This is a genomic window from Pseudomonas sp. 2FE (genome assembly GCF_005503735.1).
GTDB lineage: Bacteria > Pseudomonadota > Gammaproteobacteria > Pseudomonadales > Pseudomonadaceae > Aquipseudomonas.
On sequence record NZ_SCMO01000004.1, the window covers coordinates 228,299 to 284,127 of the forward strand.

51 protein-coding genes and 3 pseudogenes (2 of these 54 running past the window's edge) are annotated in these 55,829 nt (G+C 62.5%); 33 read left to right on the plus strand and 21 right to left on the minus strand.

Annotation, left to right across the window (positions count from 1 at the left end; genetic code table 11):
* Both FFS12_RS10210 and FFS12_RS20175 read right to left on the minus strand, forming a co-directional pair.
* Window positions 1-537 carry the 5' portion of an OmpA family protein gene (locus tag FFS12_RS10210; protein WP_137886724.1) on the minus strand. 195 nt of this gene lie to the left of the window's left edge, so only the first 537 of its 732 coding nucleotides appear in the window; it begins with the start codon at window positions 535-537; its stop codon lies beyond the left edge, outside the window.
* Between the two features lie 101 nt (window positions 538-638).
* A pseudogene (locus FFS12_RS20175) lies at window positions 639-1,001 on the minus strand (OmpA family protein); the annotation flags it as partial.
* A gap of 392 nt (window positions 1,002-1,393) precedes the next feature.
* Here FFS12_RS20175 and FFS12_RS10220 point away from each other — a divergent pair.
* Entirely contained in the window at window positions 1,394-1,891 is a 498-nt protein-coding gene (locus tag FFS12_RS10220; RefSeq protein WP_137886726.1) for a DUF6231 family protein, read from the plus strand.
* 4 nt (window positions 1,892-1,895) lie between these two features.
* Window positions 1,896-2,363, plus strand: coding sequence for a YchJ family protein (locus tag FFS12_RS10225; protein WP_137886727.1), 468 nt, complete (start codon window positions 1,896-1,898; stop codon window positions 2,361-2,363).
* A 76-nt stretch (window positions 2,364-2,439) separates the two neighbouring features.
* Here the strand turns inward: FFS12_RS10225 and FFS12_RS10230 are convergent, their stop codons facing one another.
* A complete protein-coding gene (locus tag FFS12_RS10230) occupies window positions 2,440-2,997 on the minus strand; it encodes a hypothetical protein (protein ID WP_137886728.1) in 558 nt (185 codons plus the stop codon).
* A 115-nt stretch (window positions 2,998-3,112) separates the two neighbouring features.
* Between FFS12_RS10230 and FFS12_RS10235 the strand changes: the two genes are divergently transcribed.
* The 3 genes from FFS12_RS10235 to FFS12_RS10245 all read left to right on the plus strand — a co-directional run bounded on the left by FFS12_RS10235 (window position 3,113) and on the right by FFS12_RS10245 (window position 6,579).
* Window positions 3,113-3,610, plus strand: coding sequence for an LEA type 2 family protein (locus FFS12_RS10235; protein WP_137886729.1), 498 nt, complete (start codon window positions 3,113-3,115; stop codon window positions 3,608-3,610).
* Window positions 3,611-3,616: 6 nt separating this feature from the next.
* Window positions 3,617-3,814, plus strand: coding sequence for an SEC-C metal-binding domain-containing protein (locus FFS12_RS10240; protein ID WP_137886730.1), 198 nt, complete (start codon window positions 3,617-3,619; stop codon window positions 3,812-3,814).
* 227 nt (window positions 3,815-4,041) lie between these two features.
* Complete coding sequence (locus FFS12_RS10245) at window positions 4,042-6,579, plus strand: penicillin acylase family protein (RefSeq protein ID WP_137886731.1); 2,538 nt, start codon at window positions 4,042-4,044, stop codon at window positions 6,577-6,579.
* Window positions 6,580-6,981: 402 nt separating this feature from the next.
* Here FFS12_RS10245 and dcd read toward each other — a convergent pair whose 3' ends face one another.
* Together dcd and apbC are read right to left on the minus strand one after the other, a co-directional pair.
* Complete coding sequence (dcd, locus tag FFS12_RS10250) at window positions 6,982-7,548, minus strand: dCTP deaminase (protein ID WP_137886732.1); 567 nt, start codon at window positions 7,546-7,548, stop codon at window positions 6,982-6,984.
* Window positions 7,549-7,739: 191 nt separating this feature from the next.
* Window positions 7,740-8,834: an iron-sulfur cluster carrier protein ApbC gene (gene apbC, locus FFS12_RS10255; RefSeq protein ID WP_137818813.1), complete on the minus strand. Its 1,095-nt coding sequence runs from the start codon at window positions 8,832-8,834 to the stop codon at window positions 7,740-7,742.
* Between the two features lie 229 nt (window positions 8,835-9,063).
* Between apbC and metG the strand changes: the two genes are divergently transcribed.
* The 8 genes from metG (at window position 9,064) to FFS12_RS10295 (ending at window position 16,220) form a co-directional block, all read left to right on the plus strand.
* Window positions 9,064-11,109: a methionine--tRNA ligase gene (gene metG / locus FFS12_RS10260; protein WP_137886733.1), complete on the plus strand. Its 2,046-nt coding sequence runs from the start codon at window positions 9,064-9,066 to the stop codon at window positions 11,107-11,109.
* 148 nt (window positions 11,110-11,257) lie between these two features.
* Window positions 11,258-11,848, plus strand: a complete 591-nt coding sequence (locus FFS12_RS10265) for an Rnf-Nqr domain containing protein (RefSeq protein ID WP_137886734.1) — start codon at window positions 11,258-11,260, stop codon at window positions 11,846-11,848.
* Entirely contained in the window at window positions 11,845-13,017 is a 1,173-nt protein-coding gene (gene rsxB, locus FFS12_RS10270) for an electron transport complex subunit RsxB (protein ID WP_372239458.1), read from the plus strand. Before FFS12_RS10265 ends, rsxB begins: the two co-directional genes overlap by 4 nt.
* 111 nt (window positions 13,018-13,128) lie before the next feature.
* Window positions 13,129-14,100 (plus strand): RnfABCDGE type electron transport complex subunit D, encoded by a 972-nt coding sequence (locus FFS12_RS10275; RefSeq protein ID WP_137886787.1) that lies wholly within the window; start codon window positions 13,129-13,131, stop codon window positions 14,098-14,100.
* Complete coding sequence (locus FFS12_RS10280) at window positions 14,097-14,714, plus strand: RnfABCDGE type electron transport complex subunit G (protein ID WP_137886735.1); 618 nt, start codon at window positions 14,097-14,099, stop codon at window positions 14,712-14,714. The genes FFS12_RS10275 and FFS12_RS10280 overlap by 4 nt, the downstream gene beginning before the upstream one ends.
* Window positions 14,711-15,292: an Rnf-Nqr domain containing protein gene (locus FFS12_RS10285; protein WP_137886736.1), complete on the plus strand. Its 582-nt coding sequence runs from the start codon at window positions 14,711-14,713 to the stop codon at window positions 15,290-15,292. Before FFS12_RS10280 ends, FFS12_RS10285 begins: the two co-directional genes overlap by 4 nt.
* Entirely contained in the window at window positions 15,292-15,930 is a 639-nt protein-coding gene (gene nth / locus FFS12_RS10290) for an endonuclease III (RefSeq protein WP_137886737.1), read from the plus strand. The genes FFS12_RS10285 and nth overlap by 1 nt, the downstream gene beginning before the upstream one ends.
* A 107-nt stretch (window positions 15,931-16,037) precedes the next feature.
* Complete coding sequence (locus FFS12_RS10295; protein WP_119954672.1) at window positions 16,038-16,220, plus strand: PA3496 family putative envelope integrity protein; 183 nt, start codon at window positions 16,038-16,040, stop codon at window positions 16,218-16,220.
* 89 nt (window positions 16,221-16,309) lie between these two features.
* Here FFS12_RS10295 and gloA read toward each other — a convergent pair whose 3' ends face one another.
* The 3 genes and pseudogenes from gloA to FFS12_RS10310 all read right to left on the minus strand — a co-directional run.
* Window positions 16,310-16,702, minus strand: coding sequence for a lactoylglutathione lyase (gene gloA, locus FFS12_RS10300; RefSeq protein WP_137886738.1), 393 nt, complete (start codon window positions 16,700-16,702; stop codon window positions 16,310-16,312).
* A 100-nt stretch (window positions 16,703-16,802) separates the two neighbouring features.
* Window positions 16,803-18,020 carry an argininosuccinate synthase gene (locus tag FFS12_RS10305; protein WP_137886739.1) on the minus strand — a complete coding sequence of 406 codons (1,218 nt, stop codon included), beginning with the start codon at window positions 18,018-18,020 and terminating at the stop codon, window positions 16,803-16,805.
* Window positions 18,021-18,159: 139 nt separating this feature from the next.
* A pseudogene (locus tag FFS12_RS10310) lies at window positions 18,160-18,384 on the minus strand (OmpA family protein); the annotation flags it as partial.
* A gap of 104 nt (window positions 18,385-18,488) precedes the next feature.
* Between FFS12_RS10310 and pyrC the strand changes: the two are divergent.
* Window positions 18,489-19,535, plus strand: a complete 1,047-nt coding sequence (gene pyrC, locus FFS12_RS10315) for a dihydroorotase (RefSeq protein WP_137886740.1) — start codon at window positions 18,489-18,491, stop codon at window positions 19,533-19,535.
* Entirely contained in the window at window positions 19,532-20,209 is a 678-nt protein-coding gene (gene rnt / locus FFS12_RS10320; RefSeq protein ID WP_137886741.1) for a ribonuclease T, read from the plus strand. The genes pyrC and rnt overlap by 4 nt, the downstream gene beginning before the upstream one ends.
* A gap of 52 nt (window positions 20,210-20,261) precedes the next feature.
* Here rnt and FFS12_RS10325 read toward each other — a convergent pair whose 3' ends face one another.
* Window positions 20,262-20,864: a peroxiredoxin gene (locus FFS12_RS10325; RefSeq protein WP_137886742.1), complete on the minus strand. Its 603-nt coding sequence runs from the start codon at window positions 20,862-20,864 to the stop codon at window positions 20,262-20,264.
* 288 nt (window positions 20,865-21,152) lie between these two features.
* Here FFS12_RS10325 and FFS12_RS10330 point away from each other — a divergent pair, with 288 nt between their 5' ends.
* Both FFS12_RS10330 and bfr read left to right on the plus strand, forming a co-directional pair.
* A complete protein-coding gene (locus FFS12_RS10330) occupies window positions 21,153-21,371 on the plus strand; it encodes a bacterioferritin-associated ferredoxin (RefSeq protein ID WP_119954679.1) in 219 nt (72 codons plus the stop codon).
* Window positions 21,372-21,568: 197 nt separating this feature from the next.
* Window positions 21,569-22,039, plus strand: a complete 471-nt coding sequence (gene bfr, locus FFS12_RS10335; RefSeq protein ID WP_137886743.1) for a bacterioferritin — start codon at window positions 21,569-21,571, stop codon at window positions 22,037-22,039.
* A 102-nt stretch (window positions 22,040-22,141) separates the two neighbouring features.
* Here the strand turns inward: bfr and grxD are convergent, their stop codons facing one another.
* Both grxD and FFS12_RS10345 read right to left on the minus strand, forming a co-directional pair.
* Complete coding sequence (gene grxD, locus FFS12_RS10340; protein WP_137886744.1) at window positions 22,142-22,468, minus strand: Grx4 family monothiol glutaredoxin; 327 nt, start codon at window positions 22,466-22,468, stop codon at window positions 22,142-22,144.
* Window positions 22,469-22,567: 99 nt separating this feature from the next.
* Complete coding sequence (locus FFS12_RS10345; RefSeq protein WP_137886745.1) at window positions 22,568-24,676, minus strand: molybdopterin oxidoreductase family protein; 2,109 nt, start codon at window positions 24,674-24,676, stop codon at window positions 22,568-22,570.
* Window positions 24,677-25,105: 429 nt separating this feature from the next.
* On the opposite strand from FFS12_RS10345, the gene FFS12_RS10350 reads away from it, so the two are divergent.
* Entirely contained in the window at window positions 25,106-25,318 is a 213-nt protein-coding gene (locus tag FFS12_RS10350; protein ID WP_108097521.1) for a cold-shock protein, read from the plus strand.
* A 73-nt stretch (window positions 25,319-25,391) separates the two neighbouring features.
* Here FFS12_RS10350 and FFS12_RS10355 read toward each other — a convergent pair whose 3' ends face one another.
* On the minus strand, window positions 25,392-25,622 hold the full coding sequence (locus tag FFS12_RS10355; RefSeq protein ID WP_137886746.1) for a hypothetical protein: 231 nt from the start codon (window positions 25,620-25,622) through the stop codon (window positions 25,392-25,394).
* A gap of 502 nt (window positions 25,623-26,124) precedes the next feature.
* Between FFS12_RS10355 and argF the strand changes: the two genes are divergently transcribed.
* Window positions 26,125-27,045, plus strand: a complete 921-nt coding sequence (gene argF, locus FFS12_RS10360) for an ornithine carbamoyltransferase (RefSeq protein WP_137886747.1) — start codon at window positions 26,125-26,127, stop codon at window positions 27,043-27,045.
* Window positions 27,042-28,151 carry an ABC transporter ATP-binding protein gene (locus tag FFS12_RS10365; RefSeq protein ID WP_137886748.1) on the plus strand — a complete coding sequence of 370 codons (1,110 nt, stop codon included), beginning with the start codon at window positions 27,042-27,044 and terminating at the stop codon, window positions 28,149-28,151. The genes argF and FFS12_RS10365 overlap by 4 nt, the downstream gene beginning before the upstream one ends.
* On the opposite strand, the gene FFS12_RS10370 is transcribed toward FFS12_RS10365, so the two are convergent.
* Both FFS12_RS10370 and FFS12_RS10375 read right to left on the minus strand, forming a co-directional pair.
* A complete protein-coding gene (locus tag FFS12_RS10370) occupies window positions 28,133-28,240 on the minus strand; it encodes a hypothetical protein (RefSeq protein ID WP_171011856.1) in 108 nt (35 codons plus the stop codon). The genes FFS12_RS10365 and FFS12_RS10370 overlap by 19 nt on opposite strands.
* Before the next feature lie 91 nt (window positions 28,241-28,331).
* Window positions 28,332-29,114, minus strand: a complete 783-nt coding sequence (locus FFS12_RS10375) for a PhzF family phenazine biosynthesis protein (RefSeq protein WP_137886750.1) — start codon at window positions 29,112-29,114, stop codon at window positions 28,332-28,334.
* Between the two features lie 442 nt (window positions 29,115-29,556).
* Here FFS12_RS10375 and FFS12_RS10380 point away from each other — a divergent pair, with 442 nt between their 5' ends.
* Window positions 29,557-30,834 (plus strand): hypothetical protein, encoded by a 1,278-nt coding sequence (locus FFS12_RS10380; protein WP_137886751.1) that lies wholly within the window; start codon window positions 29,557-29,559, stop codon window positions 30,832-30,834.
* Between the two features lie 84 nt (window positions 30,835-30,918).
* Complete coding sequence (locus tag FFS12_RS10385; RefSeq protein ID WP_137886752.1) at window positions 30,919-31,695, plus strand: type IV pili methyl-accepting chemotaxis transducer N-terminal domain-containing protein; 777 nt, start codon at window positions 30,919-30,921, stop codon at window positions 31,693-31,695.
* Between the two features lie 139 nt (window positions 31,696-31,834).
* Here FFS12_RS10385 and glpK read toward each other — a convergent pair whose 3' ends face one another.
* Window positions 31,835-33,322: a glycerol kinase GlpK gene (gene glpK / locus FFS12_RS10390; protein ID WP_137886753.1), complete on the minus strand. Its 1,488-nt coding sequence runs from the start codon at window positions 33,320-33,322 to the stop codon at window positions 31,835-31,837.
* A 63-nt stretch (window positions 33,323-33,385) separates the two neighbouring features.
* The gene (ybaK, locus tag FFS12_RS10395; protein ID WP_137886754.1) at window positions 33,386-33,856 is read right to left on the minus strand and encodes a Cys-tRNA(Pro) deacylase; all 471 of its coding nucleotides are present in this window, start codon (window positions 33,854-33,856) and stop codon (window positions 33,386-33,388) included.
* A 96-nt stretch (window positions 33,857-33,952) separates the two neighbouring features.
* Between ybaK and FFS12_RS10400 the strand changes: the two genes are divergently transcribed.
* The 4 genes from FFS12_RS10400 (at window position 33,953) to FFS12_RS10415 (ending at window position 40,198) form a co-directional block, all read left to right on the plus strand.
* Entirely contained in the window at window positions 33,953-34,711 is a 759-nt protein-coding gene (locus FFS12_RS10400) for a DeoR/GlpR family transcriptional regulator (protein ID WP_137818838.1), read from the plus strand.
* Window positions 34,712-34,848: 137 nt separating this feature from the next.
* Window positions 34,849-36,387 carry a glycerol-3-phosphate dehydrogenase gene (gene glpD, locus FFS12_RS10405; RefSeq protein WP_137886755.1) on the plus strand — a complete coding sequence of 513 codons (1,539 nt, stop codon included), beginning with the start codon at window positions 34,849-34,851 and terminating at the stop codon, window positions 36,385-36,387.
* Window positions 36,388-36,549: 162 nt separating this feature from the next.
* The gene (locus FFS12_RS10410; protein ID WP_137886756.1) at window positions 36,550-39,300 is read left to right on the plus strand and encodes an autotransporter outer membrane beta-barrel domain-containing protein; all 2,751 of its coding nucleotides are present in this window, start codon (window positions 36,550-36,552) and stop codon (window positions 39,298-39,300) included.
* A gap of 28 nt (window positions 39,301-39,328) precedes the next feature.
* Window positions 39,329-40,198, plus strand: a complete 870-nt coding sequence (locus tag FFS12_RS10415) for an alpha/beta hydrolase (RefSeq protein ID WP_137886757.1) — start codon at window positions 39,329-39,331, stop codon at window positions 40,196-40,198.
* On the opposite strand, the gene FFS12_RS10420 is transcribed toward FFS12_RS10415, so the two are convergent.
* A complete protein-coding gene (locus tag FFS12_RS10420) occupies window positions 40,128-41,147 on the minus strand; it encodes an alpha/beta fold hydrolase (RefSeq protein WP_137886758.1) in 1,020 nt (339 codons plus the stop codon). The genes FFS12_RS10415 and FFS12_RS10420 overlap by 71 nt on opposite strands.
* A gap of 297 nt (window positions 41,148-41,444) precedes the next feature.
* Entirely contained in the window at window positions 41,445-43,772 is a 2,328-nt protein-coding gene (metE, locus tag FFS12_RS10425; RefSeq protein ID WP_137886759.1) for a 5-methyltetrahydropteroyltriglutamate--homocysteine S-methyltransferase, read from the minus strand.
* 191 nt (window positions 43,773-43,963) lie between these two features.
* Here metE and metR point away from each other — a divergent pair, with 191 nt between their 5' ends.
* From metR to FFS12_RS10445, 3 genes and pseudogenes are all read left to right on the plus strand, one after another.
* A complete protein-coding gene (gene metR / locus FFS12_RS10430; RefSeq protein WP_137886760.1) occupies window positions 43,964-44,884 on the plus strand; it encodes a transcriptional regulator MetR in 921 nt (306 codons plus the stop codon).
* Window positions 44,885-45,267: 383 nt separating this feature from the next.
* Window positions 45,268-47,277: a calcium-binding protein gene (locus FFS12_RS10440; protein ID WP_137886762.1), complete on the plus strand. Its 2,010-nt coding sequence runs from the start codon at window positions 45,268-45,270 to the stop codon at window positions 47,275-47,277.
* A gap of 161 nt (window positions 47,278-47,438) precedes the next feature.
* Window positions 47,439-47,594, plus strand: a pseudogene (locus FFS12_RS10445) (LysR family transcriptional regulator); the annotation flags it as partial.
* Window positions 47,595-47,619: 25 nt separating this feature from the next.
* Here the strand turns inward: FFS12_RS10445 and FFS12_RS10450 are convergent.
* The gene (locus FFS12_RS10450; protein ID WP_137886763.1) at window positions 47,620-48,096 is read right to left on the minus strand and encodes a YbhB/YbcL family Raf kinase inhibitor-like protein; all 477 of its coding nucleotides are present in this window, start codon (window positions 48,094-48,096) and stop codon (window positions 47,620-47,622) included.
* Window positions 48,097-48,398: 302 nt separating this feature from the next.
* Here FFS12_RS10450 and FFS12_RS10455 point away from each other — a divergent pair, with 302 nt between their 5' ends.
* Genes FFS12_RS10455 through FFS12_RS10465 form a run of 3 tightly spaced genes read left to right on the plus strand, consistent with a single transcriptional unit; the run spans window position 48,399 to window position 52,615 of the window.
* On the plus strand, window positions 48,399-49,067 hold the full coding sequence (locus tag FFS12_RS10455) for an ABC transporter ATP-binding protein (RefSeq protein ID WP_137886764.1): 669 nt from the start codon (window positions 48,399-48,401) through the stop codon (window positions 49,065-49,067).
* A gap of 1 nt (window position 49,068) precedes the next feature.
* Window positions 49,069-51,546 (plus strand): FtsX-like permease family protein, encoded by a 2,478-nt coding sequence (locus FFS12_RS10460; RefSeq protein WP_137886765.1) that lies wholly within the window; start codon window positions 49,069-49,071, stop codon window positions 51,544-51,546.
* Window positions 51,536-52,615, plus strand: a complete 1,080-nt coding sequence (locus FFS12_RS10465; protein WP_137886766.1) for a lipocalin-like domain-containing protein — start codon at window positions 51,536-51,538, stop codon at window positions 52,613-52,615. Before FFS12_RS10460 ends, FFS12_RS10465 begins: the two co-directional genes overlap by 11 nt.
* A gap of 479 nt (window positions 52,616-53,094) precedes the next feature.
* Here FFS12_RS10465 and FFS12_RS10470 read toward each other — a convergent pair whose 3' ends face one another.
* Together FFS12_RS10470 and FFS12_RS10475 are read right to left on the minus strand one after the other, a co-directional pair.
* Window positions 53,095-53,607: a DUF934 domain-containing protein gene (locus tag FFS12_RS10470; protein WP_137886767.1), complete on the minus strand. Its 513-nt coding sequence runs from the start codon at window positions 53,605-53,607 to the stop codon at window positions 53,095-53,097.
* On the minus strand, window positions 53,604-55,277 hold the full coding sequence (locus FFS12_RS10475) for a nitrite/sulfite reductase (RefSeq protein ID WP_137886768.1): 1,674 nt from the start codon (window positions 55,275-55,277) through the stop codon (window positions 53,604-53,606). Before FFS12_RS10475 ends, FFS12_RS10470 begins: the two co-directional genes overlap by 4 nt.
* A 322-nt stretch (window positions 55,278-55,599) precedes the next feature.
* On the opposite strand from FFS12_RS10475, the gene ccoG reads away from it, so the two are divergent.
* Window positions 55,600-55,829 carry the 5' portion of a cytochrome c oxidase accessory protein CcoG gene (gene ccoG, locus FFS12_RS10480; RefSeq protein WP_137886769.1) on the plus strand. 1,186 nt of this gene lie beyond the right edge of the window, so only the first 230 of its 1,416 coding nucleotides appear in the window; its start codon is at window positions 55,600-55,602; the stop codon falls past the right edge of the window.

Consider the following 55,829-nt stretch of genomic DNA (forward strand, 5'->3'; position numbering starts at 1 on the left):
ACTATCGGTATGCCCAGCAACCTTGACACCAATCAGGTTGGCACTGGTCAAACGATTACTGACATCCGCCAGCAAGTCCTTAGCTTGCGCGGTCAACTCAGCTGAATCGAAGGCAAACAGCACATTGCCCAGATCACTCAGGACTATCACCTCGTCCTGCGCAACGGGAATCGGCTCTTGCGCTGCTGCAACCGGATACTGCGGGAGGGGGCAACCATTGGGATTTACCGGAGTGTTGGGCGGGGTATCCGGACAGGTATCACGGCGGTCAAAGACGCCATCGGCGTCGGCGTCACCGTCTTGTGCGTAACAGACCAAGCCGCCAGTCAGCGCACCGATCGCAGCACCACCGGCTGCCCACGCTGAACTTTCAATTGCGCCCAGGCCGCCACCGGTCAAGCCGCCAATCACACTACAAATGGGCCAGTTCCCTTGGTTAAGCACCGCATCTCCCGTACTGGAAGTCGAGGCGCAACCAGAAAGAACACTGCTGACCAGAAGAAGGGGTACCGCAGCCCGTGAGAGTAGCGTCCTCATGGTGGGAATCTCCTGAGTCACCGGCGAATACCGGTAACTCAGGAGTAAAGACCCGCCGCCCAGGTTGCACAAGCCATACCCCAAGCGGCGCGGACCTCTGGTTACGGCTGGGCTTCGACCTCCGCTTCTACGCGACGGTTAATGGCCCGACCTTCAGAGGTAGCGTTATCCGCAACCGGTCTGGATTCGCCGTAACCGACCGCGTTAACACGCTCGCCGCCTACACCGTACTGATTAACCAGTACTTCACGCACGGCATTGGCACGACGCTCCGACAGCTTCTGGTTGTAAGCGTCAGTACCGACGGAGTCGGTGTGACCTTCAACAGTGGTGGAAGTGGCTGGGTACTGGCTCATGAAGTCAGCCAGGCTCTTGATGTCGCCATAGCTTTCTTCTTTGACTTTCGACTTGTCGAAGTCGAACTTCACGTCCAACTCGACGCGCACCGGTACGGCAGGCTCAGGCTCAGGGGCTGGGGGAACTTCCTCCATGACGACAGCCACTTCCTCGCCCTCACCATGTACCCAGCAATAGGCCGCAGCCGTGCCTGCACCAACCACTGCGCCCCAACCTGCCCAGGTACTGCTCTCGATGGCGCCCAATGCGGCGCCGCCCACGCCCCCGACCGCCGCACAGGTCGGCCAGTCGGTCTTTTGCACGCCGGCACAACCGGTCAAAGCGCCGGTCAACAAAATCAGGGGTAATGCAGTCCTTGTGATGCTCATATGCAAAGTCTCCTCATAGGATCGGCCCAAACCGACACTCTGGAAGTAAAGACGGTACCTTTAAAATCCGCCAGCACTAGGCCGTATCGCCACACCGCGCTAGTCTCCTCAGACTTGATCGAGGATTTTCGATGACTGACAGTTTTTCTTCTCGCACCCCGCAACAAGCGCTGGCCGCCCTGCTTGATCGCTATGCACCCAATCGCTTGTTGCTAGTCGGTGCCAGCGGCCTGCCCGCACTGGAGGCCTTTCAAGACGCGCACCCGGAGAGCCAACTTGCCCACGCGGCTGCCGGCCCGCTCCCTGCAGACCTGGCCGCCCAGCGCTTCGACCTGGCACTGATCGCCGACTGCCTGGAGCACCTACCCAAACGCACCGGCCTGGAATTGCTCGGTGGCATTCGCAACCTCAATGCTAGCCGCCTGGCCGTACTGGTCGATCTCAACGCCTGTGGCTGGCAAGACACCGATTTCTTCGCCCTCGCCCTGCAAGCCAGTGAACGTTTCCAACGTGAAGAACAGACCTTGACCTTGTTCACCTACGATCTGCGCGAATACAAACAGGTACCCGACTGGCTGAACGCCAAGTTCTGGGCTAACCCGCAAAACTTCGGCAAGTACTGGTGGTAAGCCCATGACTCCGGCCTGCCCCTGCGGCAGTGGCAACCACTTGGACGAATGCTGCGGGCGTTACCACACCGGCATACCTGCGCCAAGCGCCGAGACCCTTATGCGCTCGCGCTACAGCGCCTACGTGCTGGGCCTGATCGACTACCTGGTGGCGACCACCCTACCCGCACAGCAGGCCGAGCTGGATACGGCCGCCATGCGGGCCTGGAGCGCGCAAAGCACCTGGCTCGGCCTCGAGGTGGAAAGCGCCGAAGTGCACGGCGGCAAGCCCGAACATGCCTTCGTCACCTTCACCGCCCGCTGGCACGACAGCAGCGGCGAACACACTCACCGGGAACATTCGGGCTTCGTGCAGAACAGCGACCGCTGGTACTTCATCGACTCCACCGTAGCATTCAAGGCCGGGCGCAATGATCCCTGCCCCTGCGCAAGCGGGTTGAAGTTCAAGAAGTGTTGTGCCGGGTTCGTGTAAGCGGCTGACGCCCGCACTGCGCGCGGGCTTTGACTGAGCAGAATCAGCGAGGCCCGCAGATCCGGGCCTCGCTGTTTTATTCCTGCAGTTTCAGATGCGAGGTGTCCGGCGGTGGGCTCGCGGGGCCAGCTTTGGCCTGGCCCATGTCACTCCCCGCCGGAGCCAGACTGAACTGCGACAAATCGACCCTCGGCGCCACCGGCTCAGGCTTGTCATCCTGCAGATCGACACCCAGCGGGGCGATGCCAAAATCCGGCGCCTCGACATCGACGAAAGCCGCCATGTATTCATCGCGCGGCGCCACAACCAGTCGACGAGGCTCGCCGGCGCTGGGCGTCGCGGCGGCGACAGCTGGCGCAGCCTGGTAAGACGGCGGCGCGGCCAACTCGATTTCTTCGATCTCGACGTCCATGGATTGCACATCCACCAACGCACCGGCACGTTCCAGAGTCGCCCGATATTTCTCGGCAGCGGCGGCATCCAGGTTGTTCTTGATCACCAGTCGGCGCCCGGAAAACAGCAAGGCGATGCGCTGGGCATCCGCCTGGAACAGCTTGGCCAGATTGGCTTTGACCAGTTCCAACTGGGCACCTGGCAGCAACTGCCCGGAAAAAGCGATCTCGTAGCGACTCATGGTCACACTCCTGTCCGAGTTAGCCTTCAGTATGGCGTAGGTTTTTTCCCATAAACAACAAGTTGCAGCCAAGCAGTGGCTTATTACACACTGGGTCGTCGAACGGAGCATTGGAATGCTGTACCAGGCGAAAATGATAAAAATTATCAGCCTATTGATGTTTTTTGGCCTGTTTTCAGGCCTCGCAGGATGTTCCACCTGGCTGACAGGTGACTTTAAGGACCCGGATGTCCGCCTCATCAAAGTTGATGTCATCAAAGCTAAGCTGCTGGAGCAACAGTTTGTCCTGCGCTTTCGCATCGACAACCCTAACTCCGTGAGCCTGCCTGTCCGCGGTCTGGACTACAGCCTGTACTTGAACGAACTGAAGCTGGCCGAAGGCGAGTCCGACGTCTGGTTCACCGTACCCGCCAATGGCCACCAGGTCTTCGAGGTACCGGTGCGTACCAACCTCTGGCGCCACCTGAAAACCATCGTCAAGCTACTGGAGCAACCCGACCAGCCGATCCGCTATCGCTTACAAGGCGAAGTGAAAACCGGCCTGCTGTTCGGGCGCAGCGTGCACCTGAAGCGAAATGGCGAGATAATTCCCGGCGATCTTATTCCGGAGTAACGCCTCATGAGCCAAGAACCCCACACCCACGGTCCCGATTGCCAGCACGAACATGACCACGATCATCATCACGGCCACGTGCATGGCCCCGACTGCAACCACGGCCACCAAGAGCCGGTACGCAATGCGCTGAAAGACGTGGGCCGGAATGATCCCTGCCCCTGCGGCAGTGCGAAAAAATTCAAGAAGTGTCACGGCGCCTGATCCGCCGCCAGTTCTTCCACCAGGCCCGCCGAATGCGGGCCTGGTGGTTTATACGCCGCAGAGAAGACTCCCTACGCGAGTAAACGCGGTTTCGCGCCGATCCAGCCGCGGCCAAGCAGTAAACCGGCAATAAAGCCGCACCGCACGCTCGTCGCCGCTTGCGCGGCGGCAGACGCCTCACTAACGTAGCGCCTGCCCAATGCCATCCCCCGCAGGAGCTTCACGCCATGGCCTCGCCAGCCTTTCAGCGCTTCCTTCCCCGTTTCGCTGCCACCGCGCTCACCGCCATGCTCAGCCTGAGCGGCTGCCAGAGTTGGCTGGACAGCCACTATGCCGACAGCCTGCCGTCCACCTCCGGCATCCAGCCGGTGAAAGGCCTGGCGCAGAGCGTATCGATCCGCCGCAACGCCCTCGGCATGCCGCTGATCGAAACCACCACCTTCCATGACGCGCTGTTCGCCCTCGGCTATGTGCATGCCGGCGACCGCCTGAGCCAGATGGTCGGCATGCGCCTGATGGCCGAAGGACGCCTGGCCGAGATGGTCGGCCCCGGCGCTCTGGAGATCGACCGCTTTATGCGTACGGTGAACCTCAAGCAAAGCGCCGAGGTGCTCTACAAGAATGCCTCGCCGCGGATGAAGAAGTTCTTCGAGGTCTATGCCCGCGGGATCAACGCCTACCTGTTCCGCTACCAGGACAAGCTGCCGATGGATCTGGCCGAGTCTGGCTACAAGCCGGCCTATTGGAAGCCGGAAGACTCGGTGCTGGTGTTCTGCCTGATGAACTTCGGCTTGGCGGTGAACCTGCAGGAAGAAATCGCCTCCCTGGTGCTGGCGCAGAAAGTCGGCACCGACCAACTGGCCTGGCTGACGCCGAGTTACCCGGACGAACCGCTGCCGTTCGAGGAAGCGGAAAAACTCAAGGGGCTGGCCCTCAGCGGGCAGATCCAGGGCCTGAGTGCGGTCAACGCCGCCGCCAGCCAGATCGCCAAACTCGACATGCTCGGTGTCGCGGCGTCGAATAACTGGGCCATCGCCCCGCAACGTAGCCGCAGCGGCAAAAGCCTGCTGGCCAACGACACGCATCTGCCGATTGCCATGCCCTCGGCCTGGAACTTCGTACAGATCCGCGCACCGAAATTCCAGGCCGCCGGCGTCTCCATCGCCGGCGTCCCTGCCGTGGTCGCCGGCTTCAACGGCAAGCTGGCCTGGGGCATGACCATGGTCATGGGCGACAACCAGGACCTGTTCCTGGAGAAGATCAAACGCCAGGGCAGCCGGCTCTATTACCAGGCCGACGGCAACTGGCAGCCGGCGCGCGAACGTCAGGAAACCTTCTTTATCAAAGGCCAGCGCCCAATCCGCGAAACCATCTTCGAAACCCGCCATGGCCCTCTGTTGAACAGTGTGCTCGGTGAACGCAAGCACCTGCTGCAACCCCTGCAGCTGGCCAGCGGCTACGGCCTGGCGCTGCAAAGCGCGCAATTGGAGGGCGATCGAACCCTCGATGCCTTCTTCAATCTGTCCCGCGCGCAGTCGGTCGAGCAGGCCTTCGAGGCCACTCGGGAAATCCGTGCCATCCCCTTGAACCTGGTGTTCGCCGATGCCCAGCACATCGGCTGGCAAGTCACCGGGCGCTATCCCAATCGCCGCGCCGGAGTCGGCTTGCTGCCCTCGCCCGGCTGGGATGGCCAATATGACTGGGATGGCTACGCCGACCCGATGCTCCACCCCTACGACCAGGACCCGCCGCAAGGCTGGCTCGGCACCGCCAACCACCGCACAGTGCCGCGCGGCTATGGCATACAGCTATCCAACTCCTGGTATTACCCGGAACGTGCCGAGCGGATTGCGCAACTGGCCGGCGGCGGCAAACACGACAGCCAAAGCATGATCGCCATGCAGTACGACCAAAAATCGCTATTCGTCGGCAAGCTGCAAAGCCTATTCGAAGCGCCCGGCATGGCCCAGCCGCTGCAAGAAGCCATAGACGCCCTGCCCGCTGCCGAGCGCGCGAAAGCCCGCGAAGCCTACAGCCGGCTGATGGCCTTCGACGGCACGCTGACCGCCAACTCTGCGGATGCGGCGCTGTATGAGGCCTTCCTGCAGGAAAGCGCGCGGCAGACCTTCCTCGACGAACTGGGCCCGGAAACCAGCCCAGCTTGGCAAGCGCTAGTCGAGACCGCCGACCTCTCCTACTCGGCACAGTCCGACCATCTGCTCGGCCGCGAGGACAGCCCATTCTGGGATGACCTGAAAACCGCGCAAAAGGAAGACAAACCGGCCATCCTCGCCCGCAGCCTGGTCGCCGCCGTGAGCTTCTGCGAAGCCAAACTCGGGGCGGACCGCAACGCCTGGCAGTGGGGCAAACTGCACAGCTACACCTGGGTCACAGAAACCACCCAGATGGCGAAATACCTGAGCAGTAGCGACAGGGCCGGCATCAATGCGATCAAGGGCTACCTCGACCGCGGCCCCTACCCGGCCGGCGGCGATCACAGCACCTTGAACGTCGCGGCCTACCACTGGGGTGAAGACTTCGACACCTGGCTGATCCCGGCCATGCGCATCGTCGTCGACTTCGGCCGCGCCGAGCCGATGATCGGGCTGAACAGCAGCGGCCAGTCCGGCAACCCGGCCAGCCCGCACTACGCCGATGGCATCGACGCCTGGTTGAAGGGTCACTACATGAGCTTCCCGTTCCAATCAGAGAACCTGGACAAGACCTACGGCAGCAAGCGCCTGCTGCTGACGCCGGGCAAATGATGACCGTTCGTCGACCAGTGCTGAACTAATCTCTCAGCGGTTCGCTCTGAGTAAGTGGACTTACTCCATAGATCTTTTTAAGGGCACCTTCGGGCGCCCTTTCTTTTGCCCGCGCCAAAGCCGCTTGAGCATGCCCCGAGGCCACGCACTGCGCCCGGAACGCTCGATACTGGCTAAATTGCATCAACCTTGAACTTTCCCGGCATAGGCCACTCAGAACCTATGCATCGTTTGCTTCTCCGGGCGCCAAGTTAGGCGCCTATTTTTTTGCCTGGCGTTTGCTGCCTGGAACGGCTCCAACACCGCCGGCCTCTCACGGCCAACGGCAAACAAGGCCCCTGGCCTTTGCAACAGCCATGAAAAAGCCGGGCAAATGCCCGGCTTTTTTATGCGCTTCGAACCTCAGGCCTTCGGCAGGGTAACGCCCAGTTGGCCCTGGTACTTGCCGCCGCGATCCTTATAGGACACCTCACAGACTTCATCGGATTCGAAGAACAACATCTGCGCCACACCTTCGTTAGCGTAGATCTTCGCCGGCAGCGTGGTGGTGTTGGAGAACTCCAGGGTGACGTGGCCTTCCCACTCCGGTTCCAGCGGCGTCACGTTAACGATGATGCCGCAACGGGCGTAGGTGCTTTTGCCCAGGCAGATGGTCAGCACGTCGCGCGGAATCCGGAAAAACTCCACGGTGCGCGCCAGCGCGAAGGAGTTTGGCGGGATGATGCAGACGTCGCTCTTGACGTCGACGAAGCTCTTCTCATCGAAGTTCTTCGGGTCGACTGTGGCCGAGTTGATGTTGGTGAACACCTTGAATTCGTCGGCGCAACGTACGTCGTAACCGTAGCTGGACACCCCATAGGAGATCAGCCGCTCGGCGCCTTCACCGCGCACCTGGCGCTCGACGAAGGGTTCGATCATCCCGTGCTCTTGGGCCATGCGGCGAATCCATTTATCCGATTTGATGCTCATGGCGGGGTGTCCTGAATAGCAATTGGTGAAAAAGTGAGCGCATCTTACCGGGAGGCAAGGCAGCGGGCAAAGGTCTGGGCTCTTGCTCCCTCGGGGAGAGAGCAAGAGGTGAGGAAAAAGCGCGGTAGCTCCGCTTGCAATCCACCGCGCCCCTCACCCGCCCTGGCGTGCACCTTTCCCCGGTGGGCGTCTCAATCGTCGCTGATGCTGATAGTCGGCATCACCGTTGCACTCTGCTCGCTCTGGGCAATGCGCGCGCCGACGCAGCGCGCGGCTTCCTGATACAGCATGGCGATCTGGCTCTCCGGATCGGCGATGGTGGTCGGCTTGCCACCATCGGACTGCATACGGATGGCCATCGACAGCGGCAAGGAGGCCAGCAAATCCACGCCGTACTGCGCCGCCAGCTTCTCGCCACCGCCCTCACCGAACAGGTGCTCGGCATGCCCGCAGTTGGAGCAGATGTGCACGGCCATGTTCTCGACCACCCCGAGCACCGGGATGTTGACCTTGCGGAACATTTCCACACCCTTGCGTGCATCCAGCAGGGCCAGGTCCTGCGGGGTGGTGACTATCACCGCGCCGGCCACCGGCACTTTTTGCGCCAGGGTCAGCTGGATATCACCGGTGCCAGGCGGCATGTCGACGACGAGATAGTCCAGATCGCCCCAGGCGGTCTGGGTCACCAGTTGGATCAAGGCACCGGACACCATCGGCCCGCGCCAGACCATGGGCGTGTTGTCATCGGTGAGGAAGGCCATCGACATGACTTCGACGCCATGGGCCTTGATCGGCACGAACCACTTCTGATCCTTGACCTGCGGGCGGGTGCCTTCCGGGATGCCGAACATGATGCCCTGACTCGGGCCGTAGATATCCGCATCGAGGATGCCGACCTTGGCGCCTTCGCGAGCCAGCGCCAGCGCCAGATTGGCCGCGGTGGTGGACTTGCCCACCCCGCCTTTGCCGGAAGCCACGGCTATCACGTTTTTCACGTTGGCCAAGGCCGGCACTTGGGCCTGGGCCTTGTGCGCGGCGATGACAGAGTCGATTTGCACCGTGGCCTTGGCTACCCCATCGAGGTTTTCCAGGGCCATGGAAAGCATCTGCGCCCAACCGCTTTTAAACAGACCGGCGGCATAACCCAACTCCAACCGCACGCTGACCTGCTCGCCGTTAATGGCGATATCGCGCACACAGCCGGCGCTGACCGGGTCCTGGTTCAAATGCGGGTCGGTGTACTGGCGCAGCGCGGCTTCCACTGCTTGACGGGTAATCGTGGACATAAGGAAATCCTGACGGGCATAAAACAGATGGGCGCTATCCTACTCCAGGCACCCCGTTCGCGCATAAGCCCCCACCGGCTGTGAAGCGCAAAACGAAAAGCAGCTGCACCGCCGCTATCGCCCATAAGCTGAATAGGCGCAAGGTCAGCGAACCTCTACGGATGAAAAAAACCCGCCGGGCCTTTATAGTGGCCGACCTCCGTTTCACTCAGATCAGTAGCCGAGCCCCATGTCCGAGCCCCGCAAGATTCTCGTCACCAGCGCCCTGCCCTACGCCAACGGTTCCATTCACCTTGGCCATATGCTCGAGTACATCCAGACCGATATCTGGGTGCGCTTCCAGAAGCACCGCGGCAACCAATGCGTGTACGTCTGCGCGGACGACGCCCACGGTTCGGCGATCATGCTCCGCGCCGAGAAGGAAGGGATCAGCCCGGAACAGCTGATCGATAACGTCAAGGCCGAGCACAGCGCCGACTTTGCCAGCTTCCTGGTGAACTTCGACAACTTCCACTCGACCCACTCGGACGAAAACCGCGAGCTGTCGAGCCTGATCTACACCCGCTTGCGCGATGCCGGGCATATCGCCACCCGGGCGATCACCCAGTATTTCGACCCGGAAAAGCAGATGTTCCTGGCCGACCGCTTCATCAAGGGCACCTGCCCGAAATGCGCGGCAGAGGACCAGTACGGCGACAACTGCGAGAAATGCGGCGCCACTTACGCCCCGACCGACCTGAAAGACCCGAAATCGGCGATCTCCGGCGCCACCCCGGTGCTCAAGGAGTCGCAGCACTTCTTCTTCAAGCTGCCCGACTTCGACGCCATGCTGAAAAGCTGGACCCGCAGCGGCACCCTGCAGGACGCCGTGGCGAACAAGATCGCCGAATGGCTGGATTCCGGCCTGCAGGAGTGGGACATCTCCCGCGATGCGCCCTACTTCGGCTTCGAGATCCCCGGCGAGCCGGGCAAGTACTTCTACGTCTGGCTGGACGCGCCGATCGGCTATATGGCCAGCTTCAAGAACCTCTGCGCACGGCGCCCGGAACTGGATTTCGACGCGTACTGGAGCAAGGATTCGACCGCCGAGCTGTACCACTTCATCGGCAAGGACATCGTCAACTTCCACGCCCTGTTCTGGCCGGCGATGCTCGAAGGCGCGGGCTACCGCAAGCCGACCGGGATCAACGTGCACGGTTACCTGACCGTGAACGGGCAGAAAATGTCCAAGTCCCGCGGCACCTTTATCAAGGCCCGTACCTACCTGGACCACCTGTCGCCGGAATACCTGCGCTACTACTACGCGGCCAAGCTCAGCCGCGGCGTCGACGACCTGGACCTGAACCTCGAAGACTTCGTGCAGAAGGTCAACTCCGACCTGGTCGGCAAGGTCGTCAACATTGCCAGCCGTTGCGCCGGTTTTATCCATAAGGGCAACGCCGGAGTGCTGGTCGATGTCAACGCGGAGCCTGCGCTGACCGAGGCCTTCCTCGCCGCCGCCCCGAGCATCGGCGAGGCCTATGAGGCCCGCGACTTTGCCCGCGCCATGCGCGAGATCATGGGCCTGGCCGACCGCGCCAACGCCTGGATCGCCGACAAGGCGCCGTGGTCCCTGGCCAAACAGGAAGGCCAGCAGGACGAAGTGCAGGCCGTCTGCGCCTTGGGCATCAACCTGTTCCGTCAGTTGGTGATCTTCCTCAAGCCGGTGCTGCCGAACCTGGCCAGCAATGCCGAGGCGTTCCTCAATGTCGCGCCGCTGACCTGGGCCGACCACAAGACCCTGCTGGCCAACCACCAGTTGAACGCCTTCCAGCCGCTGATGACCCGCATCGACGCCGCGGCCGTCGCCGCCATGACCGACGCCTCGAAAGAAGACCTGGCCGCAACCGAAGCCGACGCCTCACAACAGCAGGGCAACGGCGAACTGGCGAAAGACCCGCTGGCAGCGGAAATCGAGTTCGACACCTTCGCCGCCGTCGACCTGCGCGTGGCGCTGATCGTCAAGGCCGAACACGTGGACGGTGCCGACAAGCTGCTGCGCCTGACCCTGGATATCGGCGACGAACAACGCAACGTGTTCGCCGGCATCAAGAGCGCCTACAAGGACCCGGCCCAACTGGAAGGCCGCCTGACCGTGATGGTCGCCAACCTCAAGCCGCGTAAGATGCGTTTCGGCATGAGCGAAGGCATGGTCATGGCCGCCGGCCCTGGTGGCGAGGAAATCTACCTGCTCAGCCCGGACAACGGCGCCAAGCCGGGACAGCGGGTCAAGTAAGTTGGCTTTTCGTAGGAGCGAGCTTGTGACCCACATGGATGTGGGAAATGCGGCAAGCCGTTCCTACAGCCAGCATCGGCCGATTACCACTTTCTCGACCCTTCGCCGATAATTCACCCATCTCACTCAACGGGCTCTGCGTACGGTCATGACCGAACTCTTCCTCGCCCTGATCGGCGCAGTACTGGTCAACAACCTCCTCCTCATCCTGCCCGCCGGTGCCGATGCGTTGCGTACCCGGCGCGTGCGGCTGCTGGGCCCGGCCAGCGCCCTGCTGATCCTGCTCGCTACGCCGCTGGCGTGGTTGCTGCAAAGCCTGCTGCTGGAGCCACTCGAGCTCAGCTATCTGCGACTCTTCGTACTCATGCCACTGCTGGCGCCGCTCGCCTGGCTGAGCCTAAGGGTCTTGGCGCGCCTGCGCCCGCAACTGCCCCAGGACGGGCTCTGGCCACTGCTGCTCGGTAACGGCGCAGCCCTGGCCGCGATGCTGCTGGCCAGCCAGCCGGCAGCAAGCTTTGCCCTGGCGCTGGCCCTTGGTCTCGGCGGCGGCCTGGGCTTCTGGCTGGCACTGGCGCTGTTCACCGACCTGCTGGAGCGCATCGAACAAGCCGATATACCCGAGCCATTCAAGGGGGCGCCCATCGCCTTGATCGCCGCCGGTCTGATGGGCCTGGCCTTTCTTGGCTTCAACGGGCTCGGTTTCAATGGGTTCGGTCTCAATGGACTAGGTGCGCCATGAGCAGCCTGATCCGCATCGAAGCCATAGACGCGCTGCTGCCGCAGACCCAGTGCGGCAAGTGCGGCCACCCCGGCTGCAAACCCTACGCCCGGGCGATTGCCGAGGGTGAGGCGATCAACAAGTGCCCGCCCGGCGGCGTCGCGACCATCCAGGCGCTGGCCGAACTGCTGGATGTGCCAGTGCTGCCGCCAGAGATTGCGCCGATTGCGCCGCAGATTGCCTTTATCCGCGAGGCCGAATGCATCGGCTGCACCAAGTGCATCCAGGCCTGCCCGGTGGATGCCATAGTCGGCGCGGCCAAGCAGATGCACACCGTGCTAGTCGACGAATGCACCGGCTGCGAACTCTGCGTCGCACCCTGCCCGGTGGACTGCATCGATATCCTGCCGCTGCCCGAACCTGAGGCTCAGGCCCAACGCCAGCGCGCCGACCAGTTCCGCCTGCGCTTCGAAACCCATCAGGCCCGACTGGAACGGGAAGAGGCGCGCAAACAGGCTGAACGTCAGGCCCGCGTCGAGCGCGCCGCGCAGCCCCAGACGCAGCAGAGCGCAGGAGCGAGCGACCCGGTGCAAGCGGCGATCGAGCGGGTCAAGGCGCAGAAGGCCGCAGCCGGCACCCTGACCGACCAGCAGAAACGCTTGAAGATCGAGGCCGCCATGGCCCAGGTCGCGCTAAGCAAGGCCGAAAAGCAGCTGGCGACCCATGGTACGCCGGCGCTCGAGGCCCAGGTCGCCGAGCTGCGCGCAGCCGCCGTCGCGGCGCAGGCGGCCCTGCAAGCGGCCTCACCGGCAGCGCCCGCCAGCGCCGATGAGGCCGCGCTGAAAAAGGCCAAAATCGCCCTCGCCGTCCGCCGCACCGAGCTGAAAAGCGCCGAACGCAACGGTGTCGAGGAAACCGAACTGATGCGTCTGCGCGCCGCCCTGAGTGACGCCGAGCAGGCGCTGCACGCGGCTGAGGAAGCCAGCGGCAAGCCGCCGCCGGAGCTGGTGCGAATCGACAAGCAACCGGTCGATACCCGCCTGCGCGCACTCAAGACCGAACTGGCCTACGCCCGCGCCGAGGTGAGCAAACTGGAACGCCGCAGCGAGGCCGATGCGGATGCCCTGACCAAGGCCAGGGCCCGGCTGGCCGAGGCCGAGCGGCAGTTGCATGAATACGCCCCGGTATAACCCGGCTTGGGGCCGCGGCTGGCTAGCCTTGGGCGCCGAATGCTGGGCATCGCCAACCTATGGCGAGGCGACAGAGTGAGCGGCCTCCCCCGCTTCGACCCGCGCCCCAGCATGCAGCTGGTGCTGCTGGCCTGCCTGCCCGGCGCGCTGGCGCTGCTCTGGCAATACGGTTGGGGCAGCCTGCTGCAACTGCTGTTGGCCCTGGCCGCCGCCCTCGCCTGCGAAGCTCTGGTGCGCCAGTTGCGCCACCAACCACTCGACAACGCGCACGCCCTGTTCGGCATCGGCGCCTTCGCCGAAGGCAGCGCGCTGGTCAGCGCCACCCTGCTGGCCCTGGCGCTGCCGCCCTACGCGCCCTGGTGGCTGACCCTGGCCGCCAGCGCCTTCGCCATCCTGTTCGGCAAGGCGCTGTTCGGTGGCTTCGGGCAGAACCCGTTCAACCCGGCGATGCTCGGCTATGCCTTCGTCCTGGTGGCCTTCCCGGTGCAGATGAGCCAGTGGCCGGCGCCCGGTAGCGGCCATGGCCTGCTGGCGGCGCTGCAACAGGTGTTCGACCTCGGTTCCGGGCTGGTGGATGGCTGGAGCCAGGCGACGGCACTGGACAGTCTCAAGCACAACGACCGCCTGACCATCGACGAGCTGTTCGCCGCTCACCCGGCGTTCGGTCATTTCGGCGGACGCGGGACGGAATGGGTCAACCTGGCCTTCCTGCTCGGCGGCCTGTTTCTAGTGCAGCAGCGGGTAATCCGCTGGCAGGCGCCGCTGGGCATGCTCGCTGCACTGTTCGTGGTCAGCCTGCTGTGCTGGAACGGCTCGGGCTCGGACTCCAACGGCTCGCCGCTGCTGCACCTATTTTCCGGCGCAACCATGCTCGGCGCCTTCTTTATCGTCACCGAGCCGGTATCCGGCGCCGCCAGCGAGCGGGGCCGCTTGTTGTTCGGCGTCGGCGTCGGGGTACTGGTCTATGTCATCCGTACCTGGGGCGGTTACCCGGACGGCCTGGCCTTCGCCGTGCTGCTGATGAACCTGGCGGTGCCGGCGCTGGAACGGCTGGCCGCGCGCAGTGCGGGAGCCACAGCATGACTAGCCGGCAAGCCGTGACGCTGGCCCTGCTCGCCATCCTTGGTCTGGTTCTGCTGGTCGGCATCCAACAGCTGCTCGCCGAGCGTATCGAGCGCGAACGTCAAGCCGCCGCCGAACGCGCCCTGCTCGACCTGTTGCCGGCCGGCAGCTACGACAACCATCCATTGGCCCGGCGCATCGCCCTGCCGGCCAGCGACCTGCTCGGCCAGCCAGCGCCCGAGTTCGCCTATCTCGCTACCTGGCAAGGCGCACCCAGCGCGCTGTTGCTACCAGCCACGGCGAACGGCTACGAAGGACCGATCCGTCTGCTGCTGGCCATAGGCCCGGATGCCCGACTGCTCGGCGTGAAGGTGCTCGAACAGCGCGAGACGCCCGGCCTCGGCGATCTGACCGCGGCCGACAAGCGCCCCTGGCTGCGTGGATTCGTCGGCAAGTCGCTACGCACCTCGCCCGAGCCGGACTGGCGGGTGCGTGCCGACGGCGGCCAGTTCGATCAGATCGCCGGCGCCACCGTCACCTCACGCGGCGTGGTGAAGGCCGTGCAGCAGGCCTTGAGCTTCTTCGACGCGCACCGGCAGAGCTTGCTGCAAGCCCCTACGGAGAAAGCGCCATGAGGCGCCTACCCGGCACCCCGCTTAGCCTGCTCGGCCTCGCCCCGCTGCTGGGTGCCAGCGATCTGCTGGTCAAGGCACTGGGGCTCGCGCTAGCCGGCCTGCCGGTGCTGGCCGGCTTTGGCCTGTTGCTAGCGCTCGTGCATAAGCGCATTAATGGAACCGCCTATTGGCTGGCCGCGCTGCTGATCGCCTGCACCCTACTCAGCTGCGCCGAACTGCTGATGCAGGCCTTCGCCTTCGAACTGCATCGCGCGCTGGGGCCGTTTCTGGCGCTGCTGATCCTGCCTTGCCTGCAACTCGCCCAGGGCGAACCGCAGCACCCCAGGACTGGCCTGGCACTGGGCCTGGTGTTCGCCCTGAGCGCCCTGCTGCTAGGTACCTTGCGCGAAGCCCTCGGCAGCGGCACGCTGTTCGCCCATATGGACTGGCTGTTCGGCCAGAACGCCACCCATTGGCAACTCGGCCTGGCCCAGTTCAGCGGCCTCCAGCTGTTCACCCACGCGCCCGGCGCCTTTATCCTGCTCGGCCTGTTGCTGGCAGCCGGACGCCACCTCTTCACCGTGAAAACCGACCACTGATGAACGCTGCCAAACGCAAAGAAATTTTCCGCCGCTTGCATGAAGACAACCCAGAACCCAAGACCGAGCTGGCCTACTCGTCACCGTTCGAGCTGCTGATCGCGGTGATTCTGTCCGCGCAAGCGACCGATGTCGGCGTCAACAAAGCCACCGCCAAACTCTACCCGGTAGCCAATACCCCTGAAGCCATCTATGCCCTCGGCGTCGAAGGCTTGAGCGAGTACATCAAGACCATCGGCCTGTTCAACAGCAAGGCGAAGAATGTCATCGAAACCTGCCGCCTGCTGATCGAACGGCATGACAGCCAGGTGCCGCAAACCCGCGAAGAGCTGGAAGCCCTACCCGGCGTCGGGCGCAAGACCGCCAATGTGGTGCTCAACACCGCCTTCCGCCAACTGACCATGGCGGTGGACACGCATATTTTCCGCGTCAGCAACCGCACCGGCATCGCCCCCGGCAAGAATGTGCAGGAGGTGGAAAAACAGCTGATGAAGTTTGTCCCCAAAGAATTCCTGCTCGACGCGCACCATTGGCTGATCCTGCATGGCCGCTATGTGTGCCAGGCCCGCAAGCCACGCTGCGGCAGCTGCCGTATCGAAGATCTGTGCGAATACCAGCACAAGACCTCTGACGATTGAGCCGCTATTGCTTCACCTCGTGTAGCAATTGAAAAAATCTTTTTTACCCGCCTAAGATTTGCCGCTATAAGGTGCGCAAATGGCCCTTGTAGCCGGGAGTAAACGTCATGAGCACTAGCAAAGAAGACCTGGAACTCGACGAAGACGTTGGCACCGATGAGGCGGATGATGCGGCCGAGACTCCGGTTGAAGTCGCCAAAACCAATCTGACCAAGCGGCGCATCATCGACAACCTCTTGGAAGAGCGTCGCCTGCACAAACAACTGGCCGAATACGACTTCGATCTGTAATCGCCCCATGAAAAAGCCCCGCGATGCGGGGCTTTTTCATTCACGCCAGGCACGGCCTTGGCCGCGCCGGCTTGACAGAACACAGCCGCTCAATCACCGCGGTGCGGTGACAACAGCTCGATCTTGTAACCATCCGGATCTTCGATAAAGGCCAAGAGGCTGCTGCCGTGCTTCATCGGCCCCGGCTCGCGGGTGATCTTGCCGCCTCGCGCGCGGATGTCTTCGCAGGCCTTGTAGACATCGTCGACTTCCAGCGCGATATGCCCATAGCCGCTACCCAGTTCGTATTGCTCGACGCCCCAGTTCTGGGTCAGCTCGATCACGCTATTCTCGGCTTCGTTGCCGTAACCGACGAATGCCAGGGTGAATTGACCCTCCGGATAATCTTTGCGGCGCAGCAGGGTCATGCCCAGCACCTCGGTGTAGAAGGCGATGGACTTATCCAGATCGCCGACGCGCAGCATGGTGTGCAGCAGTCTCATCAGGTTTCTCCTTATTCGGTGCCGCTGGTGACGGTCGCAGAAACGAACAACCCCGGCGCTTGGCCGGGGTTGTGTGGTCAGGCTCAGGCTGTTCAGCTTATCAGAACAGCTTGCGACCTTTGTTGGCAGCGATGCGCATGCGCAAGGCGTTCAGCTTGATAAAGCCAGCCGCATCGGCCTGATTGTAGGCGCCGGCATCGTCCTCGAAGGTGGCGATGTTGGCGTCGAACAGCGACTCATCGGACTTGCGCCCGGTGACGATGACGTTGCCTTTGTAGAGCTTCAGACGTACCACACCATTAACGTGGGCCTGCGAGGCGTCGATCATCTGTTGCAGCATCAGACGCTCAGGGCTCCACCAGTAGCCGGTGTAGATCAGGCTGGCGTACTTGGGCATCAACTCGTCTTTTAGGTGCGCGACTTCGCGGTCCAGGGTGATCGATTCGATGGCGCGGTGGGCGCGCAGCATGATGGTGCCGCCGGGCGTCTCGTAGCAGCCGCGCGACTTCATGCCGACGTAACGGTTCTCGACTATGTCGAGGCGACCGATACCGTTCTCGCCGCCGATCTTGTTCAGCGTCGCCAGCACAGTCGCCGGGCTCATTTCGACACCGTCGAGGGCAACGATGTCGCCGTTGCGGTAAGTCAGTTCGAGGTAGGTCGGCACGTCCGGCGCATTTTCCGGCGACTTGGTCCAACGCCACATGTCCTCTTCGTGCTCGGTCCAGGTGTCTTCCAGCACGCCGCCTTCATAGGAGATGTGCAGCAGGTTGGCGTCCATGGAGTACGGCGATTTTTTCTTGCCGTGGCGCTCGATCGGGATCGCGTGCTTCTCGGCGTAATCCATCAGTTTCTCGCGTGAGAGCAGATCCCACTCACGCCAGGGGGCGATGACTTTTACGCCCGGCTTCAGGGCATAGGCACCTAACTCGAAACGCACCTGGTCGTTGCCCTTGCCGGTCGCACCATGGGAAATGGCATCGGCGCCGGTTTCGTTGGCGATCTCGATCAAACGCTTGGCGATCAGCGGGCGGGCGATAGAGGTACCGAGCAGGTACTCGCCTTCGTAAACGGTGTTGGCGCGGAACATCGGATAGACGAAGTCGCGCACGAACTCTTCGCGCAAGTCGTCGATGTAGATTTCCTTGACGCCCATGGCCTGCGCCTTGGCGCGTGCCGGCTCAACTTCTTCGCCTTGGCCGAGATCCGCGGTGAAAGTCACCACTTCACATTGATAGGTATCTTGCAGCCACTTGAGAATCACCGAAGTGTCGAGGCCGCCGGAATACGCCAGGACAACCTTCTTTACGTCCGCCATGCCATCACTCCACGGGGTTGTACGGAAAACCCGTGATTCTACTGCTCGCGCCGGCTGATTTACAGAGGCGCGACGGCTTGTGATGACGAAGCGACAGAACCTGTCGTCGCTGCGACCGCTAAAGCAGGATCAGGAGGTAGAGGCGGAACCTGGCTTGCTCGCCAGCACGCCGAACGAACTCGCCGGCCCCGAAATCGGTGATGCTTTGCGACAGGCGGCACTCGAATTGATCGCCCTCCACCGTCCATTCAAGCTTTTCCAGACGCGTCTGAACGCTGATGGCCTCGGCTGGCAGGCTGGCGAACAGACCGGGCAAGGCGAGATAACGCTGGCGCCCGACGGGCTCCACAGGAAATAACGGCATGCCTCGGTGCTATCGCTTGAGTCAGGCGAAACTTGATAGCGAGTGCCTGAGAGCGGCTTTTCCGGTAGCATTCCCAGCAGTTTTGCCCGCCTGGAATCCCCCCAATGACCGACCGCCTGACCCTGCTGCGCCCCGACGACTGGCACATCCATCTCCGTGACGGCGCAGTACTGCCGCGTACCGTCGCCGACGTCGCGCGCACCTTTGGCCGCGCCATCATCATGCCGAACCTGGTGCCGCCGGTACGCAATACCGAAGAGGCCGACGCCTACCGCCAGCGCATCCTGGCCGCACGCCCGGCCGGCAGCCGTTTCGAGCCGCTGATGGTGCTTTACCTCACCGACCTCACCAGCGCCGAAGACGTGCGTGCGGCCAAGGCCTCGGGCTTCGTCCACGCCGCCAAACTCTATCCGGCCGGCGCCACCACTAACTCGGACGCTGGCGTCACCAGCGTCGACAAGATCTTCCCTGTGCTGGAAGCCATGGCCGAAGTCGGTCTGCCGCTGCTGGTACACGGCGAGGTCACCCGCGGCGAAATCGATGTATTCGATCGCGAGAAGGTATTTATCGACGAGCAGCTGAGCCGGGTGGTCGAACGTTTCCCGACGCTAAAAGTGGTGTTTGAACACATCACCACCCGCGAGGCCGTGCAGTTCGTCACCGCGGCTTCGGCGAACGTCGGCGCCACCATCACCGCCCATCATCTGCTGTACAACCGCAATCACATGCTGGTTGGCGGTATTCGCCCACACTTCTATTGCCTGCCCATTCTGAAACGCAACGTGCACCAGGAAGCCCTGTTGGATGCGGCGAGCAGCGGCAGCAGCAAGTTTTTCCTCGGCACCGACTCGGCACCACATGCCCAGCACGCCAAGGAAGCCGCCTGCGGTTGTGCCGGCTGCTACACCGCCTATGCCGCCATCGAGCTGTACGCCGAAGCCTTTGAGCAGCGTAACGCGCTGGGCAAGCTGGAAGCCTTCGCCAGCCAGCACGGCCCGGACTTCTATGGTCTGGCGCGCAGCACCGAGACTATTACCCTGGTTCGTGAAGAATGGACCGCCCCGACTAGCTTGCCGTTCGGCGAGCAAAGCGTAATCCCGCTGCGCGCCGGTGAAAAACTGCGCTGGCGCCTGCTGGAGCAAAACACGTGAGCGACGATAACTACGACGACGAACAGGAAGGTCACGGCGGCGGTGGCAACTCACGCCACCCCATGGCCCAGCGCTTTCGTGGCTATCTGCCGATAGTCGTCGACGTCGAGACCGGCGGCTTCAACTGCGCTACCGACGCCTTGCTGGAAATTGCCGCCGTCACCGTTGGCATGGACGAAAAAGGCTTCCTCTTCCCCGAGCACACCTATTTCTTCCGGGTCGAGCCGTTCGCGGGCGCCAATATCGAAGCCGCCGCACTGGAGTTCACCGGCATCAAGCTCGACCACCCGCTACGCATGGCCGTGAGTGAGGAAGCCGCCCTGACCGACATCTTCCGGGGCATCCGCAAGGCGCTGAAAGCCAACGGTTGCAAGCGTGCCATTCTGGTCGGGCATAACAGCAGCTTCGACCTGGGCTTCCTCAACGCGGCGGTCAACCGCAACGATATGAAGCGCAACCCCTTCCACCCCTTCTCCAGCTTCGACACCGCCACCCTCGCCGGCCTCGCCTACGGCCAGACCGTGCTGGCCAAGGCCTGCCAGACCGCCGGCATCGACTTCGACGGCCGTGAAGCGCACTCCGCGCGTTACGACACCGAGAAAACCGCGGAGCTGTTCTGCGGCATCGTCAACCGCTGGAAAGAAATGGGCGGCTGGGAAGACTTCAACGAATAAACGCCCACAAAAAACCCGGCCGAAGCCGGGTTTTTCTTTGACGCGAACAGCCTTACAGCTTGCTGGCGTTCTCAGCCAGATACGAGGCCACGCCTTCAGGCGTGGCGGTCATGCCTTTGTCGCCTTTCTTCCAGTTAGCCGGGCAAACTTCGCCGTGCTCTTCGGTGAACTGCAGAGCATCGATCAGACGCAGCAGTTCGTCCATGTTACGACCCAGCGGCAGGTCGTTGACGATCTGCGAACGCACGACGCCGTTCAGGTCGATCAGGAAGGCACCACGGAACGCCACGCCGTCTGCGGACTCAACGTCGTAGGCCTTGGCGATTTCGTGCTTAACATCGGCGGCCAGGGTGTACTGGACTTGGCCAATGCCGCCCTTGTCCACCGGGGTGTTACGCCAGGCGTTGTGGGTGAAGTGGGAGTCGATGGAGACACCGATCACTTCCACGTTACGCGCTTTGAACTCAGGGATGCGGTGATCCAGAGCGATCAGTTCGGACGGGCAAACGAAGGTGAAGTCCAGTGGGTAGAAAAAAACCAGACCGTATTTGCCTTTGATTGCCGAGGACAAGCTGAAGCTGTCAACGATCTCGCCATTACCCAGCACCGCAGCTACGTTGAAATCAGGGGCTTGTTTGCCTACGAGTACGCTCATTCGATATCTCCTTGAGTGATGAGTGAGGTGCGAGCCGATTTAAACCTCGCACCGACAAACGACAGCGCAATGACACGACCCGCTCCAAGAATTGTTAATGATACACCTCGATTTTGAGCGAGGCCCATCGCTTTTTGACCCTCCGCCAGCTTATGGGGCGCATGCTCAAGATGACCGTTTATCCGACAGCAGGGCCTCTCGCACGAGACTTTAAACATAGGTTTTGACAAGCATTCTCATTAACATTAGTATCTTTTGCATCAAGCCACTTCGAGTTTTGGGCCACCCATGTACGTCTGTCTCTGCCTTGGTGTCACCGACGGTCAAATTCGCGATGCAATCTTTGAAGGTTGCTGCAGCTACCGTGATGTTCGCAAGACACTGGACGTTGCCAGCCAATGTGGCAAATGCGCCACCCTGGCCAAACAAGTAGTCCGCGAGACCCTGACCGAAGTGCAAAGCAGCCAAGCCGCGCTGGCCTACCCCGCCGGTTTCGTCGCCGCCTAATTCGAACGTTTTGAACAACCGGACCTCGTGTCCGGTTTTTTATGCCTGTAATTCAAGCGCTTAGCAGCAAAACGCAGAACTTAAACTTTCGTATTCAGATTAATTTTTACTTAAATTTCAACAACTTAGATTTGACAGCCACTAGCTGTCGGCCCAAAATTTCAAATTATCTATTCCCTTGCACGGCAGGATCCGACATGAAAGGCGACAAGAAAGTCATCCAGCATCTCAACAAGATCCTCGGGAACGAACTGGTCGCGATCAACCAGTACTTCTTGCACGCGCGCATGTACGAAGACTGGGGCCTGAAAAAGCTCGGTGAGCACGAGTATCACGAGTCCATCGACGAAATGAAGCATGCGGACAAGCTGATCAAGCGCATCCTCTTCCTCGAAGGTCTGCCTAACCTGCAAGACCTCGGTAAAATCCTGATCGGCGAAAACACCAAGGAAATGCTCGAGTGTGATCTGAAGATCGAGCATAAAGCCCACATCGACCTCAAAGACGCCATCGCCTACTGCGAAAGCATCGGTGACTACGCCAGCCGTGAATTGCTGGAAGAGATCCTCTGCTCCGAGGAAGACCACATCGATTGGCTGGAAACCCAGTTGAGCCTGATCGACAAGGTCGGCCTGCCGAACTACCTGCAGTCGCAGATGGACGAGTAAATCGCAGGCAATAAAAAGCCCCGCGCTTTGGCGGGGCTTTTTATTGTGCGGACTTTCTTTACCGAGTCAGCTCTAGCGAGTCAGCCGGCGCAGCACTCTGAATCAGGCATCGGTCTTGTGCGTCGCCGCCTTGATCAGGGTTTGCAATTCACCCTTCTCGAACAGTTCCGCCATGATGTCGCTACCGCCGACCAGCTCACCGCCGACCCACAACTGCGGGAAGGTCGGCCAGTTGGCGTACTTCGGCAGGTTGGCGCGGATTTCCGGATTTTGCAGGATGTCGACGTAGGCGAACTTCTCGCCACAGGCCATGACGACCTGCGCAGCTTTCGACGAAAAGCCACACTGCGGGGCGTTCGGCGAGCCTTTCATGTACAGCAGAACGGTGTTGTTAGCGATCTGCTCTTTGATGGTTTCGATGATATCCATGGGGTACCTCAGCACTGGACTTTCCGACTCACGGGTCGGCACGGTGGCGGCATTGTAACGGAAAGCCAAGCACTTGGCTCGGCCTCCCATCCTGCAAGATTAAGCCGCTTCGACCTCGACGGGAACACCATTCAGCGCGGCATTGCCAGACAACGCATCGAGCTGACGCTCGTCGGTCAGATCGTTCGCGCTGGCGCCCGGCTGGGCGCTGGCGATCGCCATCTGCACCCCCGGCCGCTTATGGCCCCAGCCGTGGGGCAGGCTGACCACGCCGGGCATCATCTCCTCACTGACGGCGACTTCCACTTCGATAGCCCCCACCCGCGAACGCACCCGCACCAACTGGCCGTCGGCCAAGCCGCGCTTGTCCAGGTCTTCAGGGTTCATCAGCAACTGATGACGCGGCTTGCCCTTCACCAGGCGATGGTAGTTATGCATCCAGGAGTTATTGCTGCGCACATGGCGACGACCGATCAGCACCAACTCACCGGCCTTGGGCACGGGGTCCGCGGCGAAGCGCGGCAGGTCGCTCAAGAGCAAGGCTGGCGCGGCTTGGATCTGCTGCCCCGGGGTCTTCAGGCGCCCGGCCAGATTGGGCTTGAGCGCACCCAGATCGATGCCATGGGGGTGTTCTTGCAGCTTGGCCAGGGACAACTTGTGCTCAGACTTGTCACCATAGCGGCCCATACGCAAGCCCATGTCGATCATCTGCGCCGGCGCCATGGTCGGTTTCAGCTCCACGTCGATCTTGGCGGCGAAGGCCTTGGCCAGGCCGACGAAGATTTCCCAGTCGTGCAGCGCGCCTGCCGGCTTTTCCAGCACCGGCTGGTTGAAGCGGGTGACGTTGCGCACGGCGAAGCTGTTGAACGTCATGTCATAGTGATCATGCTCCAGCGGCCCGGTGGGCGGCAGGATCAGGTCGGCGTAACGGGTGGTTTCGTTGATATAGGGGTCGATGCTGAGCATGAACTCCAGACCGTCCAGGGCCTGCTCCAACTGGCGACCGTTGGGCGTCGACAGCACCGGATTGCCGGCAACCGTGACCAGCGCACGGATCTGCCCCTCGCCCGGCGTCAGCATCTCTTCGGCCAGCGCCGCCACCGGCAGTTCGCCGCCGTACTCCGGCAGCCCGGAGACGCGGCTGCGCCAGCGGTCGAAGTGAGTGCCGGAGCTGGAGGTCGTCAGGTCGATGGCCGCCTCGGTACACAGCGCCCCGCCCTCGCGGTCGAGGTTGCCGGTGACCAGATTGATCAGTTGTATCAGCCAATGACAGAGGGTGCCGAAGGCCTGGGTGGAGACGCCCATACGGCCATAGCACACGGCCTTGTCGGCGGCGGCGAAGTCGCGGGCCAGTTGGCGAATCGTTTCAGCAGGCACACCGCAGCGCGCGCTCATGGCGTCGGCGGTAAAGCCGGCAATGGCCTGGCGGGCCTCGTCCAAGCCGACGACCGGCAGATGGCTGGCGCGCCCCAGATTCTCCTCGAACAGGGTATTGAGCAGGCCGAACAACAGCGCCGCATCCTGACCCGGGCGGACAAACACATGCTGATCGGCGATGGCCGCGGTCTCACTGCGGCGCGGGTCGACTACCACTATCTTGCCGCCCCGCGCCTTGATCGCCTTCAGGCGCTTCTCAACATCCGGCACGGTCATGATGCTGCCGTTGGACGCCAAGGGGTTGCCGCCGAGAATCAACATGAAGTCGGTGTGGTCGATATCGCAGATCGGCAGCAAGAAACCATGGCCGTACATCTGCTGGCTGACCAGATGATGGGGCAACTGATCCACCGAGGTGGCGGAAAAACGGCTGCGGGTTTTCAGCAGGCCGAGGAAATAGTTGCTGTGGGTCATCACCCCGTAGTTATGCACGCTGGGGTTGCCATGGTAGGTGGCCACCGCATTCTGCCCATGGCGCGCCTGGATCTCGGTGAGGCGGCTGGCGACCAGTTCGAACGCCTCGCCCCAGTCGATGGCCTGCCATTCGCTACCGACCCGGCGCATCGGTTGGCGCAGGCGGTCGGGGTCGTTCTGGATATCCTGCAGGGCCACGGCCTTGGGGCAGATGTGGCCGCGGCTGAAACTGTCCTGGGCGTCGCCCTTGATCGAGAGGATCTGCTGCGCCCCGTCTTCCAGGGTGGTGGTCTCGATGGTCAGACCGCAGATGGCTTCGCACAGGTGGCACGCACGGTGGTGGAGAGTTTTGCTCATGGCCTAGCCTCGGGAATCTAGTTCTAGCCGACCGTTCGGCTCAGGGGAACCAAGACTATGGAGGCTGACGGGAGACTGCGCTAGGAGCGTTCGTCTTATGAATCGGCAGGCATCAGGCCTACCGATTTAACCCTGTGTCCAGCGTCAATAGCGCCGAGGTGCGTGGCTTTCCCATCACCTCAGTGCACCCCACGAGCAGCCCATTCCAGCCCATCTTTTCCTCTAAAAAAAATATCCACGTCCTAGCTAGTCGCATTAATCGCGCAAAGTGCGTATCTTTAGGCCACTGTGCTGCATGTGTACCGCGAATCGCAACTTGGTGTTTAGATCTCGATCCAACCATCTACACGAATCCGATAACTCTTTGCACTCAGTACTGGCACAGGTTACTGCCTGTGCCGCAATCCACTCTGTTCAAGGAGAAACACCATGGCTAATCGCGAAACTGGCACCGTTAAATGGTTCAACGATGAAAAAGGCTTCGGCTTCATCACCCCAAGCAATGGCGGCGCTGATCTGTTCGTACATTTCAAAGCAATCCAGAGCGACGGCTTCAAGAGCCTGAAAGAAGGTCAGACCGTTTCTTTCGTGGCTGCTAAAGGCCAGAAAGGCATGCAAGCCGAAGAAGTTCAGGTAGTCTAAGACTCCCTATTCTGATCAAAAAAGCCCCGCATCATGCGGGGCTTTTTTGTGCCCCGGTGTTAGCCCGGCGGGCTCAGAAAATCGGGTTATCGCTCTTGTCGATGCCGATGACTTTAGCCAGCTCCGCCAGTGCCGCGGTCTCGGCGTCAATTTTGTACTCGAAGTGCTGATCGGCGCAGATGCGATGGTAGACCGCGTCGGAATCATCCCACAGGCGGCGGATAGCCAGGAAAGCTTGCGGCTCCTTGCCGACCATTCTGGCCGCACTCCAAACAAGATGATGGGCAAAGGTGCGCTGGCTCATAAGACTTCCTGTTCTAGGCTCGCCGACAAGAGGTCGACTCTGGCTTTGAGTATGCGCAGTATCCGTGAGCAGCCCCAGCTCCCAGACGGATGGGCCGAAAACCTATGCCCAGGGTATGCAGCCACTTGCGCCACCCGCCACACCACTGCAAACAGGCCTTGATGATCGGCCTGCGCCTGGCTTTCATTGCCAACCCGTTGGGCCACAGTGTACAAATGCTCCCCTTCGCCGATACAGGCAGGCGCAATTTCATGCTGGATTGACCTGAATTGCAGACGCTGGGCACTGAACGCAAGGATAACCGTTGCAAGAGGCACCTTAGTTAACCTCTGTAGACCGCGCAGTTATTGAACTCTAATGACATGGCGCGACATTTCCTTATAAGATCGCGCCTTCCCCATTTCGTCGCACCGTGCGGCCCCCCAGCCGCTGGTCCCGCCTGTTTTTCTGGTAAAACCTGGCTTATCGACCGGCGCAACTGTTGTACAAAAGGTAGTTAATGATGAGCGCAAGGCACTTTCTCTCGCTAATGGACTGCACGCCCCAGGAGCTGCTGGGCCTGATTCGTCGCGGCATCGAGCTGAAAACCCTGCGCAATCGCGGCGTGCTCTTCGAGCCGCTGAAGAATCGCGTGCTCGGGATGATTTTCGAGAAAGCCTCGACCCGCACCCGCCTGTCGTTTGAAGCGGGCATGATCCAGCTCGGCGGCCAAGCGATCTTCCTCTCTCCGCGCGACACACAGTTAGGCCGCGGCGAGCCGATCAGCGACTGCGCCATCGTCATGTCGCGCATGCTCGATGCGGTGATGATCCGTACCTTCGCCCACAGCACCCTGAGCGAATTCGCCGCGCATTCGCGGGTCCCGGTGATCAACGGACTGTCGGATGACCTGCACCCCTGCCAACTGCTGGCCGACATGCAGACCTTCTTCGAACAACGTGGCTCGATCCAGGGCAAAATCGTGGCCTGGATCGGCGACGGCAACAATGTGTGCAACAGCTATATCGAGGCCGCACAGCAGTTCGACTTCCAGCTACGCATTGCCTGCCCCGAGGGTTACGAGCCGCATGCCAAGTTCCTCGCCCAAGCCGCAGACCGCGTGACCATCGTCCGCGATCCGCGTGAAGCCGTGGCCGGCGCCCATCTGGTGAGCACCGACGTGTGGACTTCGATGGGCCAGGAAGAGGAAACCGCCAAGCGTCTGGCGCTGTTCAAGCCCTATCAGGTGAACCGCGCCCTACTCGATCAAGCCGCCGCAGACGTGCTGTTTCTGCACTGCCTGCCGGCCCACCGCGGCGAAGAAATCAGTGAAGACCTGCTCGATGACCCACGCTCGGTGGCCTGGGATCAGGCGGAAAATCGCCTGCACGCGCAGAAGGCGCTGCTGGAGTTCCTGGTCGAACCGGCCTATCACCACGCATGAGCCAGCCCCTACTGCTTAGCCTGCGCGACCTGGCCTGTGGTTACCCCGAACACAAGGTCGTGCAAAACCTGCACCTGCACCTGAACGTCGGCGATATCGGCTGCCTGCTCGGGCCCTCCGGCTGCGGCAAGACCACCACGCTGCGCGCCATCGCCGGTTTCGAGCCGGTGCTGGAAGGCGAGATTCAGCTGGCCGATGAAGTCATCTCACGCGCCGGTTTCACCCTGGCGCCGGAGAAGCGCCGGATCGGCATGGTGTTCCAGGACTACGCACTGTTCCCGCACCTGAACGTGGCCGAGAACGTCGCCTTCGGCATCCGCAAACACCCCGAGCGCGAGCGGGTGACCGCCGAACTGCTGGAGCTGGTCAAGCTGTCCGCACTGAGCAAGCGCTACCCCCATGAGCTCTCTGGCGGCCAGCAACAGCGGGTGGCCCTGGCCCGTGCGCTGGCCCCGGAACCGCAACTGCTGCTGCTCGATGAGCCCTTCTCCAACCTGGATGGCGAGCTGCGCCGACGCCTCAGTCATGAGGTGCGCGACATCCTCAAGGCACGTGGCACCAGCGCGATTCTGGTCACCCATGATCAGGAAGAAGCCTTCGCCGTCAGCGATCACGTCGGGGTCTTCCATGAGGGCCGACTGCAGCAGTGGGACACGCCCTACAACCTCTACCACGAACCCCTGACGCCGTTTGTCGCGAGCTTTATCGGCCAGGGCTATTTCATTCGGGGTCAGTTGCTCAGTCACGACTCGGTGCAGACTGAATTAGGGGTGATCCGCGGCAACCGTGCCTACACCTGGCCGCCCGGCAGCGCGGTGGATGTGCTGCTGCGACCGGACGATATCGTCTACGCCCCGGACAGCGAGCAAAAAGCCTTGATCGTCGGTAAGACCTTCCTCGGCGCCGCCACCCTGTACCGCCTGCAACTTCCCACCGGCAGCCAACTGGAGTCGATCTTCCCCAGCCACGCCGATCACCAGCCGGGCGAGCAGGTCGGTATTCGCGTCGCCGCCGATCACCTGGTGGTATTCCCGGCCCCGGGCAGTGTGGCCGCACAGGTCGCGCTGCCGGATTCCGGCGTGCGCCGTTACAGCACCACCACCTGATCGCGGCCGTTGCCCTTAGCCTGATACAGCGCGCTATCGGCCCGCTGCAGGGTGTCTTCCCAGGGTTTCGCGGAGCAATAGCGACTCACGCCGACCGACAGGGTCAGACGCAGCTCCGGGCAGTTCTGCCAACTGGGGCCACGCTGAGCACCAGCATGCCATCCAACAGTCGATGCGTTCTCAGCTCAGCCAGAGCCGTCCGCTGGCGACCAACACCGAATGCCCGGCGATCTTCACCCGCTCGCCCTCCAACCGACAGAGCAACTCACCGCCACGCGCCGAGCACTGGTAAGCCGACAGTTCCTGCTTACCCAGGCGCTGCGCCCAGTAGGGGATCAGGCTGCAATGCGCCGCACCGGTCACCGGGTCTTCGTCGATGCCGATGGCCGGGGCGAAGAAGCGCGAGACGAAATCGTGCCGCTCGCCCACCGCGGTGATGATCACACCCAGCCAGGGCAGTTTGGCCAGGGCCGCGAAGTCCGGCTTACAGGCGCGTACCGCCTGTTCCGAGTCGAGCAGCACCAGCAGCTTATCGGTTCCCAGCACCTCCAGCGCCTCAACACCCAGTGCCTTAGCCAGCTCCTGAGGCTCGCCCAGCGGCTGTGGCACCTGCGCCGGAAAATCCAGCACCAGCCGAACGCCTTCCCGGGTGACGCGCAATTCGCCGGACTTACAGATGAACTCGATGCGCTCACCGGGCTCCTTGTACAACTCGAACAGCGCGTGGGCGGCGGCCAGGGTGGCGTGGCCGCAGAGCGGGACTTCCGTGGTGGGGGTGAACCAGCGGATATGCCAGGCGGCGCCTTCCTGTACCAGAAAGGCGGTCTCCGCCAGGTTGTGCTCGGCGGCGATCCGCTGCATCAGCTCATCCGCCAACCAGGCGTCGAGACGATAGACCATCGCCGGGTTGCCGCCGAAGGGACGTTCGCTGAAAGCGTCGATCTGATGGAATTCGAGGTGCATGGTCCCGCTCCTTGCCTGGAAAAAGATCACCTCAGCATGCCTCGCCGCGCGGCGGTGCGCCCAATACAGTCGGCGTTTTTTCCAGCGCTACAGCTGCCTGAGTGGGCCATGCCCGCGAAACGGGCACCATAAAAGCTTCGCGGGCATGGCCCGCTCCTACAGAAAGAATGATCTGCCATCGCCTGCCGCGGCCTGCACTGTCTCAAGGCAGGCCGAGCAATCAAGGTGCAACAGGGCCCGCCAAGGATTCCCGGAATCCGTCACTACTCCTTAACAAATCAGCAACTTAGCAAAGCTGGCATGGTGCCTGCTATGGCAGCCCCCGGTCAGCACAACGGCGTGTCTGCCACAACCGACAACGACGTCACGGTAGCCCTCTCCTTCGGAGCCTTGGGCACTGTGGCGTTTTTTTTTCGATTTTGGCCCATTAGGAAAGATACCCATGCGCTCGATAAGACTCTCTTTATTGTCCCTGGCCATTGCCAGCCCCGCCCTGGCCCATGCCGCCGCCGAGGAAGATTTCAGCAACCTGTTCACCCAGGGCAAACCCATCTTCGACGCCCGCTACCGCTACGAGCACGTCGATCAGGACAACGCCCTCAAGCATGCCAATGCCCAGACCCTGCGCACCCGCGTCGGCTTTCAGTCCGGCAAGTGGTACGGCCTCTCCGGCCTGGTCGAAGCCGACAACGTCAGCCGCATCGGCGACGCCAGCTACAACAGCACGCGCAATGGTCAGAGCGACTACTCGGTGGTCGCCGACCCGGATGGCAGCGAAGTCAACCAGGCCCTGCTGCGCTATGACCACAAGTACGGCAACGCCGTGGCCGGCCGTCAACGCATCAACCTGGACAACCAGCGCTTCGTCGGTGGCGTGGCCTGGCGCCAGAACGAACAGACCTATGACGGCGTGCTCGGCCAGCTCAAGCCGATCACCGGCATGACCCTGACCTACAGCTACATCGACAACATCAACAGCATCTTCGGCCCGGACAACGGCCGGTACGACAACAAGACCAACCCGGCCAACATCGAAGGTCACAGCCACCTGTTCAATGCCCAGTACGTGCTCCTGCGTGATTTTCGCGGCGCTCCGCAACTGACCCTGACCGGCTACAGCTACCTGCTCGGCCTGGACAACATCGCTGTGACCGGAGCCGCCGCGCTGGGCAGCCTGTCCAGCCGCACCAACGGCCTGCGCGCCAACGGTGCCATCGGCGCCTTCAGCGTCGTCGCCGAGTATGCCCAGCAGGAGGACTATGCCGACAACCCGCAGGAACTGGACAGCGACTACTACCTGGCCGAGCTGGGCTACACGCTCAAGGGCGCCGCGCTGAAGGGCGTCGCGCTGAAGGCCGGCTATGAAGTGCTCGGCGGCGACGAGGGGCCAGGCAACCGCGCCTTCCAGACCCCGCTGGCGACCAAGCATATCTTCCAGGGCTGGGCCGACGTGTTCCTCACCACCCCGGCCGACGGTATCGAGGATGCCTACGTCGGCTTTACCGCGCCCCTGCTCGGCGGCAGCCTGCAGGCCTGGTACCACGACTTCGACGCCGAGCAGGGCAGCGCCAGCTACGGCGACGAGATCGACCTCTCATACGGCCACCCCATCCCGGGCGTGCCGGGCCTGGTCGGCCTGGTCAAATACGCCAGCTACGATGCCGACGAATTCTCCGTGGATACCGACAAGTTCTGGGCGCAACTGCAATACACCTACTGATGACCCAAGCCCCGGCCTGCCGGGGCTTTCCGTTGAATCTGCGCGGCGGCCGCAACGCCGCCGCGCACCCCAGGAGAGACTCCTATGCTCAAGCGCCTCCTACTGCTGATCGGCCTGAGCCTGCTCAGCCTGCCGAGCTGGGCCGTGCTCAGCGATGCCGAAGCCATGAACCTGTCCGGCATGCAGCGCATGCTCAGCCAGCGCATCGCCAAGAATTACCTGATGATAGGTGCGGAGATCCGCACCGAAGTGGCCATCCAGCAGCTCGACCAGAGCGTGGCCAAGTTCGAGAGCAACTACCAAGCGCTCAGCCAATACGCGCCCACCGACGAGATTCGCAACGCCCTGAGCGACGCCGGGCGGACCTGGAACAGCTACCGCGAACTGGCGCTGTCACTCCCGGACAAACAACAGGCGCCGCAACTGCTGGAGCAGAGCGACCGCCTGCTGGCCCAGAGCGAGAAAGTGGTGCAACTGATCGAGAAACACACCGGCAGCCAGGGTGCGCGCCTGGTCAACCGCAGCGGCCGCCAGCGCATGCTCAGCCAGCGCATCGCCAAGCTCTATCTGGCCATGAGCTGGCACTTGCCGGTCAACCAGTTGGATGCGGAGTTCCAGCGCGCGGTGGAGGAGTTCGATGTGGCCCTGAAGGAACTGCAGAGCGCCGAGCAGAACACCCCGGCGATCAGCAAGGCCCTGCAACAGGTGGATGCGCAGTGGCGCTTCTCCCGCGCCGGCTTTCGCCTCTCGGCGGACGCTCGCTACGTGCCAACGGTGATCACCACCACCACCGAGACCCTGCTGTCGCAGATGAACGAGCTGACCAAGGCTTATGAAGGGGTGATGCAGGCGGGCTCTTAACCCACAGTGCCTCTTGATGCGCCCGCAGGGTGCGATATGAGCCGCACCATTGCCGATGCGGTTGGGAACGGACCACGGTATCTCGATCGGTAGGCTGGCGCTCTACCCAGCCTACCCAGCACGTCGTGCCTAAACCACTTCAGCCTTCGCTGCGCACCCGCTGCACGGCATCCAGCCAGCCGGCGTAGAGCTTGCGGCGGTGGTCCTCAGCCATTCGCGGGGTAAAGCGCTGTTGCCGATGCCAGTGCCTGGCGATGGCCTCCAGGTCGGGATAGAGACCGGCCTGCAGTCCAGCCAAGTACGCCACACCCAGCGCGGTGGTCTCGGTCACTTCCGGGCGCTCCACCGGCACACCGAGGATGTCGGCGAGAAACTGCATGACCCAGTTGTTCTCCACCATGCCGCCATCAACCCGCAATGCGCTGGGCGCAGCGGCACCGTCCTGACGCATGGCTTCGAGCAGGTCGCGGGTCTGGTAGCAGACCGACTGCAGGCCGGCGGTGACGATCTCCTTGATCCCGGTATCGCGGGTCAACCCGAAGATCGCCCCCCGCGCCTTCGGGTCCCAGTACGGCGCACCGAGCCCGGTGAAGGCCGGCACCAAGTAGACGCCGCAGGCATCGCCGGTCTGCTCGGCCAGGGCTTCGGTGTCGCGCGCATGGCTGATCAGCTTGATCCCATCGCGCAGCCATTGCACCGCCGCACCGGCGACGAAGATGCTGCCCTCCACCGCGTAGGTGACCTTGCCGTGCAGGCGGTAACCGACGGTGGTGAGCAGGCGGTGTTGCGAGGCGACGGGCTGGTCGCCAGTGTTCTGGATCATGAAGCAGCCGGTGCCGTAGGTACTTTTCACCATACCGGGCTGAAAGCAGGCCTGGCCGATCAGCGCGGCCTGTTGGTCGCCGGCCATCCCCAGCACCGGGATGCTGGCGCCGAGCAGGCTCGCGTCGGTGCTGCCGAAGTCCGCCGCGCAATCCAGCACCTCCGGCAGCAGACTGGCCGGGATCTCGAACAGTTCGAGCAGCTCGGCATCCCACTGCTGCGAGTGGATATTGAACAACAGGGTGCGCGAGGCGTTGGTCGCGTCAGTCTTGTGCGACTTGCCGCCGGTCAGGCGCCACAGCAGGAAGCTGTCGACGGTGCCGAAGCGCAACTCGCCCCGCTCGGCGCGCTCGCGGGCGCCCGGCACCTGTTCGAGAATCCAACGCAACTTGGTGGCAGAGAAATAAGGGTCGATCAGCAACCCGGTCTTGGCCGCCACCGTCGCCTCATGGCCTGCCGCCTTGAGTTCGGCACAGTAATCGGCGGTACGTCGATCCTGCCAGACGATGGCCGGATGGATCGGCGTACCACTGACGGCATCCCAGACCAGGGTGGTTTCCCGTTGGTTGGTGATGCCGATGGCGGCGATTTCAGCGGCGTTCAGCCCACTCTGCTGCAACGCCTCGCGGCAGACCTTGAGCGTACTCAGCCACAGCTCTTCGCCGTCATGCTCGACCCAGCCGTCCTTGGGAAAGTACTGCTTGAACTCCTGCTGCGCCCGCGCCACCGGCAAGCCCTGGGCACTGAAGACAATCGCCCGACTGCTGGTAGTGCCTTGGTCGATGGCAAGAAGGTACTGGGGCATCACGGCTTCCTTATTATTTTGACGGCGTAATTGTTGTGATTCCAACCGGCGATTTGCGTTGGTTTAATCGCGACCGATGGCGGCGAACTGAGCTTGGCACTGTTGCGCGAGGACATCCGCAGTCAATTCCACCTCCAGGCCCCGGCGACCGGCGCTGACGTAGAGAGTCGAATGGCGCTTGGCAGATTCATCGATAAAGGTGCGCAGGCGCTTCTTCTGCCCCAACGGACTGATACCGCCGAGCAGATAACCGGTGGCCCGTTGCGCGGCAACCGGATCAGCCATATCGGCCTTTTTCACGCCGGCGGCCTGGGCCAGCGCCTTGAGATCCAGGCTGCCGGCGACCGGCACCACCGCGACCAACAACTCGCCCTTCTCGCTCGCCGCGAGCAGGGTCTTGAACACCCGAGCAGGCTCCAGACCGAGCTTCTCCGCCGCCTCCAGCCCATAGGAAGCGGCCTTGGGATCATGGCTATAACTGTGGACCCGGTGCTCGGCACGGGCTTTTTTCAACAGGTCGATGGCAGGGGTCATGTTCGAATGTGAAAATAATCTGACAAAGTTCGCGTACCTTAGCCGAAAAACGCCGCGCCGACAGCCTATAATGCCGACCAAAATAAGGAAGCCTACATGAACTTGGCGCCCCGACAGCAAAGCATTCTCGACCTGGCCCGTGAGCGTGGCTACGTCAGTATCGACGAACTGGCGCAAGCCTTTGCCGTGACTCCGCAAACCATCCGCCGCGACATCAATCAGCTGGCCGAACAAGGCCTACTGCGGCGTACCCACGGTGGCGCCGCGAGCGAGGCCTCCAGCACGCAGAACACCGCCTACGCCATGCGCGCCGGGCTGATGCGCGAGGAAAAGCAGCGCATCGCCGAAGCCATCGCCGCGCAGATTCCCGACCACGCCTCGCTGTTCATCAGCATCGGCACCACCACCGAAGCCATCGCCCGCGCCCTGCTCAATCACCGCGGACTGAAGGTGATCACCAACAACCTGCACGTCGCCGCCCAGCTCAGTGACAAAGCCGACTTCGAGGTCTTGGTCGCCGGTGGCACGGTGCGCAGCGATGGCGGCATCGTCGGTCAGGCCGCGGTCGATTTCATCCAGCAGTTCAAGGTCGACTTCGCCCTGATGGGCATCAGCGGCATCGATGAAGACGGCAGCCTGCTGGACTTCGACTATCAGGAAGTACGGGTCTCCCAGGCGATTATCGACAACGCCCGACAGGTCTTCCTCGCCGCCGATTCGAGCAAGTTCGGCCGCAATGCGGTGGTGCGCCTGGGTTCTATCGGCCTGGTCGACCGGGTCTTCACCGACAGCGCGCCCCCCGCCGCGGTGGCCCGGCTGCTGGCGCAGCAGAAGATCCAACTGCACCTGGTCTGACCTCTCACCTCCAGTAAAACCCCGCGAACAGCCACTCGGCGCGCAAGCGAACTTGCGGCTGGCCAATGGCGAAGCATTCGACTACTATTTTCGAAAATGAACATTTAAACGTTCGCTTTCGACTTTAGAGGCTCGCAATGCGCTCAAACCACAACCTCAGCAACTCGCTTGCCGAAGTCTATGACCTCGCGGTAGTGGGGGGCGGCATCAATGGTGCGGGCATCGCCGCGGATGCGGCCGGGCGCGGCCTGTCGGTGTTCCTTTGCGAAAAGGACGATCTCGCCCAACACACCTCGTCCGCCAGCAGCAAACTGATCCATGGCGGCCTGCGCTACCTCGAGCACTACGAGTTCCGCCTGGTACGCGAAGCCTTGGCCGAGCGCGAAGTGCTGCTGGCCAAGGCGCCGCATATCGTCAAACCCCTGCGCTTCATCCTCCCCCATCGGCCCCACCTGCGTCCGGCCTGGATGATTCGCGCCGGTCTGTTTCTCTATGACCACCTGGGCAAGCGCGAGCAACTAGCCGGCTCACGTAGCCTGCGTTTCGGCGCCGGCAGCCCGCTGAAAGCCGAGATCAGCCGCGGCTTCGAATACTCCGATTGCTCGGTCGACGATGCCCGTTTGGTGGTGCTCAACGCCATGGCCGCGCGGGAGCATGGCGCCCATGTGCATACCCGCACCCGCTGCGTCAGCGCGCGGCGCAGCAAAGGGCTGTGGCATATCCACCTGGAACGCGCCGACGGCAGCCTCTATTCGATTCGCGCTCACGCCCTGGTTAACGCCGCCGGCCCTTGGGTGGCGCGCTTTATTCAGGATGATTTGCAGCAGAAGTCGCCCTATGGCATCCGCCTGATCCAGGGCAGCCATATCATCGTGCCGCGCCTGTTTGACGGCGAGCAGGCGTATATCCTGCAAAACGAGGACCGCCGCATCGTCTTCGCCATTCCCTATCTCGAGCGCTTCACCCTGATCGGCACCACTGACCGCGAATACCGAGGCGATCCGGCCAGGGTCGCGATCAGTGAAGAAGAAACCACTTACCTGCTGCAGGTGGTCAATGCCCACTTCAAGCACCAGCTCGGCCGTGCCGACATCCTGCACAGCTTCGCCGGAGTGCGGCCGCTGTGCGATGACGAGTCGGATGATCCTTCGGCCGTGACCCGTGACTACACCCTGGCGTTGTCGGCTTATCCAGGCGAGGCACCACTGCTGTCCGTCTTTGGCGGCAAGCTGACCACCTACCGCAAACTCGCCGAGTCGGCCCTGGCGCAACTCACACCGTACTTCAAGAACCTGCAACCGAGCTGGACCGCCAGCGCCCCGTTACCCGGAGGCGAACAGCTGGAAAGCCTGAGTGCGCTGATCGAAGCACTGTGCGAGTGCTTCGGTTGGCTGCCAACCAGTCTGGCGCGGCGCTGGGCCAGCACCTACGGCAGCCGCGTCTGGAGGTTGCTCGACGGCGTAAACGACCTCGGCGATCTCGGCGAACACCTGGGCGGCGGACTCTATGCCCGTGAAGTGGACTACCTGTGCCGCGAGGAGTGGGCCATGGAAGCCGCCGATATTCTCTGGCGGCGGACCAAGCTGGGGCTGTTCCTAACGGCCTCTCAACAAGCGCGGCTGGGGGCCTATCTGAAAAGCAAACAACGAAACACACCCCCAGGCCATGCGGCCTGAATAGCGGAAGCGGCGAGATATAACGAAAGTCATGTACACAACGCTTGCGTGATAGCGCAAAGCCATTAGGATAAGCGCCTGGCAGGAAGCCAAGCGCCTAATCTCTCGGGATCGCCTGAACGCTCCTTCTGCCCTTTATAAGGCCGGCTTAAGGAGTAAACCGTGGCCCTTCCGCTTTTCCGCAAGACCCTGCTCGCCCTGGCGATTACCGCCTCCCAACCGCTATTGGCCGAAACTGCCAATCTCACTGGATCGCAGGCCACGCTCTACTCCAGCAACTACTGGGGCCCCCTTACTATTACTGGCCAAGCATCTGGCGACGGATATGCGGTTGATCTGAACTCAAGCTTTTTCCATTTCTTTCCGAGCATCACCAACCAAGCCAACCTGAGCGCCTCCGGCGAAGAGGCGAAAACCCTAGCCCTGAGTGGCTCAGGCATCCCTAGTCCGTTCTCGGGGATGGAGATAGTGGGGGGTAATCTGACCAACGAAGGACAGATCAATGCGAACGGTGGGAACGCTAGCGGAATTTACCTCGGCAACGCGGCAATCCTCCTGTTCGGCGATCTGAATAATTCAGGGAGTATCGCCAGCACCGGAACCAACGCCGCAGGTATTCGGCTCAGTAACCTAGCCAGTATTTTTCTGGGGGACCTGAACAACGCCGGAAATATTAGCGCCAGCGGAACTGGAGCGGCCGGAATTAGCCTCTCCTCAACCGCCTATATTTCAGAAAACCTGAACAATAACGGGACTATTCAGGCCGACGGCTTGGGTGCCAAGGGGATTACGCTGTCTGAAGCAATAGTCTCAGGGGATTTGCAGAACAGCGGCAGCATCGAAGTCAGCGGCGAGTCCAGCACCGCCATCTCGCTTGAGAGTGGCAGCTCAGTCGAGGCTATTAGCAATCTTGAGAGTGGCCTGATTAGCGCCACTGGTGATAACAGCCGTGGTGTCTCAATTGCGCAGGGCAGTCTGCAAGCAACCCCCACATCGCTGACTAACTACGGACTGATCCAGACCAGTGGCCGTGAAAGTGTCGGCGTCTTTATCGACCATCCAAAAAACCTGTCCATCCTGATCAATGAAGGCGAAATCTCATCCCAAGGTATTGATAGCCGGGCCATCATGCTAGGCAACGGCTACCCAGGAGACCCGCCAGCTACTCAAGGACTGCATCTAATCAACGTCGGCACACTTCACGCAGAGGGAATAGCTATCGAAGTGGCCAACAACCCCGCGAACTATGACGGGCCCTACCCTTGGGCCGGCATCGATATGTGGGAAGGCCAGATTGAAGGCGGGCAGGCTGCGATTAAAGGCGCCGGAAATGTTGTACTGAACTTCGATGGAGGTGAAATCCGTGGCGATCTGCTCGGGCTTCAGGCCATGTACGCCTCTGGCGATGCCCTGTTTAATGGCCACCTGATTCAAAGCCCTACTCTTTGGGTGTCATCACTCGAGCTAGGTCAACCTCACACTCGGCTTGAAGGTGACTTGAAATTAGGTCGCAGCAACCTCGACCTCAACCTGCATGCGCAAACCGATCCCCATCGCGCCATTCTGGAGGTCAGCGGTAATGCTCTGTTCGGTTACTATGGCCAGAGTCAGATTCGCCTGAAGCCCGCCACGGAAGACTTCCGCGGTCTGCCGCTACGCGAATATGTGCTGGTTTCCGCAGCGCAGATCGACGATCAAGCCGCACCTTATGACTATGGCCTCCAGGTCACCAGCCTCTCCGACCTGCTACAGATAGAAAGCTACAAGATCACTGACACCCAGGTCACTGCGGTGGTGAGAGGTATGTCCACCGCGCAAGTCGGCGAGTATCTGAGCGAACATGGCGCCCAGTCTCATCTGCTGCCCGCCTTTACAGCCTTCTACGGCAATACGCTGGGCAATCTGAGCAACGAGGATCCGCTGTTCGAGGCCACTGTCGGCAGCAACGACGAGGAACTGGTACGCCTGGCCGAGCAACTTGCCCCCGAGGTGGACGGTGCCGCCGGGCAGACCGCCGTCAGCAACCAGAATCTGCTCGGCAACGTCCTGCAAGGGCGCAGTGCCAGTCTGCGCCAGGGCCTGTCCTCCGGCGATGGCCTGAGCGAGACCGGCGCCTGGGTGCAGGTGCTGAACAGCGACGCCGACCAGGGCGAGCGCAGCGGCATTCCCGGCTATGACGCCGACAGCCAGGGCATCGCCGTCGGCGCCGACGGCAAGCTGAATGCGCAGACTACCCTCGGCCTGGCCTACAGCTACCTGACCAGCGACGTTCGCAGCCAAACGGGCAACAAGACCGATATCGAAGGCCATGCGCTGACCCTCTATAGCGGCTTCGAGCAAGGTGCCTGGTTCGTCGACGCCGGCCTGACCTATGGCCAGAGCGATAATCAGAGCAAGCGCTATATCGCCGGCACCCGTGCCAAGGGCGATTACGACAGCGACCTCTTGGGCTTCAACCTGCTCGGCGGCTACGGCTTCGACCTAAGCCAAGGCCTGTTGCTGGAGCCGCGCGTAGCGGCGCGTTACAGCAACGTGCTGATCGACGGCTTCCGCGAGAAGGGCTCGTCGGCCGCACTGGAGGTCGGCAGCCAGCGTTACGAGGTGGGCGAACTGGGTGCCGGTGTGCGCTTGGCCGGCGACTTCGCCGCCGGCCAAGGCAGCCTGGAGCCGGAAGCCAAGCTGATGGCCTATCACGACTTCATCGCCGATCGGGTCAGCAGCACCAGCGCCTTCGTGGTCGGCGGCGTGCCCTTCGTCACCAGCGGCGCCAAGCCGGCGCGCGACAGTTACGAAGCCAGCCTGGGGCTGACCTACCACCTCGGCGCGGTCAGCCTCGGCGTCAGCTACGACTATCTGACCAAGGCGGACTTCTCCGCCGACACCGTGCAGGCCAGGGTCCGCTACGATTTTTGATCTGACCTGCCCGTACCCAGGCCCGCATATGCGGGCCTGGTTGTTCCTGCTGGGCACTATCGGTGCGGGCCTCGGGGGTTGCACCAGTCCTGGCGCCACCTTGGAGCGGCTGGCGCAGGCGCATGCCCACCAACTGGTTAGCCTGGAAACCCGGCCATTCCAGCTCCGGGCGGCACTGCCAGCGACCTCATCCACTTCAGCAAAGCCGCTGCGGGTATACCTGGAGGGCGACGGCCGGGCCTGGATCACACCAACCCAACCCAGCCTGGACCCGACACCGCGCGATCCGCTGCTGGCGCGGCTGGCCATGGAAGATCCGCAGCCCAGCATCTACCTGGCACGCCCCTGCCAGTACCTGAGCTCGCCCGCTTGCGCGCCACGCTATTGGACCGATGCACGTTTCTCCAAAGAAGTGCTCGGCAGCCTGGAGCAAGCCCTGGATCAGCTCAAACAGCGCTATGGCAACCGTCACTTCGAACTTATCGGTTACTCGGGCGGTGGCGCCCTGGCCTTGCTGCTGGCCGCACGCCGGAATGACATCGCCCAGGTGCAAACGCTGGCCGGCAATCTGAGCCCGCGCCGCTGGGCGGAACGGCTCGGCCTGACGCCGTTGCAAGGCTCGCTGGAACCGCTGGACTTTGCCGAACGCCTGAGGGAATTGCCTCAGCGCCATTTGACCGGAGCCGAGGATCGGGTCGTACCGGCCAGCCTGCTGGACGAATACGCCGCGCGGCTAGGCTCGGCCGACTGCCTGGAGCTACACAGGCTTGCCGGCGTTAGCCACCATGCCGGCTGGCTCGAGCGCTGGCCGCAATGGCGCGACCGGCCTATTGCATGTAAGACAGCACCGGCGCAGGCAACCGAGCGAATTGGGGCCCACCGAGTTGGTGCGCCTTGAGATGCGGCAACACCGCCGCCAGCAGCGGTTCCTTGAAGGCCTCCTGAAAACGATGGGCCAGCCCGGGGATCAGCTTGAGCTCGGCGCCCTTGATATGCGCGGCCACATGCACGCCATGCATCACCGGCAGCAACGGGTCGGCGGTGCCGTGGACCACCAGGGTCGGCAGCCGCAGGCGGTTGAGCAGTTCGACCCGGCTGGGTTCGGCGAGGATGGCCAGCAGTTGGCGCTGCACGCCCTCGGGGTTGAAGGCGCGGTCGTAGGCGCGGGCGGCCTGGCGCAGCAGTTTGCTGCGGTCGTCGCTGACCTCAGGGCTACCGAGGGCGGCGAGCAGGTCGGCCTGCTGTTCGAGGGCGACCGCCCGGCTGGGGGCCTCGCGCCGGGCCAGCAGTTCCAGCAGCGCCTGGCTCGGCGCCGGCAGGCCTTGGGCGCCGGAGCTGGTCATGATCAGGGTCAGGCTTTGCACCCGTTGCGGGGCGAGATCGGCCAGATGCTGGGCGATCATCCCGCCCATGCTGACACCCAGCACATGGAAGTTCTGCACGTGCAGCGTGTCCATCAGCCCCAGGGCATCGCCGGCCATATCGCGCAGCTGGTAAGGCGCCGCCACCGCCAGGCCAAGCCGGTGACGCAACACCTCATAGCTCAGGTTGGCCGCCGGCGGCGTGCCGCGCCAGGCGGACAGGCCGACATCGCGGTTATCGAAACGGATCACCCGGAAGCCCTGCTCGCACAGACGCGCGACCACCGCATTGGGCCAGTGGATCAGTTGGCCGCCGAGGCCCATGACCATCAGCAAGGCCGGATCGGCAGCGCGACCGATGCTCTGGTAGGCCAGACGCACCTCGCCCACCTCGACGATTTCGGTCGGTACCCGCGGATCGCAGGTCGATGCCGCCAAGGACGGCAAACCGCACACCAGTGCAGCCAGGAAAAGTAGCGCACGCATAAAAAACACCAAAACGCAGAACCCCAGTAGACAGACTGTGTGAAAACTACTGCACTCGGTTATACGGCGTTAAAAACAGGCTCAAAATGCTCATTTACAACACGTAAATTGCGCTTTATCGCCTGTTTTTGCCTTGTCTAACCTTCGCTCGCTACGTTTTCACACAGTCTGTAGAACGCGAGTTTGGTGATATCCATGCGAGCGCGCTGCCACAAAACCATGACAATTTGATGAATATTGCCGAGCGGTCGCTTATTGTGTGACTCGGCTCGGCAATCCTGCGGTTGTCCGCACCCGCTACGCCGCCTGCGCCTTGCGCCCGCGCAGCTGCCGCGCCGCCGCGACCATATTGGCCAGCGCCGCTTCGGTCTCCGGCCAGCCACGGGTTTTCAGGCCGCAGTCCGGGTTGACCCACAGCCGCTCGGCGGGGATGTGTTGCACCGCCTTGCTCAGCAGTTTGACCATCGCCGCCGTGTCCGGCACCTGGGGCGAGTGAATGTCATACACACCCGGGCCGATGTCGTTCGGATAGTCGAAGGCCTCGAAGGCTTGCAGCAACTGCATAGCCGAACGCGAGGTCTCGATGGTGATGACGTCGGCATCCAGCGCCGCGATCGACTCGATCACGTCATTGAACTCGCTGTAGCACATGTGGGTGTGGATCTGGGTTTCGTCGCGCACGCCGCAGGCAGCAAGGCGGAAGGCTTCCACCGCCCAGTCGAGATAGTGCTGCCACTGCCCCTGGCGTAACGGCAGCCCTTCACGAAAGGCCGCTTCGTCGATCTGCACGATCTTGATCCCAGCCGCCTCCAGGTCGAGCACCTCGTCGCGGATGGCCAGCGCCAGCTGGCGAGCCTGCACCTCACGCGACAGATCTTCACGGGCGAAGGACCACATCAGCATGGTCACCGGGCCGGTCAGCATGCCCTTCAGCACCTTGTCGGTGAGGCTCTGCGCATAGCGAATCCACTCCACAGTCATCGGTTGCGGGCGGCTCAGGTCGCCGAAGATCACCGCCGGTTTGACGCAGCGCGAACCGTAGCTCTGTACCCAGCCGAAACGGGTGAACATATAACCGTCAAGCTGCTCGGCGAAGTATTCGACCATGTCATTGCGCTCCGCCTCGCCGTGTACCAGCACGTCCAGGCCCAGGCGCTCCTGCACCTCGACGGCGTGGCGGATTTCGTTGTGCATGGCCTCGGTGTATTCGCCGGCCGACAGCTTGCCGCGCTTGAACGCCTGGCGCGCCAGGCGAATCGCCGCGGTCTGCGGGAAGGAACCTATGGTGGTGGTCGGGAACCTCGGCAGGTTCAGGCGCGCGCGTTGCACCTCGATACGCGCGCCGAAGGGCGACAGCCGCTGGCTGTCCGCCGCGCTGATCGCCGCCAGCCGGGCCTGCACTTCGGCCTTGTGGATGCGCGGGGATTGCGCCCGGCTCGCCTGCAGCGCACGGCTCTCGGCCAGGGCCGCTTGCACCGTAGGATCTTCCGGCGCGCCCAGCGCCTTAGCCAATAGGGCGATCTCGCCACACTTCTGCACGGCGAAGGCCAGCCAACTGCTCAGCTCGGCATCCAGCTGATCTTCACGACGCAGATCCACCGGGCTGTGCAGCAGCGAGCAGGAACCGGCCACCCAGAGGTTAGCGCCGAAGCGCAGTTGCGCCTCCTGCAGGTGCGCCAAGGCTTTCTCCAGATCGCAGCGCCAGACGTTACGGCCGTTGACCACGCCCAGCGACAACACCTTGTAGGTCGGCAGGCGGTCGAGCACGGCGCCCAGCTGTTCCGGCGCGCGTACCAGGTCGACATGCAGGCCCTGCACCGGCAGCGCGGCGGCCAGCCCGAGGTTGTCTTCCAGGCCGCCGAAATAGGTGGCGATCAGCTTCTTCAGCGGCGAGTACTGCAACAGGTGATAGGCGCGCTCGAAGGCGTTTTTCCAGTCTTGCGGCAAGTCCAGCGCGAGGATCGGCTCGTCGAGCTGCACCCACTCCACGCCCTGCCCGGCGAGGCGGCCGAGGATTTCGCCGTAGAGCGGCAGCAGGCGTTCGAGCAACTCCAGCTTGTCGAAGCTGTCACCCTTGGCCTTGCCCAGCCACAGGTAAGTCAGCGGGCCGATCAACACCGGTTTGACGCTATGGCCCAGCGCGTGCGCCTCTTCGACCTCTTCGAACAGCTGCTCCCAGCTCAGCTGGAACCGTTGATCCTGGCTGAACTCGGGGACCAGGTAGTGGTAGTTGCTGTCGAACCATTTGGTTAGCTCTTGTGCGAGAAGCGGCTGCGCATGGGCGCCGCCGCAGCAGGCTTGGCGGCTCTGGTTGCCAACAGCGCCACGCGCCATGGCGAACAGGGTCTCCAGGGTCGGCAGCCCCGCCTGCGGGCGAAACCGCTCGGGGATCACGCCGAAGCACAGCGAGTGCGTGAGCACCTGGTCGTACCAGGCGAAATCGCCCACCGGCAGCAGCTCGATGCCGGCGTCTCGCTGTACCTGCCAATGGCTGGCGCGCAACTCGCGGCCGACCGCACGCAAGCCGGCTTCGTCGAGATCGCCTTGCCAATAGGCTTCCAGCGCCTTCTTCAGTTCACGGTCGCGACCGATACGGGGAAAACCAAGGTTGTGGGCCAGGGCCATGACAAAACACCTCCATGCAAATGATGGGAGCTATTGTCGACAGGCGAGGCACCATGAGACAAACTCAACATATTCGCGTTGATCGATAGATTCACTCATGATTAGTTTTCTTTAACGTTGAACTGCAACTCCCTACAAAGAGCTGTCGTCACCCTATCGACGCTTAACCCCCTCACCACGAGGTTCGCCGCATGCTGGAATTTCGCCACCTCAAGACCCTGCACGCCTTGCGTGAGGCCGATAGCCTGGTGGATGCCGCCGAGCGCCTGCACCTGACCCAATCCGCCCTCTCCCACCAGTTCAAGGAACTGGAAGAGCGCCTGGGCATGCCGCTGTTCGTGCGCAAGACCAAACCGCTGCGCTTCTCCAGCGCCGGCTTGCGCCTGCTGCAATTGGCCGATGCGCTCTTACCGCAACTGCGCGCCGCCGAGCGCGACATGGCACGGTTGGCTGGCGGCACCGCCGGGCGCTTGCACATGGCGATCGAATGCCACAGCTGCTTCCAGTGGCTGATGCCGACCATCGACCAGTTCCGCGACGCCTGGCCGGAAGTCGAGCTGGACCTGGCCTCGGGCTTCTCCTTCGCCCCGCTGCCGGCCCTGGCCCGCGGCGATCTGGATCTGGTGGTGACCTCCGACCCCCTCGAACTGGCCGGCATCACCTATGTGCCGCTGTTCACCTACGAGGCCATGCTCGCCGTAGCCAACCAGCACGGCCTGGCGAACAAGCCCTACATAGTGCCGGGCGACCTGGCCAAGGAAACCCTGATCACCTATCCGGTGGAGCGCGACCGCCTGGATATCTTCACCCGCTTTCTGGAACCGGCCGATATCGAACCGGCGCAGGTGCGCACCTCGGAGCTGACGGTGATGATGATGCAGCTGGTGGCCAGCGGGCGCGGCGTCTGTGGCCTGCCGAATTGGGCGCTGCATGAGTACAGCTCGCGTGGTTATGTGACGGCCAAACGCCTCGGCGACAAAGGCCTGTTTGCCACGCTGTACGCCGGCATCCGCAGCGACATGCTGGATGCGCCCTTCATGCGCGACTTCCTACTCACCGCCAAGGACACCTCCTTCGCCACGCTGGAAGGCGTCAGTGCCGCCCGCGGCTGAATGGTTGAAGGAGAGCCGAATAAGCCGCAAGCCTCTGAATCTCCGCATTCGCGGGGATAACGCTGCTGGCCTGGCCGTCGAGATCATCGGCAGCAAACTGCCTGGATGCCCAATTAGCGTTATAGGGCATCTGAGAGCCGTTGCAACGAACCTCGCGACTGATCGTCGAGGCCTGCACACCAAGCTGTCGGGCAATGCAGGCTTGACTCTGATTGCAAGCTAAACTCATCTCAATTTGGTAACGGGGCCCTGAGTCAGCTGCCGGTAAGGCGTGCTCATCTGCGCTTGAATCCTTCGGTGTGAGAGCCTGGTTTCTACCGGCTGCCGGCTCTCTACTTCTCGCTTCAAACGTTGTATTTATTCTATGAATTCAGGGATAGAAAATGACCACAGTCACGTTTTATAAGTCTGGAGACATGTTTGACACTAGCGTCTGGTACGGAGATGCGGTCGGCGACAGTTCTCACATAACTATTTCAAACGGCTATCAGACCGGCATCTATACCGGGTCTTTTTTTTACTATTCCGACGGCTCTTTAGCGGGAGGGACAGCCACCGGCTATAGCTATTCAGAAGGCGGTGTATTGCAATACGCTGTAAGCGGCGCTAATGCAGACGCTCTCACCGTTCAGTATTACCTCGATTACGGTTACGGGGAGAGCTTACAAGCCTATGTACTCCGATCGAATGACTCAATAAACGGCTCAGCGTACAACGATTGGCTAAGAGGTCACGATGGTAATGATCTCTTATTAGGCAACGCCGGCAGCGATTGGCTTGATGGTGGCAATGGCAGCGACACACTGATCGGTGGCCAGGGTATCGACATGCTGATCGGTGGCCTCGGTAACGACACCTATGTGGTCGACAACATCGCCGATGTCATTAGCGAAACCAGTACGCTGGCCGGTGAGATCGATACCGTGCAGTCCTCGGTGACGTGGACTCTCGGCGTTAACCTCGAGAAGTTAGTACTGACCGGTACTGCGGCCATCAATGGCACCGGCAACGCGCTGAACAACACGCTCACCGGCAACGCTGCTGCGAACATCCTGAATGGCGGCGCCGGCATCGACACGCTGATCGGCGGCCTCGGTAATGACACCTATGTGGTCGATAACGTCGCCGATGTCGTTAGCGAAACCAGTACGCTGGCCACTGAAATCGACTCAGTGTGGTCGTCGGTAAACTGGACCCTCGGCACCAACCTCGAGAAGCTAGTATTGACCGGTTCTGCCGCCATCAATGGCGCCGGCAACGCGCTAGGCAACATGCTCACCGGCAATGCTGCTGCGAACATCCTGAATGGCGGCGCCGGCATCGACACGCTAATCGGCGGCCTCGGTAACGACACCTACGTGGTCGATAACATTGCCGATGTCGTTAGCGAAACCAGCACGCTGGCCACTGAAATCGACTCAGTGTGGTCGTCGGCAAACTGGACACTCGGTGCCAACCTCGAGAACTTGGTACTGATCGGCGGCGCAGCCATCAACGGTACTGGCAATAACCTCAACAACACCCTCTATGCGAGCGTCGGCAACAATGTACTGGACGGCGGGGCTGGCATCGATACCGCGACCTACTCTCTGGCGAGCAGTGCCATTAGCACCAGCCTAGCCACTATCACCACACAAGCCACTGGCGGCTCGGGCTCCGACACTCTGTTGAACGTCGAGAACCTTACTGGCAGCAACTACAACGACACTCTCACCGGCAATGCAGCAGCGAACGTCCTCAATGGCGGGGCCGGCTCTGACACGCTAATCGGTGGCCTCGATAATGACACTTATGTGGTGGATAACGCTGCCGATGTCGTTAGCGAAACCAGTACGCTGGCCACTGAAATCGATACGGTGCAGTCCTCGGTGACCCGGACCCTTGGTGCCAACCTCGAGAAGCTAGTACTGACCGGCTCTGCGGCCATCAATGGCACCGGCAACGCGCTAAACAACACGCTCACTGGCAATGCGGCGGCGAACGTCCTGAATGGCGGCGCCGGCAACGACACTCTCAGTGGCGGCGCTGACAATGATCTGTTGCTGGGGGGAATTGGCACCGACACGCTGTATGGTGGCATGGGGGCAGATAGCTTTGACTTCAATGCCTTGAGCGAGATGGGCCTGGGGGCGTTGCGCGATGTGGTCGGCGACTTCAAAACCAGCGAAGGCGACAAGATCGACCTGTCGACTTTGGATGCTAATACCTCAACCACGGCCAACGATGCCTTTAGCTTAATCGGCTCAGCCGCGTTCAGCGGCACCAATGCGGCCGGTCAACTGCGTTTCGCCAACGGCGTACTGTACGGCAGCACCGACGCAGACTCGGCGGCTGAGTTTGAGATATCCCTGCTTGGCGTGAGCACTCTCAGCAACGTTGACTTTATCGTCTGATCGGTATTGCTCAACGCCACTGCAGTCCTGCACAGGGGCTGCAGTGGCTACGCCCAGAACCAGTCGCCATGGTTCATTCAAGCCAGACCGCAACATCCCTGCTGCAATCTAGAATTGAATTACCCCGAACTCCCGGGAACCTACCTAAGCCTCGTCTGCGCACCTGTAAACGCCTCGGCGACAAAGGCTTGTTTGCCACCCTGTACGCCGGCATCCGCACCGACATGCTGGATGCGCCCTTCATGCGCGACTTCCTACTCACCGCCAAGGACACCTCCTTCGCCACGCTGGAAGGCGTCAGTGCCGCCCGCGGCTGAATGGTTTAACGAGTGGGTTCAATAGCTAGCGCCGCCGCTGGTAATAGCCAAGCAGTTCTGCTTGGGCCAGGACATGTCCGCTCATCGCCCGCTCCAACGCCGCCTTGCTGGGGTGGTGAAGGTCGGCGAGCAGCCTGTCCAGCGCATACAATTTATGGAAGTAGCGGTGGCTGCCGATCGGTGGGCACGGACCGCCGTAACCGGTTCGCTGCCAATCGTTGAGCCCCTGCAGGGTTCCGGGCGGCAGGTCCTGGTCCGCAACCCCCTCGGGCAGGCTACCGGCACCGGGCGGCAGGTTATACAGCAGCCAGTGGACCCAGGTCATTTTCGGCGCAGCGGGATCGGGAGCATCCGGGTCGTCGACAATCAGCACCAGGCTCTGGGTGCCCGCGGGCGGTGCCGTCCAGCTTAGGGGCGGAGACAGGTCCCGGCCGTCGCAGCTGTGCACAACGGGGATAGTCGCGTTTTGGGCGAAAGCTGAAGAGCTTAACGTCATGGCCATGGTGGTTGTCTCCTTGCTGCCGGAGTGATTCACGCGTCTTCGCGCTTCGCGTAGCGAGCGAGTGCGCCGAGTTTGAGCGGCTAGCTGCGCCTCTTGTTGCTTAGCAACGAATGCGCCCCCCTGCAAGCCGGTTTAATGACTCCAGCGCCTTGTCCTGCTGGCCTAGCGCACTATTACTTACAACTGCAGCGCGGCAAAGGGTTTCATCCGGCGGCGGACGCTCCCAGGCTCGGTCGTGCCGCTGGGCGTTCTAGTTCGGTTAAAAACCATCGCCGGCACAGCCTCGATAAGGCCGCACACTGATGCTGAAGATCCACGGCTTATGCAAAAGCTATCCGACGCCCCAGGGGCCGCTGGCGGTGCTGCGGGGCATCGACCTCGAGCTGGAGCAGGGCAGCAGTCTGGCGCTGATGGGCGAATCCGGCAGTGGCAAAAGCACCCTGCTGCACCTGGTGGCCGGACTCGATCGCTTCGATGCCGGCAGCATCCGGGTTGCCGGGCGCTCGCTGGCGGCGCTCGATGAAAGCCAGTTGGCGGCGTGGCGGCGCACGGGGATCGGCCTGATCTTCCAGCAGTTCAACCTGATTTCCAGCCTGCGGGTCGAGGACAATCTGGCCTTCCAGGCGCGTCTGGCGGGCCGTTATGACCCGCACTGGCAGGCGCAGCTGATCCAGCGGCTGGGCCTTGGCGAGCTGCTCGAGCGCTATCCCGAGCAACTCTCCTGCGGACAGCAGCAACGGGTGGCGCTGGGGCGTGCGTTGGCCGCTAGACCGCCGCTAGTGCTGGCCGACGAACCCACCGGCAGCCTGGATGAGGCGACCAGTGACGAGGTGCTGGAGCTGCTGCTGCAACTGCTCGCCGACAGCCCGACCAGCCTCCTGATGGTGACCCATAGCCCGCGTATGGCGGCGCGCCTGGAGCGGCGCGTGACCTTGCAGGGCGGCCGCCTGCTGGATCGGGGCGAGGCCTGAGATGCGGATCTTTTACTGGACGCTGAGTGGCCTGTTTAGCCATTGGCGCCGGCATCCGGTGCAGTTCTTCAGCGTGCTGACCGGTTTGTGGCTGGCCACCAGCCTGTGGACGGGCGTGCAGGCGCTGAACAGCCAGGCCCGGGAAAGCTATGCACGGGCCAGCCAACTGCTGGCCGGCGATGACCAATACGCGCTGAGTGCCCACAACGGCGGGTTATTTCCGCAGCGGTACTTCATCGAGCTGCGGCGTGCCGGCTGGCCGGTATCGCCAGTCCTGCAGGGCCGCTTGCGTCTGCAGGGGCAGGCCGAGCAACGCCTGCAACTGATCGGTATCGAACCCCTGACCTTGCCAACCGGCACCTCGCTGGCCGGGCAAGCCGTCGACAGCCTGGATCTGGCAACCTTTCTCGGCCAGCCCGGGCGCACCTGGATTGCGCCCGACACCCTCGAGGCCCTCGACCTCGAAGCCGGGGCGCGGCCGCTGAGTGAATCCGGGCAGGCCCTGCCGCCGCTGGAGCTGCGGGCACAGTTGGCGCCCGGCGTGCTGCTGGTGGATATCGGTGTTGCCCAACGACTGCTCGCTGCACCGCAGCAGCTCTCCCGGCTCTTAGTGGCCGGCGATTTCGCCCGGGACAAGCCGAGCCTGCCGCCTCAGTTGGCCGAACAGCTGGTACTGAACCGCCGCAGCGAAGCGGTTGAGCTGGCCCGGCTCACCGACAGCTTCCATCTCAATCTCACGGCCCTCGGTTTGCTGGCCTTTGTCGTCGGGCTGTTTATCGTGCACGCCTCCATCGGCCTGGCCCTGGAGCAGCGCCGCGCGCTGCTGCGCACCCTGCGGGCCTGCGGGGTGAGCGCCCGGACCCTGCTCGGCGCCCTGGCCCTGGAACTCTGCGGCCTGGCCTTGCTCGGCGGCTTGGCTGGCGTGGTCAGCGGTTACTGGCTGGCCAGCCTGCTCTTGCCGGATGTCGTGGCCAGCTTGCGTGGTCTGTATGGTGCAGAGGTCGCCGGGCAGCTCAGCCTCGGCCCGCTGTGGTGGCTGAGCGGGTTGGCCATCAGCCTGCTCGGCGCCTTGCTCGCCGGTGCCGGCAGCCTGCTCAGGGCCGCGCGCTTGCCGCTGCTGGCATTGGCCCAGCCCGAGGCGTGGCAGCAGGCCCAGGCGCTCTGGTTACGCCGCCAAGCTCTGCTGGCCGGAGCGCTCGGTTTGCTGGCGCTGGGCGCGCTGCTTGGCGGCAACAGCCTGATCGCAGGCTTTGTCCTGCTCGCCGCTTTGCTGCTGGCCGCGGCCCTGGGTTTGCCGCTGTGCCTGAGCCTGCTGCTGGAGGGCCTGCTACCCCGCTGCCGCTCGCCGCTGGCGCAGTGGTTTATCGCCGACAGCCGGCAGCAGCTGCCGGGCCTGGCACTGGCGCTGATGGCCCTGCTGCTGGCATTGGCGGCGAATATCGGCGTCGGCAGCATGACCGAGGGCTTTCGCAAGACCTTCGGCGGCTGGCTCGATCAGCGCCTGGCCGCCGAGCTCTACCTCAACCCGCGAGACCCGCAGCAAGCACTGGCCATAGGTGACTGGTTGACCCGCCAGCCACAGGTCCGCGCGGTACTGCCGAGCTGGCGGGTCGAGCTGCAGCTGCAGGGCTGGCCGGCGCAGCTCACCGGCATACTCGATCACCCGAGCTACCGTGCCCACTGGCCACTGCTGAGCGCCAGCCCGGATGCCTGGGAGCAACTGGCCCGGCAAGAGGCGCTGTTGCTCAGCGAGCAGCTGGCGCGACGCTTGAACCTGCACCTGGGCGAACGCCTGAGCCTGGCCACCCCCCAAGGCGAATGGACGCTGGTGGTCGCCGGCATCTATGCCGATTACGGCAACCCGAAGGGTCATCTGCTGGTCAATGCCGCGGGTTTGCAGCGCCACTGGCCGGGGCTGAGCCCGAGCAGTTACAGCCTGCATCTGCCTGCCGCCGAGGCCCCCGAGCTGATGCAGGCCTTGCAGCAGGCATTCGCCCTGGATAGCAGCCGGATCATCGATCAGAGCGAACTCAAGGCCTGGTCGACCCGCGTGTTCGAACGCACCTTTGCCGCCACCGCCGCGCTCAATAGCCTGACCCTGGGGGTGGCCGGCGTGGCGCTGTTCATCAGCCTGCTGACCCTCGGCCAGGCGCGCCTGAGCCAACTGGCACCGCTCTGGGCGCTGGGGGTCAGTCGAGCGCAGCTGGCCTGGCTCAGCCTCGGCCAGACCCTGCTGCTGGCCCTGCTCACGCTGCTGCTGGCGGTGCCGCTGGGGCTGTTGCTGGCCTGGTGTCTGGTCGCGGTGATCAACGTGCAGGCCTTTGGCTGGCGCCTGCCGCTGCATGTGTTTCCCGGGCAGCTCCTGCAATTGCTGGCCATGGCCCTGCTGGCCACGCTGCTGGCCGCCGCCTGGCCGCTGTGGAAACTCGGCCGGACCACCCCGGCCGAGCTGCTGAGGACCTTCGCCGATGAACGCTAGCCTTCACCAGGCGCTCCTCGCGGGCGTGCTGCTACTTGGCGCCTGCGATGCCGAACCGCCCCCTGGCGCGGGTTTTGCCGGGCTCGGCAGCGCAGCCGCGAGCTTTGCCCGCGTCAGCCCAGGCAGGGCTTTCAGCTTCCCGGCGGACCACGGCGCGCACCCGGATTACCGCATCGAATGGTGGTACGTGACGGCCAATCTGGAGGATGAGCAGGGCCGCGCCTGGGGCGTGCAATGGACCCTGTTCCGCAGTGCCTTGCAGCCCGGCTCCACGAATGAGGGCTGGAGCAACCAGAACCTGTGGATGGGCCATGCCGGGCTGACCGGCCCCTATGGCCATCGCGCCACGGAGACCTTCGCCCGCGGCGGCATCGGCCAGGCCGGCGTCATGAGTTCGCCTTTCAAGGCCTGGATCGACGATTGGCACTTCAGCAGCCAGAAACCGGCAAACGCAGAGCTGGGCGAGCTGGACCTGCACGCCCGGGGCCGCGCCTTCGGTTATCGCCTGCGCCTGGTCAGCAGCCTGCCGCCGGTCCTGCACGGCCAGCAGGGCTTCAGCCAGAAGTCCGGACAGGGGCAGGCGTCCTACTACTACAGCCAGCCGTTCTTTCAGGCTCGGGGTGCCATCCAGCTGGAGGGCCAGACCTATAAGGTCAAGGGCCAGGCCTGGCTGGATCGCGAATGGAGCAGCCAGCCCCTGGCGCCCGGCCAGCAAGGCTGGGACTGGTTCTCGCTGCATCTGAGCACGGGCGAAAAACTCATGCTGTTCCAGCTGCGCCATGCCGACGGTGCACACTACCGCGCCGGCACCTGGATCAGCGCCACCGGCCAGACTCGCCTGCTGGGCAATCGCGACATCGTCATGACCCCCTTGCAGCACAGCCGGGTCGCGGGTCGTCAGCTACCGACCCGCTGGTCGCTGCGCATCGCCAGCCAGGGTTTCGCTATCACCAGCACGGCGCTGCAGGAAAATGCCTGGATGGATACCCGTTTCCCTTACTGGGAAGGCCCCATTCGTTTCAGCGGCAGCCATCAAGGGGTGGGCTACCTGGAGATGACCGGGTACTGAGGCGTCTGTGCATGGGTTTGCCCGGCCGGGCCGGGCAACTGCTGGCTTGTGCCGCTACTGAAGTTGCATCCTCAAAGCCGAAAGGCGGCATTTCAGACGCCTTACCCTGCCCGGCGGATCAGGGGCGATGCTCGATTCGATAACTGCTTATGCAGGACCTGGCATGGTCGATTATCAACTGACGGTTAACGACCCGATATAGGTAGTCCATTCCGCTTTCCGTGATACTCGGTACGGCATGAATGGATGTCTCCCGGATGTTTTTTAGAGCCTGTTCACGATCTCGCGAGCTAAGGTCAGGCAAGGCGAAATCGGGCGCAACGCAGCGAAGCGGAGTAACAGCAGAAGGCTGGCCCGCAGCGAGTCAAAAGCGCAGTTTACACGTAGTAAATGAGCATTTTGAGCCCGATTTCAACGCGGCATGGCCGACGCGCAGCAGATCATGAACAGGTTCTTAGACAAAGGCTGCTCGACAAGCCTCAGCCGCGCCGACGGAACAGCGGACGCGGCTCCAGAACCGAACGACCATATTGCACGCTGATACCGGCCAGCCCCTTAAGCGCATCCTCGACCGATTTGTCCTCGCGCACGGCGAACGCATCAAAGCCGCACTGGCGCATATGGCTCAACTGGTCACGCAGCACGTCACCCACCGCCCGCAACTCGCCACGCCAGCCGAGACGGGTACGCAACAAGTAGGCCTGGCTATAACCGCGGCCGTCGCGAAAACTGGGAAAGTCGACGGCGATCAGCGGCAATACACCCAGCCAGGGCTTCAACCGCTCCACCTCATCGTCAGGCGACAGCAACAGCCCATCCAGACTGAAGCGCTCGCCACACAATACCGCTTCATCCTGACGGGCCTCCCAGCGTTCCAGTGACAGAATCAAGAGGCCTGTCGGCAGCTCACCTTCAGCCTCGCGCACCAAATTCCAACTGTCTTCACTGACGACCTGCGCCTGACCTTCGATCAGCTTGATCAGATTGTTCATGCCGACACTTCCACAGTCTTGCGGTAGACGCGCTCCTTGAAGGGCTCCAGGCCGATGCGCTGGAAGGTGTCGACGAAGGTTTCTTCGGTTTCCCTGTAGTCGGTAAAGGTCTCAACGATGCGCTCGATCACATCCGGCACTTCATCAACGCCAAAGGAAGGGCCCATCACCTTGCCCAGCGCGCTGTAGTTACCCTGGGCGCCGCCGAGGGTAATCTGGTACCACTCGCTGCCGTTCTTATCGACACCGAGGATGCCGATGTTACCGATATGGTGGTGACCACAGGCATTCATGCAGCCGGAGATGTTCAGGCTGATTTCACCGATGTCGTGCAGGTAGTCGAGGTCCTCGAAGCGCTGCTGGATCGCCTGCGCGATCGGGATCGATTTGGCGTTGGCCAGCGAGCAATAGTCGCCACCGGGGCAGGCGATGATGTCGGTCAGCAAGCCGATGTTCGGCGTCGCCAGTCCTGCTTCAGAGGCCAGCTGCCACAGCGCATACAGGTCGGCCTTGCGCACGTCGGGGAGCACCAGGTTCTGCTCATGGGCGATGCGGATTTCGCCGAAACCGAAGCTGTCGGCCCAGTCCGCCACCGCGTCCATCTGCGTTGAGGTGACGTCACCTGGCGGCGCGGTAATACCCGGTTTGGTCGACAGCACCACCGAGGCGTAGCCCGAGACCTTGTGCGCATAGACGTTGCGATCGACCCAGCGGGCGAAGTCCGGGTGCTGGGACAGGCGGGTGCCGAACTCCAGGTCAGTGTCAGCCAGGCTTTCATAGGCCGGTGGGACGAAGCCCGCCGCGACCCGCTCGAACTCATCGAGGGTCAGCTCGGCCGGGCCGTCCTTGATTTGCTGCCACTCTTCTTCCACCTCACGGGCGAAGGCCTCGATGCCCAGTGCCTTGACCAGGATCTTGATCCGCGCCTTGTACTTGTTGTCACGCCGGCCGTGGCGGTTGTAGACCCGCAAAACGGCCTCCACATAAGACAATAGGTGCTGCCACGGCAGGCCGTCGCGGATCTGCAGACCGAGAATCGGCGTACGCCCCAGACCACCTCCGACCAGCACACGGAGCATCATCCGGCCCTGCTCATCGCGATACAGGTACAGGCCGATGTCGTGCATCTGCACTGCTGCGCGATCCTGCAACGCCGAACACAGGGCGATCTTGAACTTACGCGGCAGAAAGAGGAACTCCGGGTTGACCGTCGACCACTGGCGGAGGATTTCAGCCAGCGGGCGCGGGTCGAGCAACTCATCGGCCGCGACCCCGGCGAAGGCCTCGGTGGTGATATTGCGCACGCAGTTGCCGGAGGTCTGGATCGCGTGCATTTCCACGTCGGCCAGTTTCTCGAGAATGTCCGGCACCCTCTCCAGTTCGATCCAGTTGAACTGGATGTTCTGCCGGGTGGTGAAGTGGCCATAGTCGCGGTCGTACTGCCGGGCGATTTGTGCCAGGCAGCGCAGCTGGTTCGAGCCCAGGGTGCCGTAGGGGATCGCCACCCGCAGCATGTAGGCATGTTTCTGCAGGTACAGGCCGTTCTGCAGGCGCAGCGGCAGGAACTCCTCTTCGCTCAGTTCCCCGCTGATCCGGCGTTCGACCTGGTCGCGAAACTGCGCCACCCGCTCATGGACCAGCGCCCGGTCGTAATCGTCGTAGTGATACATAGTCGGCACCTCACAGAGCAGACCGCCGCGGACGGAAAACTGCGTATGGATATACACAGGAGCGGCAGTCTCAGGCCCGTCACTATGCAGTTTCAGCACGGCACGAAACAGCCGCAGATCATCCTGAAAAAACCGTATCAGAAGGCTTTTTCAACGCCGTTGCCGAGCGCGATAAACGCAGTGGACGTAGGTCTTTAGAACCTGTGAAAGTCCCTCTCCGCAAAGCATCTGATATGGCTTTTTATCAAATACCTGAGACTGTTATAAAAACACTTGGCGCCGCATTGTTGCCCGGCCTGATTAAGCCCGATGAGCGCCTGCCATGAGCGAAAGAATTCCCGTCCAGATTGTCGAGATCGCCGCCCCTTCGAGCATCCCCCGCGCGAAGGTCAAACAGATCGAAGGCCAGATCACCACCCGTAGCTTCAGCGGTTTTTTTCGCAACTTGCGGATAAGCGGCAGCGGGGTTCTGTTCCTGCTGTTCTTCGGCACCGTCTGGCTCGACTGGGGCGGCCGCCAGGCCGTGCTCTGGGATCTCTCGGCCAGCAAGTT

What these genes read in the sequence shown, in the direction of transcription:
- grxD (WP_137886744.1), bottom strand. Translation starts at nt 22,468, where the DNA reads ATGGATATCATCGAAACCATCAAAGAGCAGATCGCTAACAACACCGTT.
- metE (WP_137886759.1), bottom strand. Translation starts at nt 43,772, where the DNA reads ATGGCCCTGGCCCACAACCTTGGTTTTCCCCGTATCGGTCGCGACCGT.
- apbC (WP_137818813.1), bottom strand. Translation starts at nt 8,834, where the DNA reads ATGTCCACGATTACCCGTCAAGCAGTGGAAGCCGCGCTGCGCCAGTAC.
- bfr (WP_137886743.1), top strand. Translation starts at nt 21,569, where the DNA reads ATGAAAGGCGACAAGAAAGTCATCCAGCATCTCAACAAGATCCTCGGG.
- ybaK (WP_137886754.1), bottom strand. Translation starts at nt 33,856, where the DNA reads ATGACCCCTGCCATCGACCTGTTGAAAAAAGCCCGTGCCGAGCACCGG.
- FFS12_RS10240 (WP_137886730.1), top strand. Translation starts at nt 3,617, where the DNA reads ATGAGCCAAGAACCCCACACCCACGGTCCCGATTGCCAGCACGAACAT.
- FFS12_RS10345 (WP_137886745.1), bottom strand. Translation starts at nt 24,676, where the DNA reads ATGAGCAAAACTCTCCACCACCGTGCGTGCCACCTGTGCGAAGCCATC.
- FFS12_RS10285 (WP_137886736.1), top strand. Translation starts at nt 14,711, where the DNA reads ATGAGGCGCCTACCCGGCACCCCGCTTAGCCTGCTCGGCCTCGCCCCG.
- FFS12_RS10230 (WP_137886728.1), bottom strand. Translation starts at nt 2,997, where the DNA reads ATGAGTCGCTACGAGATCGCTTTTTCCGGGCAGTTGCTGCCAGGTGCC.
- FFS12_RS10305 (WP_137886739.1), bottom strand. Translation starts at nt 18,020, where the DNA reads ATGGCGGACGTAAAGAAGGTTGTCCTGGCGTATTCCGGCGGCCTCGAC.
- FFS12_RS10225 (WP_137886727.1), top strand. Translation starts at nt 1,896, where the DNA reads ATGACTCCGGCCTGCCCCTGCGGCAGTGGCAACCACTTGGACGAATGC.
- glpD (WP_137886755.1), top strand. Translation starts at nt 34,849, where the DNA reads ATGCGCTCAAACCACAACCTCAGCAACTCGCTTGCCGAAGTCTATGAC.
- FFS12_RS10245 (WP_137886731.1), top strand. Translation starts at nt 4,042, where the DNA reads ATGGCCTCGCCAGCCTTTCAGCGCTTCCTTCCCCGTTTCGCTGCCACC.
- argF (WP_137886747.1), top strand. Translation starts at nt 26,125, where the DNA reads ATGAGCGCAAGGCACTTTCTCTCGCTAATGGACTGCACGCCCCAGGAG.
- metR (WP_137886760.1), top strand. Translation starts at nt 43,964, where the DNA reads ATGCTGGAATTTCGCCACCTCAAGACCCTGCACGCCTTGCGTGAGGCC.
- rsxB (WP_372239458.1), top strand. Translation starts at nt 11,845, where the DNA reads ATGAGCAGCCTGATCCGCATCGAAGCCATAGACGCGCTGCTGCCGCAG.
- FFS12_RS10350 (WP_108097521.1), top strand. Translation starts at nt 25,106, where the DNA reads ATGGCTAATCGCGAAACTGGCACCGTTAAATGGTTCAACGATGAAAAA.
- FFS12_RS10420 (WP_137886758.1), bottom strand. Translation starts at nt 41,147, where the DNA reads ATGCGTGCGCTACTTTTCCTGGCTGCACTGGTGTGCGGTTTGCCGTCC.
- FFS12_RS10455 (WP_137886764.1), top strand. Translation starts at nt 48,399, where the DNA reads ATGCTGAAGATCCACGGCTTATGCAAAAGCTATCCGACGCCCCAGGGG.
- FFS12_RS10375 (WP_137886750.1), bottom strand. Translation starts at nt 29,114, where the DNA reads ATGCACCTCGAATTCCATCAGATCGACGCTTTCAGCGAACGTCCCTTC.
- FFS12_RS10470 (WP_137886767.1), bottom strand. Translation starts at nt 53,607, where the DNA reads ATGAACAATCTGATCAAGCTGATCGAAGGTCAGGCGCAGGTCGTCAGT.
- FFS12_RS10330 (WP_119954679.1), top strand. Translation starts at nt 21,153, where the DNA reads ATGTACGTCTGTCTCTGCCTTGGTGTCACCGACGGTCAAATTCGCGAT.
- FFS12_RS10385 (WP_137886752.1), top strand. Translation starts at nt 30,919, where the DNA reads ATGCTCAAGCGCCTCCTACTGCTGATCGGCCTGAGCCTGCTCAGCCTG.
- FFS12_RS10355 (WP_137886746.1), bottom strand. Translation starts at nt 25,622, where the DNA reads ATGAGCCAGCGCACCTTTGCCCATCATCTTGTTTGGAGTGCGGCCAGA.
- metG (WP_137886733.1), top strand. Translation starts at nt 9,064, where the DNA reads ATGTCCGAGCCCCGCAAGATTCTCGTCACCAGCGCCCTGCCCTACGCC.
- FFS12_RS10440 (WP_137886762.1), top strand. Translation starts at nt 45,268, where the DNA reads ATGACCACAGTCACGTTTTATAAGTCTGGAGACATGTTTGACACTAGC.
- FFS12_RS10465 (WP_137886766.1), top strand. Translation starts at nt 51,536, where the DNA reads ATGAACGCTAGCCTTCACCAGGCGCTCCTCGCGGGCGTGCTGCTACTT.
- FFS12_RS10415 (WP_137886757.1), top strand. Translation starts at nt 39,329, where the DNA reads ATGCGGGCCTGGTTGTTCCTGCTGGGCACTATCGGTGCGGGCCTCGGG.
- FFS12_RS10325 (WP_137886742.1), bottom strand. Translation starts at nt 20,864, where the DNA reads ATGAGCGTACTCGTAGGCAAACAAGCCCCTGATTTCAACGTAGCTGCG.
- glpK (WP_137886753.1), bottom strand. Translation starts at nt 33,322, where the DNA reads ATGCCCCAGTACCTTCTTGCCATCGACCAAGGCACTACCAGCAGTCGG.
- FFS12_RS10400 (WP_137818838.1), top strand. Translation starts at nt 33,953, where the DNA reads ATGAACTTGGCGCCCCGACAGCAAAGCATTCTCGACCTGGCCCGTGAG.
- gloA (WP_137886738.1), bottom strand. Translation starts at nt 16,702, where the DNA reads ATGAGACTGCTGCACACCATGCTGCGCGTCGGCGATCTGGATAAGTCC.
- FFS12_RS10235 (WP_137886729.1), top strand. Translation starts at nt 3,113, where the DNA reads ATGCTGTACCAGGCGAAAATGATAAAAATTATCAGCCTATTGATGTTT.
- FFS12_RS10265 (WP_137886734.1), top strand. Translation starts at nt 11,258, where the DNA reads ATGACCGAACTCTTCCTCGCCCTGATCGGCGCAGTACTGGTCAACAAC.
- dcd (WP_137886732.1), bottom strand. Translation starts at nt 7,548, where the DNA reads ATGAGCATCAAATCGGATAAATGGATTCGCCGCATGGCCCAAGAGCAC.
- FFS12_RS10365 (WP_137886748.1), top strand. Translation starts at nt 27,042, where the DNA reads ATGAGCCAGCCCCTACTGCTTAGCCTGCGCGACCTGGCCTGTGGTTAC.
- pyrC (WP_137886740.1), top strand. Translation starts at nt 18,489, where the DNA reads ATGACCGACCGCCTGACCCTGCTGCGCCCCGACGACTGGCACATCCAT.
- FFS12_RS10450 (WP_137886763.1), bottom strand. Translation starts at nt 48,096, where the DNA reads ATGGCCATGACGTTAAGCTCTTCAGCTTTCGCCCAAAACGCGACTATC.
- FFS12_RS10475 (WP_137886768.1), bottom strand. Translation starts at nt 55,277, where the DNA reads ATGTATCACTACGACGATTACGACCGGGCGCTGGTCCATGAGCGGGTG.
- FFS12_RS10220 (WP_137886726.1), top strand. Translation starts at nt 1,394, where the DNA reads ATGACTGACAGTTTTTCTTCTCGCACCCCGCAACAAGCGCTGGCCGCC.
- nth (WP_137886737.1), top strand. Translation starts at nt 15,292, where the DNA reads ATGAACGCTGCCAAACGCAAAGAAATTTTCCGCCGCTTGCATGAAGAC.
- FFS12_RS10295 (WP_119954672.1), top strand. Translation starts at nt 16,038, where the DNA reads ATGAGCACTAGCAAAGAAGACCTGGAACTCGACGAAGACGTTGGCACC.
- FFS12_RS10275 (WP_137886787.1), top strand. Translation starts at nt 13,129, where the DNA reads ATGCAGCTGGTGCTGCTGGCCTGCCTGCCCGGCGCGCTGGCGCTGCTC.
- FFS12_RS10460 (WP_137886765.1), top strand. Translation starts at nt 49,069, where the DNA reads ATGCGGATCTTTTACTGGACGCTGAGTGGCCTGTTTAGCCATTGGCGC.
- FFS12_RS10380 (WP_137886751.1), top strand. Translation starts at nt 29,557, where the DNA reads ATGCGCTCGATAAGACTCTCTTTATTGTCCCTGGCCATTGCCAGCCCC.
- FFS12_RS10280 (WP_137886735.1), top strand. Translation starts at nt 14,097, where the DNA reads ATGACTAGCCGGCAAGCCGTGACGCTGGCCCTGCTCGCCATCCTTGGT.